Source organism: Allobosea sp. P1_B10, assembly GCF_056406735.1.
The window spans coordinates 170,636-228,306 of sequence record NZ_JBFTZP010000006.1 but is presented as its reverse complement, the minus strand read 5'-3'; the positions used below and the strand labels follow the sequence as shown (position 1 = coordinate 228,306).

Annotated in this window: 47 protein-coding genes and 1 pseudogene (2 of these 48 running past the window's edge); 21 read left to right on the top strand and 27 right to left on the bottom strand. The window is 66.5% G+C overall.

The genetic code is table 11. The annotated features are described in order from the left end of the window. The 3 genes from ileS to AC1D2L_RS15455 all read right to left on the bottom strand — a co-directional run. A protein-coding gene (gene ileS / locus AC1D2L_RS15465; RefSeq protein ID WP_476846768.1) for an isoleucine--tRNA ligase crosses the window boundary here: on the bottom strand, window positions 1-45 show its 5' portion. Its footprint begins 2,955 nt before the window's first position; 45 of the gene's 3,000 nt are visible here — the first part of the coding sequence; it begins with the start codon at window positions 43-45; the stop codon falls past the left edge of the window. Window positions 46-261: 216 nt separating this feature from the next. Further along, the gene (locus AC1D2L_RS15460; RefSeq protein ID WP_476846767.1) at window positions 262-1,245 is read right to left on the bottom strand and encodes a bifunctional riboflavin kinase/FAD synthetase; all 984 of its coding nucleotides are present in this window, start codon (window positions 1,243-1,245) and stop codon (window positions 262-264) included. 90 nt (window positions 1,246-1,335) lie between these two features. Beyond that, complete coding sequence (locus tag AC1D2L_RS15455) at window positions 1,336-1,782, bottom strand: MaoC family dehydratase (protein ID WP_476846766.1); 447 nt, start codon at window positions 1,780-1,782, stop codon at window positions 1,336-1,338. A gap of 280 nt (window positions 1,783-2,062) precedes the next feature. Here AC1D2L_RS15455 and AC1D2L_RS15450 point away from each other — a divergent pair, with 280 nt between their 5' ends. Further along, window positions 2,063-2,446, top strand: coding sequence for a response regulator (locus AC1D2L_RS15450; protein WP_476846785.1), 384 nt, complete (start codon window positions 2,063-2,065; stop codon window positions 2,444-2,446). Window positions 2,447-2,508: 62 nt separating this feature from the next. Here AC1D2L_RS15450 and AC1D2L_RS15445 read toward each other — a convergent pair whose 3' ends face one another. From AC1D2L_RS15445 to AC1D2L_RS15435, 3 genes are all read right to left on the bottom strand, one after another. Next, on the bottom strand, window positions 2,509-3,387 hold the full coding sequence (locus AC1D2L_RS15445) for a TIGR01459 family HAD-type hydrolase (protein ID WP_476846765.1): 879 nt from the start codon (window positions 3,385-3,387) through the stop codon (window positions 2,509-2,511). 121 nt (window positions 3,388-3,508) lie between these two features. Then, the gene (locus tag AC1D2L_RS15440; protein WP_476846764.1) at window positions 3,509-4,978 is read right to left on the bottom strand and encodes an EAL domain-containing protein; all 1,470 of its coding nucleotides are present in this window, start codon (window positions 4,976-4,978) and stop codon (window positions 3,509-3,511) included. 173 nt (window positions 4,979-5,151) lie between these two features. Further along, window positions 5,152-6,930, bottom strand: coding sequence for a hypothetical protein (locus tag AC1D2L_RS15435; protein WP_476846763.1), 1,779 nt, complete (start codon window positions 6,928-6,930; stop codon window positions 5,152-5,154). A gap of 182 nt (window positions 6,931-7,112) precedes the next feature. Between AC1D2L_RS15435 and aptA the strand changes: the two genes are divergently transcribed. Further along, complete coding sequence (gene aptA, locus AC1D2L_RS15430) at window positions 7,113-8,453, top strand: omega-aminotransferase AptA (protein ID WP_476846762.1); 1,341 nt, start codon at window positions 7,113-7,115, stop codon at window positions 8,451-8,453. A 119-nt stretch (window positions 8,454-8,572) separates the two neighbouring features. Here aptA and AC1D2L_RS15425 read toward each other — a convergent pair. From AC1D2L_RS15425 to AC1D2L_RS15405, 5 genes and pseudogenes are all read right to left on the bottom strand, one after another. Continuing rightward, window positions 8,573-8,862, bottom strand: a pseudogene (locus tag AC1D2L_RS15425) (GIY-YIG nuclease family protein). 127 nt (window positions 8,863-8,989) lie between these two features. Continuing rightward, window positions 8,990-11,191, bottom strand: coding sequence for a 3-hydroxyacyl-CoA dehydrogenase NAD-binding domain-containing protein (locus tag AC1D2L_RS15420; protein WP_476846761.1), 2,202 nt, complete (start codon window positions 11,189-11,191; stop codon window positions 8,990-8,992). Window positions 11,192-11,202: 11 nt separating this feature from the next. Next, complete coding sequence (locus tag AC1D2L_RS15415) at window positions 11,203-12,411, bottom strand: acetyl-CoA C-acetyltransferase (protein WP_476846760.1); 1,209 nt, start codon at window positions 12,409-12,411, stop codon at window positions 11,203-11,205. Between the two features lie 132 nt (window positions 12,412-12,543). Further along, a complete protein-coding gene (locus AC1D2L_RS15410; protein ID WP_476846759.1) occupies window positions 12,544-14,331 on the bottom strand; it encodes an acyl-CoA dehydrogenase C-terminal domain-containing protein in 1,788 nt (595 codons plus the stop codon). A gap of 204 nt (window positions 14,332-14,535) precedes the next feature. Continuing rightward, window positions 14,536-14,994, bottom strand: a complete 459-nt coding sequence (locus AC1D2L_RS15405; RefSeq protein ID WP_476846758.1) for a MerR family transcriptional regulator — start codon at window positions 14,992-14,994, stop codon at window positions 14,536-14,538. Between the two features lie 359 nt (window positions 14,995-15,353). On the opposite strand from AC1D2L_RS15405, the gene AC1D2L_RS15400 reads away from it, so the two are divergent. The 3 genes from AC1D2L_RS15400 to AC1D2L_RS15390 all read left to right on the top strand — a co-directional run bounded on the left by AC1D2L_RS15400 (window position 15,354) and on the right by AC1D2L_RS15390 (window position 20,924). After that, the gene (locus tag AC1D2L_RS15400; RefSeq protein ID WP_476846757.1) at window positions 15,354-19,037 is read left to right on the top strand and encodes a tetratricopeptide repeat protein; all 3,684 of its coding nucleotides are present in this window, start codon (window positions 15,354-15,356) and stop codon (window positions 19,035-19,037) included. A 190-nt stretch (window positions 19,038-19,227) separates the two neighbouring features. Further along, window positions 19,228-20,157 carry a sulfite exporter TauE/SafE family protein gene (locus AC1D2L_RS15395; protein ID WP_476846756.1) on the top strand — a complete coding sequence of 310 codons (930 nt, stop codon included), beginning with the start codon at window positions 19,228-19,230 and terminating at the stop codon, window positions 20,155-20,157. Beyond that, entirely contained in the window at window positions 20,154-20,924 is a 771-nt protein-coding gene (locus AC1D2L_RS15390; protein WP_476846755.1) for a TIGR02186 family protein, read from the top strand. Before AC1D2L_RS15395 ends, AC1D2L_RS15390 begins: the two co-directional genes overlap by 4 nt. Before the next feature lie 10 nt (window positions 20,925-20,934). Here AC1D2L_RS15390 and AC1D2L_RS15385 read toward each other — a convergent pair whose 3' ends face one another. Both AC1D2L_RS15385 and mobB read right to left on the bottom strand, forming a co-directional pair. Then, complete coding sequence (locus AC1D2L_RS15385) at window positions 20,935-22,191, bottom strand: molybdopterin molybdotransferase MoeA (protein ID WP_476846754.1); 1,257 nt, start codon at window positions 22,189-22,191, stop codon at window positions 20,935-20,937. Between the two features lie 7 nt (window positions 22,192-22,198). Further along, window positions 22,199-22,717 carry a molybdopterin-guanine dinucleotide biosynthesis protein B gene (mobB, locus tag AC1D2L_RS15380; protein WP_476846753.1) on the bottom strand — a complete coding sequence of 173 codons (519 nt, stop codon included), beginning with the start codon at window positions 22,715-22,717 and terminating at the stop codon, window positions 22,199-22,201. Window positions 22,718-22,884: 167 nt separating this feature from the next. Here mobB and AC1D2L_RS15375 point away from each other — a divergent pair, with 167 nt between their 5' ends. The 4 genes from AC1D2L_RS15375 to AC1D2L_RS15360 all read left to right on the top strand — a co-directional run bounded on the left by AC1D2L_RS15375 (window position 22,885) and on the right by AC1D2L_RS15360 (window position 25,457). Further along, window positions 22,885-23,145: a sulfurtransferase TusA family protein gene (locus AC1D2L_RS15375; protein ID WP_476846752.1), complete on the top strand. Its 261-nt coding sequence runs from the start codon at window positions 22,885-22,887 to the stop codon at window positions 23,143-23,145. A 27-nt stretch (window positions 23,146-23,172) separates the two neighbouring features. Then, window positions 23,173-24,294 (top strand): Mrp/NBP35 family ATP-binding protein, encoded by a 1,122-nt coding sequence (locus tag AC1D2L_RS15370; protein ID WP_476846751.1) that lies wholly within the window; start codon window positions 23,173-23,175, stop codon window positions 24,292-24,294. Between the two features lie 164 nt (window positions 24,295-24,458). Continuing rightward, window positions 24,459-24,872 (top strand): DUF930 domain-containing protein, encoded by a 414-nt coding sequence (locus AC1D2L_RS15365; RefSeq protein ID WP_476846750.1) that lies wholly within the window; start codon window positions 24,459-24,461, stop codon window positions 24,870-24,872. A gap of 186 nt (window positions 24,873-25,058) precedes the next feature. Beyond that, window positions 25,059-25,457 carry an SRPBCC family protein gene (locus AC1D2L_RS15360; protein WP_476846749.1) on the top strand — a complete coding sequence of 133 codons (399 nt, stop codon included), beginning with the start codon at window positions 25,059-25,061 and terminating at the stop codon, window positions 25,455-25,457. Here the strand turns inward: AC1D2L_RS15360 and mobA are convergent. Then, window positions 25,454-26,089 (bottom strand): molybdenum cofactor guanylyltransferase MobA, encoded by a 636-nt coding sequence (gene mobA, locus AC1D2L_RS15355; protein WP_476846748.1) that lies wholly within the window; start codon window positions 26,087-26,089, stop codon window positions 25,454-25,456. The two genes, AC1D2L_RS15360 and mobA, sit on opposite strands and share 4 nt — an antisense overlap. 215 nt (window positions 26,090-26,304) lie before the next feature. On the opposite strand from mobA, the gene AC1D2L_RS15350 reads away from it, so the two are divergent. Continuing rightward, window positions 26,305-27,570 carry a peptide ABC transporter permease gene (locus tag AC1D2L_RS15350; RefSeq protein WP_476846747.1) on the top strand — a complete coding sequence of 422 codons (1,266 nt, stop codon included), beginning with the start codon at window positions 26,305-26,307 and terminating at the stop codon, window positions 27,568-27,570. A 42-nt stretch (window positions 27,571-27,612) separates the two neighbouring features. On the opposite strand, the gene argE is transcribed toward AC1D2L_RS15350, so the two are convergent. Next, window positions 27,613-28,761 (bottom strand): acetylornithine deacetylase, encoded by a 1,149-nt coding sequence (gene argE, locus AC1D2L_RS15345; protein ID WP_476846746.1) that lies wholly within the window; start codon window positions 28,759-28,761, stop codon window positions 27,613-27,615. Window positions 28,762-28,942: 181 nt separating this feature from the next. Here argE and AC1D2L_RS15340 point away from each other — a divergent pair, with 181 nt between their 5' ends. The 5 genes from AC1D2L_RS15340 to AC1D2L_RS15320 all read left to right on the top strand — a co-directional run bounded on the left by AC1D2L_RS15340 (window position 28,943) and on the right by AC1D2L_RS15320 (window position 35,247). After that, window positions 28,943-29,911, top strand: a complete 969-nt coding sequence (locus AC1D2L_RS15340; RefSeq protein ID WP_476846745.1) for a threonine ammonia-lyase — start codon at window positions 28,943-28,945, stop codon at window positions 29,909-29,911. Window positions 29,912-29,975: 64 nt separating this feature from the next. After that, window positions 29,976-30,929 carry a hypothetical protein gene (locus AC1D2L_RS15335; RefSeq protein WP_476846744.1) on the top strand — a complete coding sequence of 318 codons (954 nt, stop codon included), beginning with the start codon at window positions 29,976-29,978 and terminating at the stop codon, window positions 30,927-30,929. A gap of 406 nt (window positions 30,930-31,335) precedes the next feature. Next, window positions 31,336-32,751: a family 16 glycosylhydrolase gene (locus AC1D2L_RS15330; RefSeq protein ID WP_476846743.1), complete on the top strand. Its 1,416-nt coding sequence runs from the start codon at window positions 31,336-31,338 to the stop codon at window positions 32,749-32,751. Window positions 32,752-32,950: 199 nt separating this feature from the next. Further along, window positions 32,951-34,126: a M20 aminoacylase family protein gene (locus tag AC1D2L_RS15325; protein WP_476846742.1), complete on the top strand. Its 1,176-nt coding sequence runs from the start codon at window positions 32,951-32,953 to the stop codon at window positions 34,124-34,126. Between the two features lie 14 nt (window positions 34,127-34,140). Continuing rightward, window positions 34,141-35,247 carry an NAD(P)/FAD-dependent oxidoreductase gene (locus AC1D2L_RS15320; protein WP_476846741.1) on the top strand — a complete coding sequence of 369 codons (1,107 nt, stop codon included), beginning with the start codon at window positions 34,141-34,143 and terminating at the stop codon, window positions 35,245-35,247. A gap of 57 nt (window positions 35,248-35,304) precedes the next feature. On the opposite strand, the gene eda is transcribed toward AC1D2L_RS15320, so the two are convergent. From eda to AC1D2L_RS15280, 8 genes are all read right to left on the bottom strand, one after another. Beyond that, the gene (gene eda / locus AC1D2L_RS15315; RefSeq protein ID WP_476846740.1) at window positions 35,305-35,949 is read right to left on the bottom strand and encodes a bifunctional 4-hydroxy-2-oxoglutarate aldolase/2-dehydro-3-deoxy-phosphogluconate aldolase; all 645 of its coding nucleotides are present in this window, start codon (window positions 35,947-35,949) and stop codon (window positions 35,305-35,307) included. Between the two features lie 29 nt (window positions 35,950-35,978). Further along, window positions 35,979-36,662, bottom strand: coding sequence for a 6-phosphogluconolactonase (pgl, locus tag AC1D2L_RS15310; RefSeq protein WP_476846739.1), 684 nt, complete (start codon window positions 36,660-36,662; stop codon window positions 35,979-35,981). A 5-nt stretch (window positions 36,663-36,667) separates the two neighbouring features. Further along, complete coding sequence (gene zwf, locus AC1D2L_RS15305; RefSeq protein ID WP_476846738.1) at window positions 36,668-38,173, bottom strand: glucose-6-phosphate dehydrogenase; 1,506 nt, start codon at window positions 38,171-38,173, stop codon at window positions 36,668-36,670. Between the two features lie 133 nt (window positions 38,174-38,306). Then, the gene (locus tag AC1D2L_RS15300; protein ID WP_476846737.1) at window positions 38,307-39,065 is read right to left on the bottom strand and encodes an ABC transporter ATP-binding protein; all 759 of its coding nucleotides are present in this window, start codon (window positions 39,063-39,065) and stop codon (window positions 38,307-38,309) included. A gap of 121 nt (window positions 39,066-39,186) precedes the next feature. After that, on the bottom strand, window positions 39,187-40,050 hold the full coding sequence (locus tag AC1D2L_RS15295; RefSeq protein WP_476846736.1) for an ABC transporter ATP-binding protein: 864 nt from the start codon (window positions 40,048-40,050) through the stop codon (window positions 39,187-39,189). A 13-nt stretch (window positions 40,051-40,063) separates the two neighbouring features. Continuing rightward, entirely contained in the window at window positions 40,064-40,954 is an 891-nt protein-coding gene (gene nikC / locus AC1D2L_RS15290; protein ID WP_476846735.1) for a nickel transporter permease, read from the bottom strand. A 7-nt stretch (window positions 40,955-40,961) separates the two neighbouring features. Then, window positions 40,962-42,026: an ABC transporter permease gene (locus AC1D2L_RS15285; RefSeq protein ID WP_476846734.1), complete on the bottom strand. Its 1,065-nt coding sequence runs from the start codon at window positions 42,024-42,026 to the stop codon at window positions 40,962-40,964. Window positions 42,027-42,171: 145 nt separating this feature from the next. Continuing rightward, a complete protein-coding gene (locus AC1D2L_RS15280) occupies window positions 42,172-43,761 on the bottom strand; it encodes an ABC transporter substrate-binding protein (RefSeq protein ID WP_476846733.1) in 1,590 nt (529 codons plus the stop codon). Between the two features lie 256 nt (window positions 43,762-44,017). Here AC1D2L_RS15280 and AC1D2L_RS15275 point away from each other — a divergent pair, with 256 nt between their 5' ends. The 5 genes from AC1D2L_RS15275 to pobA are packed head-to-tail and all read left to right on the top strand — an operon-like array spanning window position 44,018 to window position 52,893. Beyond that, window positions 44,018-47,509, top strand: a complete 3,492-nt coding sequence (locus tag AC1D2L_RS15275) for a transglutaminase family protein (RefSeq protein ID WP_476846732.1) — start codon at window positions 44,018-44,020, stop codon at window positions 47,507-47,509. Between the two features lie 43 nt (window positions 47,510-47,552). After that, entirely contained in the window at window positions 47,553-50,081 is a 2,529-nt protein-coding gene (locus AC1D2L_RS15270; RefSeq protein WP_476846731.1) for a circularly permuted type 2 ATP-grasp protein, read from the top strand. Beyond that, complete coding sequence (locus AC1D2L_RS15265) at window positions 50,078-50,956, top strand: transglutaminase family protein (RefSeq protein ID WP_476846730.1); 879 nt, start codon at window positions 50,078-50,080, stop codon at window positions 50,954-50,956. Before AC1D2L_RS15270 ends, AC1D2L_RS15265 begins: the two co-directional genes overlap by 4 nt. A gap of 12 nt (window positions 50,957-50,968) precedes the next feature. Next, entirely contained in the window at window positions 50,969-51,667 is a 699-nt protein-coding gene (locus AC1D2L_RS15260) for an HAD family hydrolase (protein WP_476846729.1), read from the top strand. Between the two features lie 53 nt (window positions 51,668-51,720). After that, entirely contained in the window at window positions 51,721-52,893 is a 1,173-nt protein-coding gene (gene pobA / locus AC1D2L_RS15255) for a 4-hydroxybenzoate 3-monooxygenase (RefSeq protein ID WP_476846728.1), read from the top strand. Between the two features lie 57 nt (window positions 52,894-52,950). Here pobA and AC1D2L_RS15250 read toward each other — a convergent pair whose 3' ends face one another. Continuing rightward, window positions 52,951-54,396 (bottom strand): aldehyde dehydrogenase family protein, encoded by a 1,446-nt coding sequence (locus AC1D2L_RS15250; RefSeq protein ID WP_476846727.1) that lies wholly within the window; start codon window positions 54,394-54,396, stop codon window positions 52,951-52,953. A gap of 196 nt (window positions 54,397-54,592) precedes the next feature. After that, window positions 54,593-55,249 carry a glutathione S-transferase family protein gene (locus AC1D2L_RS15245; protein ID WP_476846726.1) on the bottom strand — a complete coding sequence of 219 codons (657 nt, stop codon included), beginning with the start codon at window positions 55,247-55,249 and terminating at the stop codon, window positions 54,593-54,595. A 178-nt stretch (window positions 55,250-55,427) separates the two neighbouring features. On the opposite strand from AC1D2L_RS15245, the gene AC1D2L_RS15240 reads away from it, so the two are divergent. Continuing rightward, window positions 55,428-56,642: a polyhydroxyalkanoate depolymerase gene (locus AC1D2L_RS15240; protein WP_476846725.1), complete on the top strand. Its 1,215-nt coding sequence runs from the start codon at window positions 55,428-55,430 to the stop codon at window positions 56,640-56,642. A 19-nt stretch (window positions 56,643-56,661) separates the two neighbouring features. On the opposite strand, the gene AC1D2L_RS15235 is transcribed toward AC1D2L_RS15240, so the two are convergent. Together AC1D2L_RS15235 and AC1D2L_RS15230 are read right to left on the bottom strand one after the other, a co-directional pair. After that, on the bottom strand, window positions 56,662-56,814 hold the full coding sequence (locus AC1D2L_RS15235; protein WP_476846724.1) for a hypothetical protein: 153 nt from the start codon (window positions 56,812-56,814) through the stop codon (window positions 56,662-56,664). 217 nt (window positions 56,815-57,031) lie between these two features. Continuing rightward, on the bottom strand, window positions 57,032-57,671 hold the 3' portion of the coding sequence (locus AC1D2L_RS15230; protein WP_476846723.1) for a phosphatase PAP2 family protein. It continues 41 nt past the right edge of the window; only the last 640 of its 681 coding nucleotides appear in the window; its start codon lies beyond the right edge, outside the window; its stop codon occupies window positions 57,032-57,034.

Sequence of the window (57,671 nt, the reverse complement as noted above, 5' to 3'; positions counted from 1 at the left end):
CGAATAGTCGACGGCGGCGGCCTTGTCGGCAGTATTGTCGGTCATCTTGGGTCCGGCTCGGGCAATGCGGACAAGCGGGCCATGTCAAACTGGCGCTGCGCGGGTCCGTCCGTGAAACACTTGAGAAAGCAATCGTCACCCCGGCTTGCGCGGCGCCTGCGCTGGTCTAGCGCGGGGCGGCAGCCGGGCCCGTAATTCGCCGGAAGGGAGCGGGCGATGGGGCGCAAAGAACGTGCATAAGCGGCTTCTAGCAGGCGAGACCTATGGAAGGAAGGGCGGCGTGTCGCGCAGGATGTCGCGCGCCCGGGCGCTGTCGGCATCCATCTGCGCGATCAGGGGTTCGAGGCTGTCGAATTTCGCCTCCCCGCGCAGCCAGGCCACAAGCGCGACGTCGACCTTCCTGCCATAGAGATCACCCGCGAAATCGAAGACGAAGGTTTCCAGCCGGGGCGCACCATCGTCGAAGGTCGGGCGGCTGCCGAAGCTCGCGACGCCGTCGCGCCAGCGCCCGTCGATCCGCATGCGCACCGCATAGATGCCGTAGCGCAGGCGGCAATCGCGGGCGAGGTGCATGTTGGCTGTGGGATAACCGAGCTCGCGACCGCGCTTGTCGCCATGAGCGATCACGCCGCGCACGAACCAGGGACGCCCCAGGAATTGGGCGGCGCGGGCAACGTCGCCCTGCTCGAGCGCGGTGCGGATCAGGGTCGAGGACACGGGCTCTCCGGCCCAGGAATAGGGCGGCACGACCCTGACGGGCACGCCGGCAGCCTGCCCCCTTGCCTGCAACGTCTCCGGCGAGCCGGTGCGGCCCTTGCCGAAATGGAAGTCATAGCCGCAGACCAGGCCGGCAGCCCCGAGCTTCTCCAACAGGAGACCGTCGACGAATGCCTCGGCCGCGATGGCGGCAATCTCGCGATCGAAGGGCAGCACGAAGGTCAGGGGCAGGCCGGCCTGCCCCAGCAGTTCCATCTTGACCTGCGGCGGGGTCAACCGGAACACCGGCTCGTCGGGCTTGAAGACGCTGCGCGGATGGGGCTCGAAGGTCAGCGCCGCGACCTTGCCGCCCTGCCCTGCCGCCATCTCGACAGCGACGCGCGCGAGTTCGGCATGGCCACGGTGGACCCCGTCGAAATTTCCGAGCGCCAGCACCGCTCCGCGCAAGGCGTCGGGCACCGGCTTGGCGGGATCGACAACGAAGGCTGCATGCGCGTCGGTGCCAGGCGCATCGGCGTGGGAGGTCATTGAGCGAAAACGTCCGATTGCCCGCGGGAAGGACCGGGTCCGGGCCGTGTTTGGCCCGAGCCCGCCGACGGCGTCAAGACCGGGCTGCCGTCAGGACTTCGGCCTGGCAGGCGGCATCGCCACCCAGGCATCGCCCTCCAGCACCGCCTTGCCGTCGACGAGGCATTCGCAGAACAGGCGCGCCCGGCGGCGCTCCTCGACCAGTTCCACCACTTCGACGCGCGCCGAGACGACATCGCCGATCCGTACCGGAGCCAGGAAGGTCAGCGTCTGGGAGAGATACACCGCGCCCGGGCCCGGCAGGCGCGTGCCGAGCAGCGCCGAAACCAGGCTCGCCGTCCACATGCCATGCGCGATGCGCTGCCCGAACTTGGTGCCGGCGGCGAACTCGTCGCTGAGGTGAATCGGGTTGGCGTCGCCCGAGAGCTCGGCGAAGAGCGACAGGTCGCGCTCCACCACGGTCCGCATGAGGCTCTCGCTCTGGCCGATCGCCAGATCCTCGAACGCATGAACCTTGTAGAGGGCAGTGCTGATCATCGTACTCGCCTTGATGCAGTCGGAGGCCGCGCCTGCGCGGCGCTCGCCTTATCTCGCATCTGCGAAAGAGTGTCACGAGAGCGCCCCCGCGACCATTCGACTTTGGTGCGGTGCCGCAAGAAGCGCAGGCTTGCAGGCTTCCCGTGCGTCATTCGGAGATCAGATTAACGGCTTTGAAACATCGGAGGTTTAGGAGAAACAACCCATGGCCGCCTTGCAAAAAGACGGCGGCGCGGCGGGTTTCGTCCCGAGCCGTGACATTGTTGCTTGGAGCACACCTATGGCTCTCGACCCGTCAATGCCCATCCTGGTAGTAGACGACTACCAGACGATGGTCCGGATCATCCGCAACCTTCTGAAGCAGCTCGGCTTCGAGAATGTCGACGACGCCTCTGACGGCTCGGCTGCGATCGCGAAGATGCGCGATAAGAAGTATGGGCTGGTGATCTCCGACTGGAACATGGAGCCGATGACCGGCTTCGAGCTGCTGCGCCGGGTGCGTGAAGAGCACGCCCTGTCGGAGACTCCCTTCATCATCGTCACTGCTGAATCGAAGACTGAGAACGTCATCGCTGCCAAGAAGGCCGGCGTGAACAATTACATCGTCAAGCCGTTCAACGCGCAGACGCTGAAGACCAAGATCGAGTCGGTCTGCGCCGCCTGAGGGGCACCTGCCCCTCGTGGCGGAAGCACGCGCTCCTGCGATCCCCGCTAGGTGAGGCGCGACTACCAGACCAGGTCCGGCAGCGCGTAATCGGGGCGATGGCTTTGCCCGGCGAACCAGCCATGGCGCGCCTCCCATGACGCCTCCACCAGATCCTGCGCATGGATGCCGGCGAGCACCATGATGCTCGTCGCGCCAAAGCTGCTGGCGCCGGCGATATCGGTGCGGATCGCATCGCCAATCGCGCAGATACGGTCTCTGGCGATCTCGCCGCCGCGCACCGTCTGGGCCGTGGCGAGCGCCATCTCATAGATCGGCGCGTGCGGCTTGCCCGCATAGAGCGTCTTACCCCCGATCTGCTCATAGGCGAGCGCGACCGAGCCGGCGCAGGGCACGATACGGCCGCCGCGGTCTACCACCAGGTCCGGATTGGCGCAGATCAGGGTCAGGCCGCGTTCGGCAAAGCCGGACAGCAGGCCGGCATAGTCCTCCGCCGTCTCGCGCTCGTCATCGAACAGGCCGGTGCAGAGCACATAGGCCGCGTCCTCGGCCTTCACGCGCGGCGCATCGAGCCCCGCGATCAGCGGCAGGTCGCGGTCCGGACCGAGCATGAAGACCGGCTGGGCGGCACGCTCCTGAATCAAGGCGCGGCAGACATCGCCCGAGGTGATGATCGCGTCCCAGGCGTCGGTCGGCACTTTGAGCGTGGCGAGTTGGCGCTCGATCTCGGCATTGGGGCGCGGCGCGTTCGTCACCAGCACCACCGTAACGCCACGCTGGCGCATCGCCTGCAGGGCTGCCACCGCTCCGGGATGAGCCGCGACGCCGTTATGGACCACACCCCAGATATCGCAGAGGCAGAGATCGAAATGGCCGCAGATCTCGGAGAAGCCCGTGAGGGGCTGGGTGGTGGCACTGTTCAAGGACGGCAAGACGTTCATCACTCCGCTGCGCTGCGATACCTGCTTCTAGAGCAGGACCGGCACTAGGGTGAACCGCTTTTCACGTTTGCATGATGACCGGCGTCGCAAAAACAGCGGCGCGGATGCGCGCCCGGCCGGTTCAGGCGGTCGCGCGACGCAGCACGGAGCGGAACGGAACGCGCTCCGGCTTCGGCGGCTCAGGCGCAGCGGCTGGGGCCGGCGCGGGGTAGCCGACCACCTCCGCCGATGCGCGCACCTGCACCGGCTCGGCCATGGGAGCGGGAACGGGGGCGGGTTCAGGCTCGGCAAAGACCTCTGGCTTGACCGGCCGTGGCGGCGAAAACACGAGCCCCTGCGCAAAGCTGACGCCGAGCTCGATCATATCGGCGACAGTCGGATTGTCGGTGATCCCGTCGGCGACGAGGACGATCGAGCCGCGTGCCAGCATCGCCGCGAGGTCGCCTGCCGCAATGTCAAGCGAGGCCTCGCCGGACATTTCCGCCTGGAGCAGGGCGGCGGGCACCTTTGCGAAGCGGATGCCGCGATCGAACAGGGCCACGGGGTCGAGACGGAGGTCGGTGACTTCGTCGAGCGCAAAGCGCACGCCGGTCGCCGACATCGCGCCGAGAAGGCCGAGGCTCGTGGGATCGAGCAGGCGGAAGACGCGCTGCGGCATCTCGATGACGAGATGGCCTGCATGCTCGCGATACTTGTCGAGAATGCGCGAAAGAGTCGCCAGCGCCTTGGACGCCCCCCAGGTCGCCGCGCTGAAATTGCAGGAGACGAAGAGCCCGCCCTCCTTGGCGCCCAGATGGCGCGCGATCGCCAGGGCCCGCGTCAGGACCAATGCGTCGAGCGTCGGACCGAAGCCTCGCTCCTCGACGACGCCCAGGAAATCCTCGGGCAGCAACAGGGTGGCCTCGTCGAGCCGCAGCCGGACCAGCGCCTCGTAACCGCGTGTCCGGCGCTGCGGCAGCTGAACGATCGGCTGAAGGTGAACCTCGACCTTGCCTGCCGAGAGCGCCATGCTGATGATCGCGGCGCGTTCGTCGGCGGCGGCCTGCTCAGCCGCGCGCGCAGCCTCCTCGCGCTCGGCGGCCAGGGCATCTGCACGGGCACGGCGAGCCGCTTCCGGATCGATCACTACCGCGGGCGCAAGCATAGGCGCAGGCGGCACGACCACCGGCAGCCTCGACTGGAACGCAGCCATCTGCGTGTCGTGATCGGCCAGGGTCGTCGCAACCTGATGGATGAGATCGCCGAGCAGTCCGACCTCGGCGGTCAGTTCATTGATGGCGGCGCGCGCCGGCACGGCGTCCTGCTCGCGCATCGGCAACTGCTCGATGCGGTGGGTGAGGTTGTCGAGCCGGATCGAATTGGTCGCCAGCCTGACCTTGACCTCGCCGAGGCCCGCAAAGATCTGCTCGCGCTGCGCCATCAGCCTGCGCTCGAAAACCCGCGCCGTCCCGATGATCCCCGCACCGCAGAGCAAAAGCCCTGTCGCGGCACCAAGCGCACCCGGAACCAGCAAGGTCGCGACCGCGCCCGCGCACAAACCGGTGACGGCGCCGGCGAGTGGATGCAGGGCGTTGAGGCGAGTTCGAGCCAAGGCAGCGCCGCGTTGAGTTGATCGGATGGAATCAGCGAATCAGGGACGTTTCGCAGTTGTAGCCGCGCCCGCAGCGGGTTGCGAGTGGGACGGACACGCCGCCCATCGAAACCTCAGCAGATTTCGGGGATCGTCGCCAGCGGCGCATCGGCAGCCAGACCAGACGCGGCGCGTCAGCGCGGGCTGACGAGATCGGCATAGGGCAACCCGAGATCGGTCAGGATCTGCGCCACGACAGCAGGATTGAAACCTCGGCGCTCGAGAAACTTGCGCGGATCCGTGCGAAACAGCGGAACGCTGTCCTCGAGCAGCGCGATCGTCTTGGCCAGACCGACGGAGTCGCCCTGGGACGCGTAGTGCATCGAGCGGCCGATCAGGCTGAACGGCCCGGTCTCGTCCATCAGGTTCGCGGCATGGCTCTCGGCCATCTTGGTTTGTCCCGTCAGGCGAGCGGCCAGGAACGCGAAGAAATCATAGGCCGGCGGATGGGCTGTGCTCAGGGAGATGGCCTGCTGCAGCAGGGGCAGCCCTTCGGCCGGCCGGTTCAACTGGACGAGACGGGCACCGAGCCCCGCCATGACGTCGGGATCGAACGGGTTTCGCGACGTCGCCTCTCGCCCCGCCACGAGAGCCTCCTCCGTCTGTCCGCGCGCAAACAGCACACCCATCAGGGCCTGCTGGGCGCGGGCGCTGCCGGGCGACAGGCGAACGGCCTGCAAGGCCTCACCAAGCGCGCGGTCGAGCACTGCCGCATCACTGACGCCCGTGGTGTATTCGTCCGTCAGCAGGATCGCGAGATAGAGGCGGGCCGGCTGAAACTTCGGATCGCGCGCGATCACCGTTTCGAGACAGACCTTCGCCGCAATCCGGTCCTCCGGCTTCTGCGAACGCCTGAAATCAAGCGCGCGATAGATGCAACTCATCGGCGGCGCGGTGGCGAACCGGCGAAAATCCGCATGCACGACACCAAAGGGCTCGGCGAGGCGGATCGCGACCTTGCGCGCTATCTCGGGCCACACCGGGTCACTGGGATCAATCGTAGGGGACCGCGCGGATGATGTGCTCCAGACGATACGGTCGTCCTTGACGGAGCGCAGGCGCGCTGCCGTCTCGCTGACCTCCCCGAACCTCGCACCGCTGAGTTCGAGAACGTAGTCGGCCCCATCGGAGGCCAGTTGCGCCTCGCCGGGAGCCTTCACAGTCAGGACATCGTCGAAGCGCGACAGAGCGTCGACCAGCAGCCCCGAGACCCGCCGCGCGATTTCGCTCGAGCGGTCATCGCGGGGGCCATCCAGGACCGTTATCGCCAGGACCGGAAGATGCGGGGGCTCCTGCATCTCAGGCAGCGAGACATGCTCGCTCGCCGCGCGCTCGCCCAATGGCGCCTGGCCAGCGATCCGATGCCAGAACGCCAGCGACGCAAGACCGATGACCAGCGCGACGCCCGCGAGCATCAACCAGCTCTGGGAAACCGCGCGCTCCTGCCGCGTCTCGAGGCTCCTCCCTGCGGCCGTGGCCTCGTCGGCCGTAGGCGCATCGTCGGATGCGCCAGCGTCCTCTGACCCGCCGTCCGCGCCGTCGGCCTGCGCGTCGAAGTCGAAGACCGGTACGTAGCCGCCCACCGGAATGCTGATTCGGATCGGGTCCTCGGCGCCGTCGCCGAGATAGTACTGCGTCAGCGCCTTGCGTAGCCGTCCGGCCTCGACGCGCACGATCGGATCCGTCTGCGGATCGAAATCCGGCGGACGGCCGAACGCCTCGACCGCGACAGTATAGCCCTTCAGCTCGGCGCTGCGGCCGTCCAAAGCTCGTTCGACGATGAAGCTCAGGAAGGCCGATAGTTGCGGCGCGCTGCGGAAGACATCCGAACCCAGGACACGCTCCAGCGCAGCGAGAACTGCGGCGCCACTCTCTGCATCCAGCCGTGGCCGACTATCACCGACTGAGACCATATGTATCCGGTCCAGTTCTCGCCCCTCCAGCAACCTATGTCATAACGCAGGTTGCGTCATCTTCTCAGAATCAGTGCACCCGGCCATCGCGGAGCGCAGGGATGCCCCGACGCCGCGGCGATTTACACCCCCGAACGGCCTGTTAGGTTGATAGAAGCTTAATCCGTCGGGGACCACCATTGATGACATCCACCATGCAGCCGATCGCCCAGCCGAACGATCTCGAAGCGTTCTGGATGCCATTCACGGCGAACCGCTCCTTCAAGCAGAATCCGCGGATGATCGCCCGTGCCGAGGGCATGTTCTACTACACGCCCGAAGGCAAACCCGTGATGGACGGTACCTCCGGCCTGTGGTGCTGCAATGCCGGACACGCCCGCAAGCCGATCGTCCGCGCGATCCAGGCACAGGCCGAGGAACTCGACTACGCTCCCTCCTTCCAGTTCGGCCACCCCAAGGTCTTCGCAGCGGCGGCGCGAATCGCAGCGCTCGCGCCCGGCGATCTCGACCATGTCTTCTTCGCGGGCTCGGGCTCGGAAGCCGCCGACACCGCGCTCAAGATTGCACTCGCCTACTGGAACGTCACCGGCAAGGGCTCGAAGACCCGCCTGATCGGCCGCGAGCGCGGCTATCACGGCGTCGGCTTCGGCGGCATCTCGGTCGGCGGCATGGTCAACAACCGCAAGTTCTTCGGCAGCCTGCTCGCCGGCACCGACCATCTCCCGCACACCTATGACCGCGAGAAGCAGGCCTTCAGCAAGGGCGAGCCGGATTTCGGCGCGCATTTCGCCGACGATCTCGACCGGATCGTCACGCTGCATGACGGCTCGACCATCGCCGCCGTCATCGTCGAGCCGATGGCGGGTTCGACCGGTGGCCTGCCCGCGCCCAAGGGCTATCTCAAGCGCCTGCGCGAGCTCTGCGACAAGCACAACATCCTGCTGATCTTCGACGAGGTCATCACCGGCTTCGGCCGCCTCGGTTATGCCTTCGCGGCCGAGCGCTACGGCGTCATCCCCGACATGATCACCTTCGCCAAGGGCGTGACCTCGGGCACCGTGCCGATGGGCGGCGTGATCGTGCGCAAGCACATCTACGACGCGTTCATGAACGGCCCCGACAACGCCATCGAGTTGTTCCACGGCTACACCTATTCGGGCCATCCGCTGGCTGCCGCCGCCTGCCTTGCGACGCTGGACGTCTATCGCGAGGAAGGGCTCTTCGAGCGCGCCCTCGAGATGGAGCCGGTCTGGGCCGACGCGCTGATGACGCTGAAGGGCGAGCCGAACGTGGTCGACATCCGCCAGGTCGGCATCGTCGGTGCCATCGACCTCGCGCCGCGCGCCGACGGCGTCGGCAAGCGCGCCTTCGAGGCGATGGACCGCCTCTTCCGCGACGAGGGCCTGATGGTCCGCACCGCCGCGGACACAATCGCCTTCTCGCCGCCGCTGATCATCACCGAAAGCCAGATCGGCGAGATGGTGGACAAGCTGCGCCGCGGCATCCGCTCCGTGGCGGCCTGAGCGCGTCATCGTCATTGCGAGGAGCGCAGCGACGAAGCAATCTAGGGCGTAGTGCTCTACGTCGACTGGATTGCTTCGCTGCGCTCGCAATGACGTTAGAGGCTCCGCTCGCAATGACGTCAGAGCGCGAGATCCTCGTATAGATCTCGCCAATCGGGGTTCATCTGCTCGATCAGGTCGAGCTTCCTTGCCGCGAGCCGCCCTTGATCTGTTTTTCACGGGCGATCGCGTCGTCCATGCGCTCATGGCGCTCGTACCAGACGAGATGCTTGCAGCCATAGCGCTTGGTGAAGCCGGGAACGATGCCGGTTCTGTGCTGCCAGGCTCGCTCGCCGAGTGCTGAGGTCACGCCGACATAGAGCGTGCCGTTGCGCCTGCTTGCCATGATGTAGACGGTAGGCTCGCGCATCCGACTACCTCACATTGCCAAGTCAGCTTCCGTCATTGCGAGAAGCGAAGCGACGAAGCAATCCAGCATGTCGTAGCGCTCTACGTCGACTGGGATTGCTTCGCTGCGCTCGCAATGACGATTGGACCTACGCCGCCTTCTTCTCCGCTGCGCCGTAATAGCTCTCGCCGGTCTTGGCCATGCGCTTGAGCTGCTTGTTGGGCTTGAAGCGCTCGCCGTGTTTCTTGGCCAGCGCCTCGCACAGCTTCACGAAGGCGGCTGCACCCATGTTGTCGATGTAGGACAGCGTGCCGCCCGAATAGGGCGCGAAGCCGAAGCCGATGATCGAGCCGACATCGGCCTCGCGCGGATCGGTGACGACGCCTTCCTCATAGGTGCGCGCAGCCTCCAGAGCTTGCGTCACCAGCAGGCGGTGCTTCAGCTCCTCCATGTCGACCGTTTCGGGATCGAGGCGCTTGCCGGCGAGATCGGCGAGGCCGGGCCAGAGCCGCTTGGGACCGGCTTCCGGATAGTCGTAGAAGCCCTTCCTGTTCTTGCGGCCGAGGCGGCCATGCTTCTCGACCATGTCGGTCAGGAGTTTTTCCTGTCCGGGGTCGATGGCGCCCTCCCCGAGCTGGGCCTTGGTCGCCTTCAGCACCTTGTAGGCGAGATCGACCGCAACCTCGTCGTTCAGCGAGAGCGGGCCGACCGGCATGCCGGCCTGCTTGCCGGCGGCCTCGATCATCGCCGGCGGCACGCCCTCCATCAGCATGAGATGGCCCTCGCGCAGATAGTTGCCGACGCAGCGATTGGCGTAGAAGCCTCTGACGTCGTTGACGACGATCGGCGTCTTCTTGATGGCGCGCACGAAGTCGAGCGCCACGGCCAGCGCCTTCTTGCCGGTCTTCTTGGCCATGATGACCTCGACCAGCAGCATCTTCTCGACCGGCGAGAAGAAGTGGATGCCGATGAAGTTTTTTGGCCGCTGGCTGTGCTCGGCCAGGCCCGTGATCGGCAGCGTCGAGGTGTTGGAGCCGAAGATCGCCTTCGTCCCGATCACGGCCTCGACCTTGGCGATGACCTCGGCCTTGACCTTGGGGTCCTCGAACACGGCCTCGATGACGAGATCGCAGCTCTTGAGATCCGCATAATCGGCCGAGGCTTTGATGCGGCCCAGGATCGCGTCGCGGTCGGCGGTCTTGGCGCGGCCCTTCATGATCTGGTCGGAGACCAGCTTGTGCGAATAGGCCTTGCCCTTCTCGGCGGCTTCCATGTCGCGGTCGATCAGCACGACCTCGAGACCCGCGCCCGCGCTGACATAGGCGATGCCGGCGCCCATGAAGCCGGCGCCGACGACGCCGATCTTCTTGAGCTTGCTGGCGGGGACGTCGGTCGGGCGGCGCGCGCCCTTGTTGAGCTCCTGCATCGAGACAAAGAGCGTGCGGATCATCGACGCCGCCTCCTTCGTCCGCAGGATCTTTGCGAAGTAGCGGCTCTCGACCTTGAGGGCGAGGTCCATCGGAAGTTGCAGCCCCTCATAGACCGCGTTCAGGATGGCACGCGCTGCCGGGTAATTGTCGTTGGTCTCGCGGCGATAGATCGCGCTGGCCGGGGGCCAGATCTGCATGCCGGCCGGCGAATAGACCTTGTTGGAGGGCAGCTTGTAGCCCTTCTGGTCCCAGGGGGCGGTCGCGGTCGGATTGGCCTTCAGCCAGTCCTTGGCGTTCTGGACGAGCTGGTCGCGCGGCACCACGGCATGGACGAGGCCGGTATTGCGGGCGGGAAGCGCCTTGATCTGCTCACCCTTGAACAGCATCTGCAGGGCGTCGCCGGTCTGGATCAGCCGCGAGACGCGCTGCGTGCCGCCGGCGCCGGGGAACAGCCCGACCTTGATCTCGGGCAGGCCGATGCGGGTGGAGGCGTCGTCCGATGTCACACGGTACTGGCAAGCGAGCGAGAGCTCGAACGCCCCGCCCAGGCAGACGCCATGGATCGCGGCCGCAAACGGTTTTCCGCAGGTTTCGAGCTTGCGATAGAGCAGCGAGAGCTTGCGGCTCTCGTCGAAAAAGGTCTGCATCGCGACCTGCTCGCCCTTGTCCTTGGCCAGCCCGATATAGAGGTCGCGCAGGCCCTGCAGCATGGTCAGGTCGGCGCCACCGGAAAAGCTCTCCTTGCCGGAGGTGATGACGCAGCCCTTGATCGCCTCGTCGGAGGCGACCTTGTCGACGATCTGGTCGATCTCGGCCATCAACTCGGGCGTGATGACGTTCATCGAGCGGCCGGGCATGTCCCAGGTCGCGGTGGCGATGCCGTCGGAATCGGTCTCGAATCGGAAATTGGTGAGGTTCATCTGGTCTCTCCTCAAACCCGTTCGATGATCGTCGCGACGCCCATGCCGGCGGCGACGCAGAGCGTCACCAGGGCGGTCGTCTTGTTGGTGCGCTCGAGCTCGTCGAGCACCGTGCCCAGGATCATCGCACCGGTCGCGCCGAGCGGATGGCCCATGGCGATGGCGCCGCCGTTCACGTTCAGGATGTCGTCGTCGATGTCGAAGGCCTGCTGGTAGCGCAGCACGACCGAGGAAAATGCCTCGTTCAGCTCGAACAGGTCGATATCACCGGTGGTCATGCCGGCCTTGCGCAGCACGAGTTCGGTGACGTCGACCGGGCCGGTCAGCATCAGCGCGAGGTCGGAGCCGATCGTGGCAAAGGCCTTGATGCGGGCGCGGGGCTTCAGGCCGGCAGCCTTGCCTCCCTTCTTCGAGCCGACGAGGACGGCGGCAGCGCCATCGACGATGCCCGAGGAGTTGCCGGCATGGTGGACGTGATTGACGAACTCGACATCCGGGTGGGCCGCGGTCGCAACCGCGTCAAAACCACCCATCTCGCCCATCTGCACGAAGGAGGCCTTTAGGCCGGCCAGCGTCTGCATGTCGGTGCCGGGGCGGATGGTCTCGTCGCGGTCGAGCAGGATCAGGCCGTTGACGTCGGTGACGGGGATGACCGAGTTCTTGAAACGCCCGTCAGCCCATGCAGCGGCGGCTCGCTTGTGCGAGCGAACGGCGAAGGCGTCGACGTCATCGCGCGAAAAACCGTATTTCGTCGCGATCAGGTCGGCCGAGACGCCCTGGGGCATGAAATAGGTGTCGATCGCAACCGAAGGATCGACCGCCATGGCGAAGCCCGAGGCGCCCATGCCGACGCGCGACATGCTCTCGACGCCGCCACCGATGGCGAGGTCCTTCTGGCCGGACATGACCTGCGCGGCGGCGAGGTTCACGGCGTCGAGGCCCGAGGCGCAGAAGCGGTTGATCTGGATGCCCGGCACTTCCTTGCCGTAACCGGCCTTGAGCGCGACGGCGCGGGCGATATCGGCGCCGGCCTCGCCGACCGGGTCGACGCAGCCGAAGACGACGTCCTCGACCAGTTTGGTGTCGAGGGCGTTGCGGGACTTGATCGCGCGCAGGGTCTGGGTGCCGAGCTCGATCGCTGTCACCTCATGCAGCGAGCCATCGGCCTTGCCCTTGCCGCGAGGTGTGCGGACGTGGTCGTAGATGTAGGCGTCTGCCATCAGGAGCCTCCCGGGCTGTCGTATTTTCAATAGAGCCTAGTCGTCATTGCGAGCGAAGCGAAGCAATCCAGAATGGCTCGCTCGACGGCTTCTGGATTGCTTCGCTCCGCTCGCAATGACGGGGCGGATCGATCAGAACTGGTCGGCGCTGAGTGCCATCGTCGAATCCGAGCCCGTGGTGATGCGGGCCAGATGCGCGGCGGTCTCGGGCAGGCTGCGCTCCATGAAGAAGCGTGCGGTCGCGAGCTTGGTGGTCATCCGGTCGTCGGCCCCGGCCGCAAGCTTCGCCTGCGCGACCTTGGCCATTTTGCCCCACATGTAGCCGAGCGAGACGAGCCCGAGCAGGTGCATGTAGTCGGTCGCGCCGGCGCCGGCATTATCGGGCTTGGTTATGGCGTTGTTCATGAACCACATCGTCGCCTGCTGGAGATGGCCGAGCGAGGCTTGCAGCGGTGCGAGCAAGGGCTTCAAACCCTCATCCGCGGCGTTCTCCTGCAGGAAGCCGCCGACTTCGTTGAAGAAGGCCATGATGGCGCGACCACCGTCGCGGCCGAGCTTACGGCCGACGAGATCCATGGCCTGAACGCCATTGGCGCCCTCGTAGATCATGGCGATTCGGGCATCGCGGACAAACTGCTCGACGCCGGTCTCGGCGATATAGCCGTGGCCGCCGAACATCTGCTGCGCCTTGACGGCATTGTCGAAGCCGACATCGGTCAGCACGCCCTTGAGCACGGGCGTCATCAGGCCGAGCTGGTCGTCGGCCGCCTGCCGCTCGGCGGCATCGGTCGAGCGGTGGGAGATGTCGGACTTGATCGCGTTCCAGACGACGAAGGCGCGTGCCGCCTCGTTGAACGCCTTGATCGACATCAGCGTGCGCCGGACGTCCGGGTGGACGATGATCGGGTCCGCGGCCTTGTCGGGGCTCTTGGCGCCGGTCAGCGAGCGGCCCTGCAAGCGGTCCTTCGCGTAGACGACCGCGTTCTGATAGGCGACCTCGGACTGGGCCAGGCCCTGGATCGCGACGCCGAGGCGGGCCTCGTTCATCATCACGAACATGGCGTTGAGGCCCTTGTTCTCGGCGCCGATCAGCCAGCCCTGCGCACCGTCATAGTTCATGACGCAGGTGGCGTTGCCGTGAATGCCCATCTTGTGCTCGATCGAGCCGCAGGCGATGTGGTTGTTGGCGCCCACGCTGCCGTCAGCCGCGATCGCATTGCGCGGGACTACGAAGAGCGAGATGCCCTTGGTGCCGGCAGGCGCGCCCTCGATGCGGGCAAGCACGAGATGGATGATGTTCTCGGTGATGTCCTGCTCACCGGCCGAGATGAAGATCTTCGTGCCGGAGATGGCGTAGGAGCCGTCGCCATTGGGCACGGCCTTGGTCTTGATCAGCCCGAGATCGGTGCCGCAATGCGGCTCGGTCAGATTCATCGTGCCCGACCAGGTGCCCTCGATCATCTTGGGCAGGTAGGCGCGCTTCTGCTCATCGCTGCCGTGGACATTGATCGCGGCGATCGCGCCCATGGTCAGGCCAGGATACATCGCGAAGGCCATGTTGGCCGAGGAGGCGTACTCGTTCATCAGCGCGCCGAGCGTATAGGGCAGGCCCTGCCCGCCATATTCGGGGTCCATCGCGAGGCCGATCCAGCCGCCCTCGGCATAGGCCTTGTGCGCGTCCTTGAAGCCCTTGGGCGTGGTGACCCGGCCGTCAGGATGGCGGGTGCAGCCTTCCTGGTCGCCGGAATAGTTCAGCGGCTGGAGCACTTCCTCGCAGAGCTTGGCGCCCTCACCCAGCACGGCCTCGACCACATCCGGCGTCGCATCGGCGAAACCCGGCAGGTTGTTGTAGCGTTCGATGTTGAACACGTCGTTGAGCAGGAACAGCGTGTCTTCGACGGGCGCCTTGTAGACCGGCATGATCGTCCTCCCTCTCGTCGCGCAAAGGCAGGCTAGCCGATTGTCACGGCGGCACCGCCATCAGATAGTTCATATATAAACTAACACATCTGACTTTCAAGCGGCAATCGCGCGGCGCTCGGAGCCGTCTGGACAGGGCAGACCGCAAAAGCCCCGGACAGGTCCGGGGCTTTCGATGACGGCGACAGTGGAAGCGCCTGCCGTTTAGGCGAGGTTCTGCGTCGCTTCGAGCTCGGCGATCGCGTCGTCGATCTCCTGGCGTTGGCTGCGCAGCAGTTCGAGCTGCTCGGTGATCTGCGCCTTGCTGAGCTGGAGCCCGCCGACAACCGCCGAGCCCTCCTCTACGGCACCGCCACCCTTCTTGTCCTCGGTGGCGAGCATGGCGCGGATCTCCACCAGCGTGAAGCCGAGCTGCTTGCCCTTGAGGATCAAAGCAAGACGGGCACGGTCGCGGTCCGAATAGATGCGGGTCATGCCCGAGCGTGCCGGGGCGATGAGACCGCGGGACTCGTAGAAACGCAGCGTACGCAGAGTAACGCCGAAATCGCGGGCGAGATCGCTGATGGTGAAGCCGCCGGAAGCGTCCGCGTCGTCAGGCAGCGAATGGGAGGGGCGGGCTTCAGAATTCGAAGCGACCGCCAGCGCAGAGGCTGGGCGCGACATGATTTTGCATTCCTCGCAATGGGAGTTCGCTTTCGTCGCGGCGGGTGCGGTGACGAAGCGTTAGAGCGGGGATACCTCGCCGGCCGGGTTATCGTTAGGTAATCTGCCCCTTACCTCAGGTAAGTTACCGTAACTTGGCAGGGCTCTCAGGGCATTTTTGGCGGCGCGTTCGTAAAAAATTAACTCCCGGAGCCCAGATCTTAACCGGCTGTTTACCACGGCCGAGAAAAGTCGCGGTTGCAGATCGGCATGGCGTGAACGGCAACGTTATCTTCACGGATGCTGAATTCGCAGGGAAGGCGGCGGTTCCGGGGCCAGCACCTTCTTGTCGAGGATGAGCCCCATAGGCGAGCAGAACCATGGCCACGAGCTTGCCCTGGAGCGTCAAGGGCGTAGACCCCCGCACCCGCGATGCAGCGAAAGCAGCCGCGCGCCGCGCCGGCATGACGCTGGGCGAGTGGCTCGACCACAAGATCCGCGACGAGGCCGAGATCTCTCAGGCGACCGTCGAGAGCATCGCGCCCGAGCAGCTCGACATCGCCGGCCTGTCAGAACGACTAGCCCGGCTGTCCCAGGGACAGATGGACACCGCGCCCCCCGCCGCCGCACCGCGCAACCCGACACCTGTGCTCTCGCGCAGCGAAATCGACGCCGTGATCTCGCAAGCCGCCGCTGCCGAACGCCTGACGCGCGAATCAACGGCCAAGACCGCCGGTGCCCTGGATTCCATCGCACGCTGGATCGAGAAGACCGAAAGCCGCCTGATCTCCGGCGAGCGCTCGGCCGCCGAGCGCCAGGAGCGCGCCACCGGCGTCATCGCCGATGCAATCAAGAGCATGGGCGAGCGCCTCGTCGAGATCGAGCGCAAGAGCGCCGAGGCGCAGCGCGCACCGGCACGGCCCGCAGCCCGGCTCGCCTTCAGCCGCGACGGGCTGGCCGACGCCGTCAGCGATATCCGGACCCGCCAGCGCGCGCTTGACATCGATGAAGAGCCCCCCGTCGCCGCGATGCAGCACAGGCCGGCGGCTTCCGAGGGTCGCATCGCGGCGCTGCGCCAGGATCTGCGCGATCTCAGCGCGCGCATCGTTCCCCCGAGCCCGACCACGTCGGGCTCCCGGCCGATGATGGCCGCGCAGGCAATGCAGTCCGAACGCGAGCCGCAGGTCAACCCGATCGAGGCCATGCTGGCCGATCTCGGCGCGCGCCTCGACCGGCTCGATCGCCGTGATCGTCTCGAGCCCGTGATGAAGCCGCTGGCTCGGATTGAAACCGAGGTCTCGCGTCTCGCGCAGGCGCGTCCAGCCGAGGGCTACCAGCGCGTCGAGCTCGAGCTCGGACATCTCGCCGCCAAGGTCGATGCCCTCACCGCGCGCGGAGGCGACCGCCTCGACCCCGTGATGAAGCCTCTCGCCCGGATCGAATCCGAGGTTTCGCGGCTGTCTCAGGAACGCTCGGGCGAAAGCTACCAGCGCATCGAACTCGAACTCGGGCATCTTGCCGCGAAGGTCGATGCGCTCGCCGCGCGCGGCGGCGACCGCACCATCCTGGCGCCTGTTCTGCGCGACATCGCCGAACTGCGCGACATCGTCTCGTCGAAGGACGCCGATCCGCGCATCGACGACTTGTCCCGGCAGATCCTGGACCTCTCCTCCGACATGTCGAGCCTGCGCGAATCGCAGCCTGACGGGCGCGAACTGCGCAGTCTCTCGATGGTGATCGAGGATGTCCGCGACGCCATCATGGCCGACCGGGCCCGCGACCGCCATGGCGAGCCCGCGGCGCTGCAGTCGCTGTCGCGCCAGATCGACAGCCTCGCCAGCAAGATCGATACGCTTCCGGCCATGCGGCCCGAATTGATCAACGCCCAGGCCGAACAGCTGGCCGCCAAGCTCGGCGAGCTCGATTCGTCGGGGCGCGGCGCCTCGGAAGCACTTTCGGAGCGCATCGAGGCGCTCGTCATCAAGCTCGAGAGCCTCGCCGAAAGGCAGCCGAGCCAGATCGAGAGTCGAATCGATACGCTCCAGCAGCGCATCGAGACGCTGGCCGAGAATGGCCCGACCGCCGTGACGCGGCAGATCGAGGCGCTGGCAGGGCGTATCGAGAGCCTCGTCGCCGCGAGCAACCTGACGCAGCTGGTCAATGATGACCGCGCCGTGCAGGTGGCGCACGTTGACCTGCGTCCGATCGAGGACATGCTGCGCGGCCTCGCCGAGAAGATCGAGGAAGCTGGTCGGCCGGGCGCCGAGACCGATGCCTTCGATTCCCTGGAGCAGCAGATTTCCGGCTTGGCAGAGCGGCTCGATACGGCTGCCGCCACCCGCTCGGCCGAAACCGGCATCGAGCGCACGCTGCAGGATCTTGTCGTCCATCTCCAGACGATGCGGCAGGACACGGCCGATGCCGCCGAGCGCGCGGCGCGCGCCGCCATTTCCGACATAAGCAGCAAGGTCGCCCCGAGCGGCGGCCTGACCGAGCTGAGCAATCTCGTCTCCGGCCTGCGCGAGACCCATGTCTCATCGGGCCGCGAAACGCAGGACGCCATCGGCGCCGTGCACCAGACGCTCGAGACCATCATCTCGCGCCTCGCCAGCATCGAGGCCGACCTCTCCGGCGAGCGGAAGCCCGCGGCAGCACAACCGGTCCGGCAAGCCGAGAAGCCGCGCCAGCAGCCGATGCCCACGGTCCGCCTGCCGGAATCGCTGGGCAAGGTCAGCATCGGGCTGGAAGACCGGATCGCCCATGAGCGCCTGCCTTCAAGCCCGATGGAGGACGCCTCCGTCGCCGCGCTCGACCTGCCGCTGGAGCCGGGCTCCGGTCGCCCGCAGGTCGCCACCACATTGGCGTCTGGCCAGGATGCGCAGTCGGTTCGCCAGAACCTGATCGCCGCCGCCCGGCGCTCCGCCAAGGCCGCAACGGAAGCCGCAGCCTCGGCAGCGCCGGCCGCTTCGCCCGAGCCCGAGAAGGGTGGCGGCAGGCTCAGGGAGATAATGGAAAAGCGCCGCCGGCCGATCCTGCTTGGCCTTGCCGCAATCGTGCTCGCCATGGGCACCGCCCATGTCGTCACCGGCGCACTGCGTGGCGACAAGGCCGGCTCCGGCAGCAAGGCGCTGCAGGCTCCCGAGACCGCCGCGATCGCGCCCGAGGCCCCCGCCCCGGCGCCGGTCGAGCCCGTTGCGCCGGCCAAGGACCAGAACTCGGCGCTGGACGAGGCTCCCGCACCCGCGTCGCCGCCCTCCATCGCCGGACCCCAGCTGTCGGCCAATGCCGCGCCGGATGTCACCGGCTCGACCATGCAGACCCCGCCTCTGGCCGAGCCGACGGCGGCGGACACCGTGCAGGTCGTGACCGGTCTCGGCGACGTGCCAGCCAATCTCGGCAGCAACGGGCTGCGCAAGGCAGCGCTCGCCGGTGACGCCAAGGCCGTCTACGAACTTGCCACCCGTGCCGCCGACGGACCTGTCGCGACGCGCGACAGCAAGCTCGCTTTGCGGCTGTTCGAGCGCGCCGCGGTCGCTGGCCTCGCTCCTGCGCAGTTCCGCGTCGGAAACATGTTCGAAAAGGGCGTCGGCACTGCGCGGGACGCCAATCTCGCCCGGGTCTGGTACACGCGCGCCGCCGAACAGGGCAACGCCAAGGCGATGCACAATCTCGCCGTGCTCCATGCCGAGGGCGTGTCGGGCAAGCCCGACTATGCCACCGCGACCGAATGGTTCCGGCGCGCGGCAGAACTGGGCGTGCGGGACAGCCAGTACAACCTCGCGATCCTGCTCGGACGCGGCCTCGGCGCGCCGGTCGACCTCAGCCAGTCCTATGTCTGGTTCGCGGTCGCAGCCTCCCAGGGCGATACGGATGCCGGGCGCAAGCGCGAAGAAGTCGGCCAGAAGCTCAACGCAGGCGATCTCGCGGCGGCCAAGGTCGTCGCCGAGAACTGGAAGCCCCGGCCGCTTTCAGCCGCTGCGAACGATGTCGTGCCGCCGGCCAAGGGCTGGGACGATGCGCCGAGCGCGAGCGACAGGAAGCCCCCCAGGCAGGTTAGGGGCTGACGACTGACACGGGCGCCAACCGCGCCCGTTGGCCGATCTCGCAGCCTGTCACGGTTTCGACGCGTTGCCGGGCGAAGACGGCTAGCGACGGACGTCTCCGCTACGGCATTATAAGTTAACCCCTTGCCATCATCGTGGAGCCATCCGGCAGGCATTCGCCGCAGTTTCGCCGGGGCGTGAGGACGCAGGGTTGCAAATCTATCTGCCGATCGCCGAATTGCCGATCAGCGTCCTGATGGTGCTCGGGCTGAGCGGGGCCGTCGGTTTCATCTCGGGCCTGTTCGGCGTCGGCGGCGGCTTCCTGCTCACGCCTCTCCTGATTTTCCTCGACATCCCGCCCGCGGTCGCGGTCGCCACCGTCGCCGCGCAGGTGGCCGGCTCGTCGACGACCGGCGTCCTCGCCTATTGGCGGCGTCGCGCGCTAGACCTCAAGCTCGGCTCGGTGCTCGTTTGCGGCGGCCTGCTCGGCACGGTGCTGGGCGTGCTGTTCTTCAACCTGATGCGGCGTCTCGGCCAGCTCGAGCTCATCATCACCCTGTCCTACGTCACGCTGTTCACCATCATCGGCGGGCTGATGCTCTATGACGCGCTGCGTGCCATGTTGCGCGTGCGTGCGGGCAAGCCGGCTCGACTGCGGCGGCGCGCCGGCACGCATCCCTGGTGGATGGGCCTGCCCTGGCGGATGCGCTTCCACCGCTCCGGGCTCTATGCCAGCGTCATCCCGATCGCGGGACTGGCAATCGTCATCGGCTTCATCGGCGCGGTGCTCGGCGTCGGCGGCGGCTTCATCCTCGTGCCTGCCCTGATCTATTTCTTCAGGATCCCGCCGGCGGTGGTCGTCGGTACGTCGCTGTTCCAGATCCTGGTTACGATGACCGGCGCAACGGTGCTGCACGCGCTGACGAACCAGTCGGTCGACATCATCCTGGCGCTCCTCCTGCTGCTCGGCGGTGTCATCGGGGCGCAGTTCGGCGGGCGCGCAGCGCGCAACCTCAATGTCGAATCCTTCCGGCTGCTGCTGGCGCTGCTGATCCTCTCGGTCGGCCTGCGCTTCGCGATCGAACTCGTGCTCCCCCCGACGGAGCCATTCTCCGTCGTCCTGCCGGAGAGCGCGCGATGAACCGGCTGCTGGCAGGGCTTCTGGGCCTCATCGCGCTGGCGCTGTCGGGCACGGCGCGGGCAGAGACGCTGATCGCGGCGATGTCGAGCCACCGGATCCAGATCAGCTCAAACTACACCGGCGATCAGGTCACCGTGTTCGGGCTCGTCGAGCGCGATGGCCGCACGGCCGGGCGCGGCGACCCCTACGACATCGTCGTCACGGTCCGTGGGCCTCGCCGCATGCTGCTGGTGCGCGAAAAGGAGCGGTTCGGCCCGATCTGGCTGAACCGGACGCAGCGTCGTTTTCCGGACCGGTCCGTCTTCCTCTCGGTGTTCAGCAACCGCCCGCTCAAGGAGATCCTCAGCGAGGAATCGGCGCGGCGCGAGCGTGTCGGGCTCGAGAACGCCCAGCGCTCGACCGAGCCGGCCTTCGATTTCGACGCGACGACGACGCGTTTCCGTCAGGGCCTGATCCGCATCATGGAGGACAAGGGCCTCTATGTGCATGATGAGCGCGGGGTCACCTTCCTCTCGAATACGCTGTTCAGCGCGCCGATCGACGTGCCTGCGACCGCGCCGACGGGCACATACGAGATTGACATCGTGCTCTATTCCGGCGGCGTGCCACTCGCCCGGCAGACGACGAACTTCGAGGTGGTGAAATCCGGCATCGAGCAGCGCATGGCCACGGGCGCCCATGACTACCCGCTGCTGTACGGCCTCGCGACGGTCGTCATGGCGCTGCTGCTGGGCTGGCTCGCCAGCGTGATCTTCCGGCGCGACTGAGCGGTCGCGTTCACGCCATGAGCGCTTCATAGGAGTGGAACGGCACCACCCTGCCCTCCTCGATCTCAGTCAGCGCCTCGGCGAGCTCCACCAGGCCATCGGTACGGCTGAGCGAGGCCAGCGCGCCGGCTCCGCCCTGCGGATGCCTGAGCGCAAGCATGACGCCATCGGCTCCGGGCGAGAGCGAGACGCGCAGATATTCGCGGCGGCCAGCCTTTTTCTCACAGGAGAACCCCAACCGAACCGGAACGGTGGGCTGCGGGCGGAAATCGGCACCCGCCAGGCGCGCGATCAGCGGACGGGCGATGAAAGCGAAGGTCACGAACACCGCGACCGGGTTTCCCGGCAGCCCAATGAAGGGTTTTCCCTCGACAGCGCCGATGGCGACCGGACGGCCCGGCTTGATGCCAACCCGCCAGAGGTCGACCGCTCCATGGCGTTCGACAGCCGCCTTGACGTGATCCTCCTCGCCCACGGAGACGCCGCCCGAGGTCAAGATCAGGTCGCAATGCGAGGCTGCCCCGGCAAGGCGGCCTGCAAGTTCCACCGGATCGTCACGCAGGATGCCGAGGTCGAGGACGTCGGCGCCCGCCCGTTCGACCATGGCCCGCAGCAGGCTGCGATTGGCGTCGTAGATCGCGGCGGGACGAAGCGGCTCGCCTGGCTCGGTCAACTCGTCGCCGGTCGAGAACAGCGCGATCACCGGCCTGCGCCTGACTTCGACCTGCGTCGTGCCCAGCGCCGCCAGCAGGGCGATATCCTGCGGACGCAGGCGCTGCCCGGCCTTCAGTGCGATTTCGCCAGCGGCGATGTCCTCGCCGGACGGACGGACGTTGGCGCCGCGTTTCAGGCCCGGCGGCAGTCGCACGACCTCGCCATCGCGGACGACATCCTCCTGCATGAAGACGGTATCGGCGCCCGCCGGCAGGGCAGCGCCGGTGAAGATCCGGATCGCGGCACGCTCGACCGCGTGCTCCAGCACCGCGCTGCCAGCCGCGACGCGGCCGGCAACCGCAAGACGGCTCTCGCCCTCGGCCGCGAGGTCGCGGAAGCGCACCGCATAGCCATCGACGGCCGAGTTGGCGAAGGGTGGCAAAGCGAGCCCGGCAACGACGTCTCGCGCCAGAACCCTGCCATCAGCGGCGGCCAGCGCAACCACAGTCGTCTCGGTGACGGGAGCGACCAGGGCGGCAGCCCGCGCCGTCGCCTGCTCGACGCTGATCAGGGCCTGGCCATAGACCTTAAGATCGCTGCTCAGCCGCACCATGGCGCCTTCACCCCCGCGCCCGTACCGTTGCAACCGGCTCGGCCGCAGCGAGCGCAATCTCGGCGATCCCCGCGATATCGTCGAGGTCGAGAACCGGGCGCCCCGCCAGCGGAAACGGGCCATCGCTCGCGATCGCGACGATCGAGGGGTCTTCGGGGTGGAGCGGCGGCTTGCCGTTGCCGAGCCGATGGACCTCGATCTTGGCGTGCGGATCGCGCTTGAAGCCCTCGATGATGACGAGGTCGACCGGCGAGAGCCTCCCGAGCAGTTCGGGCAGCGTCGCCTCCGGCGCGCCGCGCAATTCGTGCATCAGCGCCCAGCGGACCTGCGACGAGACCAGGACCTCGTGCGCTCCGGCCTCGCGGTGGCGGTAGGAATCCTTGCCCGGCGTATCGAGATCGAAGGCATGGTGGGCATGCTTCAGCGTCGAAACCGAGATGCCGCGCCGGCCGAACTCTGGAATGAGGCGGGTCAGCAGCGTGGTCTTGCCCGCACCGCTCCACCCCGCCAGACCGATCACACGCATCGAAAAGGGCGCTCCCAACACAATCCGGCGCCATGGCGCATGCCTGTCTTCTTTCAGTTCATGCCCTGCGGTCAAGCAGGTGGCGGATCGGTTCGGGCGGCGCGTGCTGTTGCCCCTGCCCGAAAAGCCATCATATGAAGCGGCGAAATCAATCGGCGGCGCAATCCATGAATTCCACATCGCTCGACCTGCGCGGCCTGAAATGCCCCTATCCGGTCCTGCGCGTGCGCAAGGCGCTGAACACGGCAGCAGTCGGCGAGCTGTTCATCGTCCTATGCACCGACCCGATGGCGGCGATCGACCTGCCTCATCTGCTGCACGAGACCGGCGACACCATGGAAACCAGCCGCTCGGAAGACGGTGTGCTGGTCTTCCACATTCGCAAGACAGAGACTAGCAAGACAGAGACGAGCACGGCTGGGGCCTGAGCCTCGTCGAACTGGAGTTTTCACTGCGTGTCCATCACCCAAGCCGACATCCTGCGCGCACTCGAGCTGGTCAAGCTGCCCGCGAGCGGACAATCGCTGGCCGCCTCGGGCAGGGTCGCCAATGTCCTGATCGACGGCGGCAAGGTGATTTTTGCGATCGGAATCGACGCCACGGAGGCCGCCGCGATGGAGCCGGTGCGCAAGGCGGCCGAGAGCGCCGTCTCCGGCCTGCCGGGCGTGACGCAGGTTCTGGTCGGGTTGACCGCCGACAAGGCACCGGGATCGGCCGCCTCCCAGGCACGCCAGCAGGCGCATCGTCCCGCGCCGGGCGGCCCGCCGCCGAAGGCTGCCGGCGTGCCCGGGGTCAAGCAGATCATCGCCGTGGCCAGCGGCAAGGGCGGCGTCGGTAAGTCCACCACGACAGCTAACCTCGCCGTGGCATTGGCGGCGCTCGGCCTCAAGGTCGGGGTGCTCGACGCCGACATCTACGGCCCCTCGGTGCCCAAGATCTTCGGGATCACCGGCAAGCCGAAACTCGTTTCCGGCCGGACCCTCGCGCCGATGGAGGCCTATGGCCTCAAGATCATGTCGATCGGCTTCCTCATAGACGAGGAAACACCGATGATCTGGCGCGGCCCGATGGTGATCTCGGCGATCACCCAGATGCTGCGCGAGGTCGCCTGGGGCGAGCTCGACGTGCTCGTCGTCGACATGCCGCCCGGCACCGGCGACGCGCAGCTGACTATGGCCCAGCAGACTCCGCTGGCCGGCGTCGTCATCGTCTCGACGCCGCAGGACCTGGCGCTGATCGACGCCCGGCGCGGCGTCGCCATGTTCCGCAAGGTCGAGGTGCCAATCCTCGGCATCATCGAGAACATGAGCTATTTCATCTGCCCGGAATGCGGCCACCGCTCCGACATCTTTGCCCATGGCGGTGCACGTCACGAGGCCGAGCGGCTGAAGATGCCGTTCCTTGGAGAAATCCCGCTCGCCATGCCGATCCGCGAGACCTCGGATGGCGGCCGACCGATCGTCGCGAGCGCGCCGGAGAGTGCCCATGCCAAGGCCTATCTGGCCATAGCCCGGCAGGTCCAGGCGGGGCTGGCGGGCGGCGCCGTCCGGGCGGCGCCTCGCATCGTCATCGAATGAGGCGGCACAGCCCGGCCTAGCGTAATCAGGCGTTTGGGCCGCTCGCTCGCGAAAGCGTCCCGCCCCTTGGCGGTGACCCCGTTGCGGCCCCGTAGCTAGGACAGCGGGCCGGGCTCGCAAACGTTGACAAGGGACGGCTATTTTCGTTGAACGGCGGCATGTCTATGCCCCGTCTCCTCGATAAAATTCCCGTCCTCGCCGTTTCCGTATGCGCCTCCCTGCTGCTCACGCAGACACAGCTTCTGGCCTATGAAGCCCGCCTGCGCCCGCAGTTCGAGCGCCTAGACCTGCAGACGCGCCTTGAGGAGGTCTGCGACACTGAGGTCACCCTAAAGCTCAACCGCGAGAACCCTCAGCTCCGTGTAGACAAGGTCGTGGCCTACACATTCAAGACTCCGGGCTTGAAGGGAGACCAGCTTGCCGCGGATGGAGCTGCATTCCGCAGCAACGGCAAATGGTTTCGTCTCGCATTCAAGTGCCGGACCGGCCCGCGCCATCTCGACGTCAAAGACCTGAGCTACCAGATCGGCAGCGAGATCGGGAAAAACCTCTGGCAGCGCTATTACCTTTACGATTGACGGGCAGACGGTCCTGCCGCACCCGTTGAGTCCGGCGCCACGCGCTACGCGGATTTGGGCCGATCCGCGAACGTCAGCTCTGCTCCCCGAACCAATTCCGAAGTAGCGCGCTGTTGATGGCGAGCCAGATTGACATGCCGGCGACTATGTTCTTTATTTGTTCTCTCGACGTCGGAGAGCTGCGCCATGCCAATGAATGCCGTGCGCCATATAGGCATCGCGATCGACCGCCCCGCTGACGAGGTTTATGCCTTCATGGCGGAGCCGCTGAACTTCCCGAAATGGGCGGAAGGGCTCGGCCACGGGTTCACCCATGTCGAGGGCATGACATGGGCCGCGCAAACGCCGATGGGGCCGATGCGGATCCTGTTCAGCGAGCCCAATCGCTACGGCGTGCTCGACCATGCCGTCATTCCGGACAATGGGCCGGCGATGCACAACCCCTTGCGCGTCCTCGCCAATGGCAGCGGCAGCGAGGTCGTGTTCACGCTGTTCCAGCGCGAGATGTCGGATGACGAGATGGCGCGCGACGCCGGCATGGTCGCGCGCGACCTCGCAGCGCTCAAGGCGCTGCTGGAGAACTAGCCGCCGGCCAAGAGTGCGAGAAACCGCTCCGCCTCTGCGAGGTCGTGGGGCGCGTTGGCGTTGAAGAAGGGATCGACGGGCTCGACGGCCCAGTTTGCGATCGCGACACCGTGGCGTGCGGCCCAGCGCGAGACCTTTCGCTCATCCTCGGCGACCAAAGCGTGGCGCAGGTCGTCGCGCAGGGCGACCGGCCACAGCGCGATCACGGGATGCTCTCGGCCACCCGAAGCGGCGCAGGCGATCGGCACGACCGCCTGTTGGCGTGCCCGGTGCAGGCGTGCGACGAGATCGAGCGGGATGAAGGGCGTGTCGGCAGCGACACTGGCGAGCCAGCCCAGCTCCGGGCGGTGCAGCGCCATCCAGTCGAGCCCCGCCAGGATTCCGGCGAGCGGGCCGGCAAAGCCCGGAACACTGTCGACCGCCACCGGCAGGCCGTAGTCGGCAAAGCGGGCAGGATCCCCATTGGCATTGATCAGCAGGCCCTCGCATTGCGGTCCGAGGCGCGCGATCGCGTGAGCAAGGATGGTGCGGCCTCCGATCTGCCGCAGCGGCTTGTCGCCTCCGCCCATCCGCGCGGCGAGGCCGCCGGCGAGCAACAGGCCAAGTGTCGGGGGATGAAACGGGACAGGCATCGCTCTCCACTCGCTTGGACGATGCGTCATCCCATGGAAAGACGCGCCCCGCCAGCATGCGCGACCTCGTTAACCATCGGGCATATGCCGTGACGAGATGCCGACGCAGTGTTGCGCCGCACCTACAGTCGTATGGCGGCACCCGCGCTAAGAATAAGGCAGGGGTTGATCTCCGGAGCTTCGTCCGGGCGACGCCTTCTGCTGGTTTGGTTTGCATGATCCGCCGCGTCACCCAAGGCCCTCTCGATCCCGCTGCCGACGCTGCCATCCTGCTGCGACGGATCGGCTTCGCGACGCTTGCCCTGGCGCTGCCGCTGGCCTCGCTGGTCTCGCGACGTGCCGCGGTCGTGCTAGCGCCGATCGGCATCATCCTGCTGGTGATCTCCGCGCTGATCGAGGAACCCGCCCGCTTCATGGGCACGCTGCGGCGCGCCGTGTTCAGCCGCCCCGGGCTGATCCTGCTGGGCCTTGCCGCCTGGGCCCTGCTCTCGCTGATCTGGAGCCCCTATACCGGCTCCGCCACCGAAAAGGCCGCCAATCTCGTGCTCGCGGTCGCCCTGGGTTTTTGCGGCGTCTCGGCGCTGCCGGAACGGATGCGAGCCTCGAACCTCAATCTCGCCGCGCTCGGCACTGGCCTGGCCGGCGTGTTTGCCTTGGCCCTGATCGTGCTGACCGCCTTGCGTCGCTCCGATGTCGAGGTTGGCAGCGTCGAGCGCGGCGTCAGCGTCATCCTGATCATGGCCTGGCCAGCGCTCGCATGGCTGCTGTCGCGCGCCCGCGGCCTCAGCGCGCTGGGCCTGGCGCTGGTCGTGGGACTGCTGGCACTCACCCGCTTCGAGGATGGCGAGGCGGTCGCGATGATCTGCGGCGCCGTCGCCTTCGGTGCCGTCAGCGCCAACCGCAAGAAGGCCTCGCACGTCATCGCCGCGATCATCGCCATCCTGATGCTCGCTGCGCCGATGCTGCCGTTCCTGCTGGTGCCGCTGGTCTCGCGCCTGCCCGACAGCGCCAGCGATTTCGTCTCTGCGCTCGGCGTCTGGGCCGATGTGGTCAGCCGCGAGCCCGTCCAGCTCGTCACCGGGCACGGGCTCGACACCGTGCTGCGCGGCCGCGTGACCGGCGTGCTGCCTCAGACGACGCCCACAACCCTGCTGTTCGAGACCTGGTACGAGCTCGGGCTGGTCGGCGCGACGGCTGCCGCCGCCTGCCTCTATTTCGCGATCCGCGCAGCCGGGCACATGCCGGGTGCGCTCGCCGCCGGCGGTGTCGCGGCTTATGTCACCGCTTTCGCCCTGAGCGCGCTCGGCTTTGCAACGCTGCAGCCCTGGTGGCTGATGACGCTGACCGCCGTCGTGCTGATGTTCTCGGCGATTGCACGCGGGCAATATCGCACCGAGCGTCCCATCGCGCCGTTGAACGCGCCCGAGCCGCATAACCGCCGGCGCACCGACCGGCCGGGCGTTCCCACTACCAAGAGCTGAGGCCGCCCGGTCCGACGGCCTCGCTCGCGGCGTGCTCTATGTTCAGCGCGAGAGGTCGGCGATCAGCTTGCGGACGAACTGCGTGCCGGCCTCGAGCTGGTCGATGCTGATGAACTCGTTGGGCTGGTGCGCCTGGGCGATGTTGCCGGGGCCGCAGACCACGGTCGACCAGCCCTCCCCCTGGAACAGCCCGCCCTCGGTGCCATAGGCGACGACGTGATTGCCATTGTCGCCGGTCAGGCGACGCGACAATGCCTCCGCAGCGCCATCGACCTCAGGCGCCAGCGCCGGCGTCGCCGAGGTGATCTGCAGCGTGATGCCGGTCTCCGGCGCGATCGCCTTCATCCCGGCTTCGAGTTCCGCGATGCGCGCCTTGTAGAGCGCGACATAGTCGGTCTCGTCGCCCGGAACGATGCGGACCTCGTGGTAGAAATGACAGTGTTCGGCGGTGATGTTGACGGCCGTGCCGCCCTGCACGACGCCGACATGCAAGGTGCTGTAGGGCGGCTCGAACGTGCTCGCCGGATCGGCGCTGGCCTTGTTCTTCGCCATCATCTCGGCGCTCCAGGCGATCAGCTGGCCGGCGATCATCACGGCAGGCACGCCGATGTCGACGCGGCTCGAATGCACGGCATGGCCGCGCACCGTCGTGATCATCCGGATCGCGCCCTTATGGCCGGTCACGACCTGCATCATCGAGGGCTCGCCGACGATCACCGCCGCAGGCTTCACCCCGGCCGCCGTCAGCGCCTTTGCCAGGATCCGCGCGCCGACGCAGCCAACCTCCTCGTCATGGGTCAGCGCGATATGGATCGGCTGCTTCAGCGGCGCGGCCAGCATCTCCGGCACCAGCGCGAGCGCAATCGCGTCGAAACCCTTCATGTCGCAGGAGCCGCGACCATAGAGCTTGCCGTCGCGCTCGGTCAGCGTCCAGGGATCGGAGGTCCAGTCCTGCCCCGTCACCGGGACGACGTCGGTATGGCCCGACAGCACGACTCCGCCATCGCCCTTGGGGCCGATGGTGGCGAAGAGGTTGGCCTTGCCCGCCTCGTGTCCGGGAACGATCAGGCTCTCGACGCCATGGCTGGCGAGGTAGTCGCGGCAGAATTCGATGATCTCGAGATTGCTGCGCTGGGATTCCGTATTGAACGAAACCAGCTTGGTCAGCATCTCTCTCGGCGTCAGTCTCACGGGGTCGTCTCCAAAATGCGCCGACAGGCAGGTTTCGTTCCAACAGGCTAAGCGCCTGGCGGGCGTGGTCAATCTCCGCAACGCAACTCTCCCCAGCGCTTGACCGGCTTGCGCGCGAAGCGGTGACCCAGCGCAAACAGCCCCCTATAACGACCTTGCTCAACAGAAGGCGCGCCTTGTCATGAACTTCGACGTCACCCTTGCCGATATCCAGGCTGCAGCGACCCGCATCGCCGGCAGGATCAGGCGGACCCCGACATTCCACAGTGCCGGCCTGTCGGCCCGGCTCGGAGTCGAGACCGTGGTCAAGGTCGAAAGCCTGCAGCTGGCGGGCTCGTTCAAGGTGCGCGGCTGCTTCAACAAGCTGATGTCGCTGAGCGAGACGGAACTGAAGAATGGCATCGTCACCGTCTCGGGCGGCAACCATGCCATCGCCATCGCCATGGTCGCGAGCGCCATGGGCGCCCGGGCCCTGGTGCTGATGCCCAAGAACGTCGCGCCGTTCAATATCGCCATGACCAAGCAGATGGGCGGCGAGGTCGAGCTCTGCGAGGATTCGATCGAGGCCTTCGCCAAGGCCGATGCCTACGCTGCCAAGGGCATGACCAACGTCCATTCCTATGACGACCCCGCGATCATTGCCGGGCATGGCTCGCTCGGCCTCGAACTCGCCAATGACGCCAGCGGCCGGCTCGACCATGTCTTCATCTCGATCGGCGGCGGTGGCTTTGCCGCCGGCGTCGGCGCCGCGCTGAAGGGCCTCGATCCCGCCGTGCGCATCCATGGCGTCGAGACGGAAGGCGCAACCACTATGACCCAGGCGCTGGAAGCCGGGCATCCGGTTGCGATCCGCCCGACCTCGATCGCCCGCGCGCTGGGCGCCCCCTTTGCTACCGAGCGGACGATGGCCGCCGCCCGACAGTTCCTGGAGGACATCATCGTGGTGCCCGATGCCGAGGCGGTGCGCGAAATCACCTGGGTCCTGCAAAACGGCCGCGTCCTGCTGGAGCCTGCGGCTGGCGCCGTCGTCGCCGCGGCAGTAGCAAACACTCACTTGTTCAAGCCCGGCGAACGTGTCGGGCTCGTGCTCTGCGGGTCGAACGTCGCGCTCGAGGATATCGCGGCCTGGCGCACAGAGTACGGCGTATAAAGCGCAGGAGCCCGTCCGCAGACTGGTGTAGGCTGCGGCAAGCGGCAGGAGCAGTGTCACGGCCATGAGCGGGGGGAGCGAGCGGCGGCCGGAGCCTGCGGGACGCTTGTCGCGCGCCTTCCTGGCGGCGCTGGCCCTGGCCCTTGCGCTCCCGGCCTCGGCCAGCCTCGGCGCCGAGCGGCGGCTCGGCAAGGCGGCGGCCGCCGATGACGATGCCTCGTCCGACGAGGACGGCGCGAGCGACGCGGACGCAACCTCGACGACCCCGAGCGTTTATATCGACCTGTCGACCACGCTGATGCGGGCGCCGGGGAACAGCTTCGTCATCGGGCGTCGCGGCTTCTTCTCGATCACCGGCGGCTCCAGCAACAGCCTGTCGATCGATGCGCCGCTGACCATCGACGTTACCGACGCGCTGAGCCTGTATGCCGGCATCGACTTCGGCAGCTCGAAGGCGATTTCGAGCCCCTGGACACGGCTGACTCTCGGCAATTTCAACGCGGGCCTCGACTATACGTTCACCGAACAGGCAGGCTTCATACCTGAACTCTCTGTCTCCGGCTCGGTCTCGCGTCCGCTCCACGTCGCACCGGGCTCGCCGCTCACGACTACCTGGTCGGGCGGGCTCGATGCCGACTATGCCTTCGACGAAGACCGGACACGCGGCTTGCTGGCCGGTCTCGCGTTGACCTACGTCGCCGTGAATTCGGGGCCTGGCAGCGTCGAACCCGTCTATGGCGGCTATGTCGGCGCCTACCGGCAATGGGACAATGGCTGGAAGCTCACGGGCAAGGCCGGCTACGCGACCTTCGGCGGCGCCAATATCGGCTCGATCATCCGCGCAACACCTGTTCGGCAGGTCCTTGCACGGCTGGAACTCGAGAAATACGACAGCGCCGACAACAAGCTTTTCGGCGTTGCGTTGGCCGGTTCGCTCTCACGCGCCAGTACCGGCAAGACCGGTACCTCGATCCAGATCGTTCTGTCCGTACCGCTCTACCTGACCAAAAAGCAGTAGGCCTCGCCAGAGGACGCCGACGACCTCGGCGGATGCACGATTGCGGCCCTCGCGGCTGAAACCGGCGACACCGCTACCCGCGGCACAGAAAACCCCATTTCCTGGACGCATGGTCAACCGATCGGGACGGGCGGTCATGGCGTTCGTCTCGAATACTCGTTCTAACTCAGCGAGATGAGCATGGGCTCCTCGGGCCGCAGGCCGAGAGGGGGAGCGCCAAGCCGACGAGATTGCCTCCGGCCGCGTCGTGGAATCGGCGATGCCGCCCGCCTGATGCCTGATCAATTCGCGTGCCGCCCTGGACCGTCAAGGCGGTGAATGCGCGAAGAGCGACATCGATATTCGTCCGACGACCATCTCGAATATTTTTGAAACCACGTCGATATTTTCTGGGGGAGATTACCCGATGGCAGGCGCTCTGGCGGAAACCGCAATTCTTCTGAGAGAGGACTTCTCCACCAACGGCCCCATCAACGCCGGTATCTGGGATATCAACCACTGGCAGCTAAACGATAACCCGTCCTATATCGGCCGGACGCAGCAAAAACAGGAATTGCCTAAAGCACAAAATGGCGCGTTGCAGCTCGTGCTGGACACCTTCCTGGATGGCAATGCGTTCAGCGGCTCGGAGGCCATCACACACCAGAAATTCGCCGTATCCTCCGGACTTGCGTTCGAATTTTCAGGCCGTTTCCAGACCGAGCAGCGCGGCCTCGTCGCGGGGCTGTTCACCTACGCCGGAACGAACAGCGGTCATGACGAGATCGACTTCGAGGCAGTGACCAAGCACCCCAACGAGATCCAGACGAACGTTTACGCCAATGAACCTCTCGGCGGCGGACACTCCCAGTACCATGGCCTCTCCGGCACCATCAGAGACTGGCACACATACCGGATCGAATGGCTGCCTGATTCCGTGCGTTGGCTGGTCGATGGCAAGGAAGTGAGAGTCGAGCACAATGTCGTGCCCACTATGGCGATGGCTGTCCATTTGAACATCTGGGCGCCAAATGACGAATGGGGCGACGCATTCGAATCAATATTCAAACCCGCAGAAAGCTCGCTCGAAAACCAGTCATTTCTCTACGAGGTCGACTACGTCCAGGTCTCGAAACTCTCCGTCGTGCAGGGAGCGGGCGGCCACGAGACCTTGTTTGGCACGGCTGCCAACGATGCAATCTATGGCCAGGACGGCGACGATGTACTGGTGGGTGGCGCAGGCGACGACCTGCTCGTCGGCGGCGCGGGCACCGATGTCGCGCATTACGCCATCGCTGCAGCGGCAGCATCGATCACGCGCAATGCCGACGGCTCGGTCTCGGTCGCCAGCGAAAGCCATGGCAGCGACACGTTGCGCGGCATGGAACTCCTGCGGTTTTCCGACCAGGTCGTGCTCCTCGACAAGCCCGCCTCCCTGGGCGCCGACCTGTTCGACGCGAAGCATTATCTGGCCAACAACCCGGATGTGGCGGCTGCCGTCGAGACCATTCCAGGCTTCACCGCGGCAGCGCATTACGCCGTTTTCGGAGCCCGCGAGGGACGCGATCCCAACGTCCTCTTCGACGAGGATTGGTATCTCGCCCAGCATACCGACGTCGCCGCCGCCATCGGGCGCGGTCTGCTCAGCACCGGATACCAGCACTACCAGGCCTTTGGCTGGCGCGAAGACCGCGACCCCTCGCGCTGGTTCGACACGAGCGCCTATGACGAGGTCAATCCGGGCGTCGAAGTCGGCGGCATGGGGCCTCTTGCACATTATCTGACGGTCGGAATGGGCCAGGGCCTGCGCATTGTCGGCGTGCCAGGCGCCGATGGGGTCTGACCTCGGCCGCGAGGCAGGTCACAGTCGGCCGGCAACGAGGGCGGTGGGCCGGGTACCGGCCGCCGCCCTTCACCATGACGCCACCTCCCACCCCTCATGACGCAAACGGCTTGGACAGCGGCAGGCTTCCCGCGCTAGCTTCATGGCATGGCAACCCGTTTCCTGCGGAGTCTGCCGTCTTCCGTCCATCGAGGATCCGATGCCCAAATCCGAACTGATTGCCGCGCTTGCCCCCGAGATCACTGCGATCCGCCGCGACCTCCACGCCCATCCCGAGCTGCAATACGACGTGCACCGGACGGCGGGTGTCGTCGCCGAGAAGCTCAAGGCCTGGGGCGTGGACGAGGTCGTCACCGGCGTTGGCCAGACCGGCGTCGTCGGCGTGATCAAGGGCAAGACCCAGGCGTCCGGCCGCGTCATCGCCATGCGCGCCGACATGGATGCGCTGCCGATCCACGAGGAGACCAATCTTCCGCACCGCTCGACGGTTCCCGGCAAGATGCATGCGTGCGGCCATGACGGCCACACCGCTATGCTGCTCGGCGCGGCGAAGTATCTGGCCGAGACCCGCGATTTCGACGGCACCGCCGTGCTGATCTTCCAGCCCGCGGAAGAAGGCGGCGCCGGCGCCAAGGCGATGATCGATGACGGGATGATCACCCGCTTCGGCATCCAGGAGGTCTACGGCATGCACAACCGTCCGGGCCTCGAGCTCGGCCGCTTCGAGATCACCAAGGGTCCGGCGATGGCCGCAGCCGATCGCCTGCACATCAAGATCGAAGGCAAAGGCGGCCATGCGGCTGCGCCCCACAACGTCAACGACCCCATCGTCGCTGCCTGCCAGCTCGTGACGGCGCTGCAGACCGTCGCCTCGCGCAACGTCAACCCGCTGGAATCGATCGTCGTCTCGGTGACGGCCTTCAATGCCGGCGAGGCCTTCAACGTGATTCCGCAGACGGTCGAGATCAAGGGTTCGATCCGTACGCTGACGCCTGCGACGCGTGACCTCGCCGAGAAGCGCATCACCGAGATCACCGCCGGCCTAATGAATGCCTATGGCATGAAGTACGATCTCGAATACCATCGCGGCTATCCGGTCACGTTCAACCACGCCACGCAGACCGATTTCGTGACAGGGCTCGCCGAGCGCGTGTTCGGCGCGGGCTCGATCACCGCCGACATCCCGCCGACCATGGGCTCGGAGGACTTCTCCTATATGCTCGAGGAGCGCCCCGGCGCCTTCATCAATATCGGCAACGGCGACTCGGCCGGCCTCCATCATCCCGCCTATGAGTTCAACGATAAGGCGATCCCTGTCGGCGTGACCTATTGGGCAAGCCTGATCGAGACGTCGATGCCGCAGCAGGCCGCCTGAGCCTGAGCGGACAGATGAGCGACATCGACTGCCTTGTGATCGGGGCCGGCGTCGTCGGCCTCGCGACTGGCCGCGCTCTGGCGCTGGCTGGACGCGAGGTCGTGATCGCCGAAGCGGCCGACGGCATCGGGACCCAGACCTCTGCCCGCAACAGCGAGGTCATCCATGCCGGGATCTATTATCCGCCGGGCTCGCTGAAAGCGAAGGTCTGCGTCGAGGGGCGCAAGCTGCTCTATGCCTATCTCGCCGAGCGCGGCCTGCCTCACAAGGCCTGCGGCAAGCTCATCGTCGCGACTTCAGACGCCCAGAAGCCCGCGCTGGAGACCATCGCCGCGCGGGCGAAGGCATCGGGTGTCGATTCGCTACGCTATCTCGACGCGCGCGAGGCGCGTGCGCTCGAACCGGAAGTCACCTGCGAGATCGCCCTCCTCTCCCCGGAGACCGGCGTCGTCGACAGCCATGCCCTGATGCTGTCGCTGCTCGGCGAATGCGAGGCGGCGGGCGGATCCCTTGCGCTCAACACGCCGATCACCGGCTGGCGCCGCGAAGGGAAAGGATTCAGCGTCGATTTCGGCGGCGAGGACCCCGCAACCTATTCGGTGCGAACCATCGTCAATTCTGCCGGTCATGGCGCGCCGCGTCTGCTGGGCAGGCTCGCCGGCTTCCCGGCCGAGCATGTGCCGGTGCAGAGTTTCGCCAAGGGCAATTATTTCGCACTGCTCGGGAAGCAGCCCTTCTCCCATCTGGTCTATCCGATACCGGAAGCGGCGGGCCTAGGCATCCACGCGACCATCGACATGGGTGGGCGCGTGAAATTCGGGCCCGACGTCCAATGGGTCGAGCACGACCAGGACCTGGTGGTCGATCCCGCGCGAGCGGATAAATTCTATGCCGCGATCCGGACCTATTGGCCGGGCCTCCAGGACGGGGCGCTAGTGGCCGACTATGCCGGCATCAGGCCCAAGCTGCACGGCCCCACCGAGCCGATGCCCGACTTCCGCATCGACGGGCCGGAGACGCATGGCGTGCCTGATCTCGTGAACCTGCTGGGGATCGAGAGCCCGGGGCTCACCAGTTCGCTGGCGATCGCCGCGATGGTGGAGCGCAAGCTCGCCGCGTGACACGGCTCATCCCACACACGCCGCTTTCGAACTGCGGCGCGTGTGGGACAGCGGTGTTCAGCCTCGCAGGCCCGCCACGCGCTCGCGCGCTTCCTTGGCCAGCCTGGTGACTCTCGCCCAGTCGCGCTCGGCGATCGCATCGGCTGGAACGAGCCAGGAGCCGCCGACGCAGATGACCTGCTTCAGCGCGAGGTAATCGGCGAGATTGTTGAGCCCGACGCCGCCGGTGGGGCAGAACTTCATCTGCGGGAACGGTCCCGACAGCGCCTTCAGGGCCGAGGTCCCGCCGGCCTGCTCGGCCGGGAAGAACTTGCAGACCAGCCGCCCGGCCGCGACCGCGCGCATGCAGTCCGACGCCGTGGCAACGCCCGGCAGCCATGGCAGGCCGGCGGCGCGCATGGCATCGTCGACCGCCTCGCTGAAGCCAGGGCTGACGACGGCCTGCGCGCCGGCCTGCTGGACATCGGCGACCTGTGCCGGCGTCACCACCGTTCCGGCCACCGTGAGGATCTCGGGGACCTCGCGTGCGATCGTCTCGAGCGCGTTCATTGCGGCGGGGCGGCGCAGCGTGACCTCGATCACGTCGATGCCGCCGGCCAGCAACGCATGCGCCAGCGGTTCGGCGAGATGGGCATCATCGATGACAACCACGGGCACGACGCCGCATGCGGCAAGCCGCGCGATCTCGGGTTGATCGGACATGTAGCTTCTCCTGATTGGCTGCGGCCGGCTTAAGCCTTCGCCCAATAGACGTCGAGCCCCTGGGCGCGTCCCAGCATGAGGCCGACTGGATAGGCGCCCGGCAAGGCCTGCGCCGTGGTGAGGGTCTGCGCTTTGTCGGCTCCGGCGACGAGCAGCGCGGCCCAGCCGGCACTGAGCAGCCGCGCCGGCGACAGCGAGATGCGCGCCGGGAGCCCTTCGGGGTGAGCAGCCAACGCGTGGAGGCCGTGATCTGTCATGGTCGCGGCGCGCTCGCCGGGAAACAGCGATGCGACATGGCCATCCGCGCCCATGCCGCTGACCAGCAGATCGATCGGCGGCAGCGCGGCGAGCTCAGACGCGATGGCGGCGGCCGCCGCATCGAGGGTGTCACCGCGACCGTGGAAGGACAGGAAGCGCGCCCTACCCTCGCGCAGGGGCACGAAGCTTGCGCGCATCATGCGCTCGTTCGAAGCGGGATCGTTGGTGGCGACGAAGCGCTCGTCGGTCGGCAGCAGCGTGACCTTGTCCCAGTCGAGCTTGTGCGAACCCAGCGCCGCCAGGAATTTTGCCGGTGTGGTGCCGCCCGGCACCGCCAGCAGGGCCGTACCGCGTTCAGCGAGGACGGCCTGCAACCTGACCGAGACAGCCTCCGCCAGCGCCTCGGAGGCGTCGGCCAGTGTCTCGAAGCGATGCCATGCGACGGGTCCGGCCATGGCGCTCATCCGAAATCCTCCGGATCGGCCCAGGAGCGCCCCTCGCGCTCGATCAGGCCGATCGCCTGCGACGGCCCCCAGGAGCCGGCCGCATAGCGATGCGGATGCGGCGAATAATCCTGCCAGCCGGCGATGATCGGGTCGACCCAGGCCCAGGCCTGCTCGACCTCGTCGCGATGCATGAACAGGGTCTGGTCGCCGCGAATGACATCCGTGAGCAGCCGCTCATAGGCGTCTGGCGTGCGCTCGTCGAAGGCCGTGGAATAGCGCAAATCGAGCTGGCGCGGCACGATCTTCAGCTTGCCGGAGCCCGGGACCTTCATCATCAGCTGGAGCTGGACGCCGTCATTGGGCTGCAGGCGGATCACCAGCCGATTGGCATCGAGCCGGTCACCGCTGCCATTGCCGAAGATCGAGTGCGGCACGGGCTTGAAGGTCACGGCGATCTCGGAATAGCGCTGCGCCATGCGCTTGCCGGTCCGCAGAAAGATCGGAACGCCGGCCCAGCGCCAGTTGTCGAGCTCGCAGCGGATGGCGACGAAGGTCTCGGTGTTGCTGGCGTGGCCTAGTTCGTCGGTGTAGCCGCGCACGCGCTGGCCATCCATCTGGCCGGGGCCGTACTGGCCGCGCACGGTGTAGCGCTGGACATCAGGGCCGACGATAGGCCGCAGTGCCTTGAGCACCTTGATCTTCTCATCGCGGACCGCGCCAGCCTCGAGCATGTTGGGCGGCTCGATGGCAAAGAGGGTCAGCAGCTGCATGAGATGGTTCTGGACCATGTCGCGCATGTGACCGGCCTTGTCGTAATAGCCGGCCCGGCTTTCCAGCCCGACGGTCTCGGCGACCGTGATCTGGACATTGTCGATGTCGCGGCTCGACCAGGTGCGCTCGAACAGCGTGTTGGCGAAGCGCAGCACCAGGAGGTTCTGGACCGTCTCCTTGCCGAGATAGTGATCGATCCGGTAGGTCCGGCTTTCGGGCAGGATCGCCGCCACGGCGTCGTTGATTTCGCGGGCCGAGGCGAGATTATGACCCAGCGGCTTCTCGAGGATGACGCGCGAGGTCGGCGTGAGGATATCGGCCTTGGCCAGATTCTGGCAGATCGGGATGAACAGCTCGGGGGGCGTCGACAGATAGAACGAACGCACCCGGTCGGTCTCGCCCAGCGCCTTCTTCAGCGCCTTGAAAGTCTCGGGCTTGACCGCGTCGAGCATCACCATGGTCAGGCGGTGCAGGAACGCCGCGACCTGATCGGGACCCAGCCCCTCCTCAGCCAGCCGCTTGGCGACCTGCTTGGGAAGGCCTTCGACATCCTCTTCCTTGCGGACGATGGCGATGACGCGGCTCTCATCGGGCAGCACGCCGTCGCGGCTGCGCTGTGCCAGCGCGGGAAACAGCTTCCGCAAGGCGAGGTCGCCACCGGCACCGAAAATGACGAGGTCAAAAGGCGGCACTGGGGTGCGCTCAGGCGTCGTTTCCGGCCTCAGCACATGATCGGCGGTGGCATCCATGGGATCTCTAGACTCCTCAGCGGCCTCAGGGCTTCAGGCAAGCCTGAAACCTGCCGAGCCTGATATTAGCGCCAACAATGAGACGGTTTTAGTGGCGCTCCAAGATGAAAGCGTGCAGGGCAGCCCTGCCCCATCAGGCAACCTTGCGCTTGAAGCCCTCGCTGGCGGTCAGCAATTGCTGGGCATAGGCCGTCTGCGGCGAACGCGACGCCAGCGTCCCCGCCGTCATCTCCTCGACGCCGCGGCCGAACTGCATCACCAGCAGGCGCTCGCACATATGCGCCACCACCGCGAGATCGTGGCTGACCAGGATGTAGGTGAGCTTGCGCTCATGCCGCAACGCCTGGAGCAGGTTCAGCACCTCGGCCTGGATCGAGACGTCGAGCGCAGATGTCGGCTCGTCGAGCAGCAGGATTGTCGGCTCGAGCACGAGCGCGCGCGCAATCGCGACGCGCTGGCGCTGGCCGCCCGAGAGCTGGTGCGGATAGCGGAAGCGGAAGGATGGCGGCAGGCCGACATCGGCCATCGCGCGACCGATGCGGGCCTCGGCATCGCGGATGCCGTGGATCGTCAGCGGTTCGGCAAGCGCGTCGTCGACGGTCTTCTTGGGGTGGAGCGAGCCGTAGGGGTCCTGAAAAACCATCTGGACCGCGCGGTGGAAGGCCTTGTTCCGGACCTTTGGCTGGCTCTGCCCGAGAATCGCGACATTGCCGCTCCAGTCGCGGTTCAGCCCGGCGAGCACGCGCAGCACGGTTGACTTGCCCGACCCGGATTCGCCCACGATGCCGTAGCTCTCGCCCGGTTGGACCGAGAAGGAGAGGTCTTTCGCCACATGCGAGTCGCCGAAGGAGACGTTCAGCTTGTCGAGGACGATGGCAGGTTCGGTGGTCATGGGAACGCCTTTCGGCCCGTCATTGCGAGCGCAGCGAAGCAATCGAGGACGTCCCGGGCGCTACGAAGTTGGATTGCTTCGCTACGCTCGCAATGACGGTCGTGGCTCAATCGCAAAACCATCATCCCAGCCACGCGGGGTCGCGGGTTAGGGTGGCGAGCTTGTCCTTGGGATGGTCGAGATCGGGCAGGCAGCCGAGCAGGCCCAACGTGTAGGGATGGCGGCGGTCGCGGGCGCTCTCGTCTGCGAGTTCGGCCGCCGGCATCGTCTCCATCGCCTTGCCGCCATACATCACGATGACCCGGTCGCAGAAGGACTGCACCAGATGCAGGTCGTGGCTGATGAAGATCAGCCCCATGCCCCGGCTGGTGACGAGATCGTCGAGGATCTTCAAAACCTGAAGCTGTACGGTGACGTCGAGCGCCGATGTCGGCTCGTCGGCGATCAGGATATCGGGTTCGGCGATCAGCATCATCGCGATCATCACGCGCTGGCCCATGCCGCCCGAGACCTCGTGGGGATAGAGCTCGTAGACGCGGCCGGGCTCGCGGATCTGCACCTGTTCCAGCATGTCGAGGCTGCGCTGCTTGGCCTCGCGGGCGCTCGCCTTGTGATGGACTCGATAGGCCTCCGCGATCTGCTCGCCGACGGTCTGGACCGGATTGAGCGAGAATTTCGGATCCTGCATCACCATCGAGATATGGCGGCCGCGCAGCTTTCGGCGCGACCGCTTGTCCATCGTCAGCATGTCCTGGCCGCGATAGACCAGCCGATCGGCCAGCACTTCGCCGGGATGCGGGATCAGGTCGAGGATGGCGCGGCCTGTCATCGACTTGCCGGAGCCGGACTCGCCGACGATGCCGAGCCGCTCGCGGCCAAGTGTGAAGGAAAGTCCGCGCACCGCGCGGACGATCCCGGTTGGCGTATGGAAATTGACCCGGAGGTTGTCGAGTTCGAGCAGAGGCTGCTCCGTCGGGGTTGTCATGGCGCGCATCGGTTTACCTCTGATCCATGACGTCGCGCAGCCCGTCGCCGAGCAGATTGAAGCCCAGTGCAACCACGCAGATCGCGACGCCGGGGAAGGTTGCAACCCACCACTGGTCGAAGATCTGCTCGCGCCCGGCCGAGATCATCGCGCCCCATTCGGGAATCGGCGGCTGTGCGCCCAGGCCAAGGAAGCCAAGGCCGGCGGCGGTCAGGATGATGCCGGCCATGTCGAGCGTGGTGCGCACGATCAGCGACGGAAGGCAGAGCGGCACGACATGCTTCCAGACGATGCGCCATTGCGAGGCGCCCTGCAGGCGCACCGCGGCGATGTAGTCCTGCTGCCGGATGATCAGCGTCTCGGCGCGCGCGACGCGGGCGTAAGGCGGCCAGGCGGTGATCGCGATGGCGATGACCGCGTTCTCCAGTCCTGGCCCGAGCGCTGCGACGAAGGCCAGCGCCAGGACGAGGCGCGGGAAGGCAAGGAAGACGTCGGTGACACGCATCAGCAGCCGGTCGACCCAGCCGCCAAGATAGCCGGACGCTGCGCCGATCAGCAGGCCGACCGGGCCAACCGTGACCACGACCAGGATCACGATGACCAGCGTCACGCGGGTGCCGTAGACGATGCGGCTGAAGATGTCGCGCCCGAGCGAATCCGTGCCGAAGAAGTTGACCATCGACGGCGGAAGCAGGCGCTTGTCGAGGGTCTGCGCCAGCGGGTCGGCGGTCGCGATCAGAGGTGCGAAGGCAGCGACCAGCAGCAGCGCGATGACGATGCCGAGCCCGAGCATCGCCAGCTTGTTGCGCCGGAACGCGAGCCACTGCCGGTAGAGCTGGCCGAGCCGCGCCTGGCGGCGCGAGGTCGGGGAATCCGTGGTGAGGTAGTCGGTCCAGGTGGTCATGATGGCCTCACCGCGTCCTGGGGTCGACGAGCCGGCCGAGAATGTCGGACAGCAGGTTGACGCCGATGAAGACCGCGCCGATCACCAGCGTGCCTCCGAGCACGGCGTTCATGTCGGCATTGAGCAGCGAATTGGTGATGTAGCGACCCAACCCCGGCCAGGCAAAAATCGTCTCGGTCAGGACCGAGCCCTCGAGCAGATGGGCGTACGACAGCGCGATCACGGTGATCAGCGGCACGAAGGCGTTGCGCAACGCGTGGCGCCAGATCACGCGGAACTCCGACATGCCCTTCACGCGGGCTGCGATGACGTATTGCTGCTGCAGCTCGGTGATCATGAAGCTGCGTGCCATGCGGCTGATATAGGCGAGGCTGAAGAGCGCGAGCACAGAAGACGGCAGGATCAGGTGCGAGAAGGCATCGCCCGCGGCCTCCCATTCGCCTTCCAGCATCGCGTCGATGACCACGATACCGGTGATCGGCGTGACGAAATCCTGATACGCGATGCCGACGCGACCGGGCCCCGCGACCCAGCCGAGCTTGGCGTAGAACAGGAGCAGCGCCATCAGGCCGATCCAGAAGATCGGGATGGAGTAGCCGAACAGCCCGATGACACGGGCGATCTGGTCGGGCCAGCGGCCCTGATAGACGGCGGCGACGACGCCGAGCGGAATGCCCAGCGTGCAGCCGATCAGCGTGCCGAGCGTCGCGAGTTCCAGCGTCGCCGGGAAGACGCGCTTGATATCGTCGACCACGGTGTTCGAGGTCAGCACGGAGCGGCCGAGATCGCCGGTGAAGACCTTGCCGACATAGATCGCGAATTGCTGCCAGAGCGGCTTGTCGAGCCCGAGCGCCACGCGGGCGGCGTCATAGACGTCAGGCCGAGCATTGTCGCCGACGACGGCAAGGACCGGATCGATCGGGATCACGCGCGCGATCAGGAAGGTGATCAGCAGCAGGCCGAAGAAGGTGATGACGATGGTGCTGACCTCGCGCCCGAGAATGCGGCTCCAGCGCTGCGCAGTCTCGCCGAACGAACGCCGGCTCACCGGCGTCTGCGTCACGTTCGTCATGAACGGGTCCGTTTCTTGTTATGGCGCGAATTCATGGTGGCCTTTTACGAAGTGATCGTGATGCAGCGGGGCACGCGGCTGGTCCCCCAAAGCAAAAAGCCCGCCGCGGCCCTCGAGGCCGCGGCGGGTCTTAAGTCCCGGAGGATCAGTTCTTCACGATCGGAGCGTAGAGATTGGTGTCCGAGGTCGGCCCGATGGCCCAGCCAGCGACGTTCTTGCGCTCGGCAGAAACCTCGACCTGCTGGAACATGATGACGAAGGGCGAGACCTTCTGGTGTTCGCGCTGGAGCACGCCGTAGGTATCGGCGCGCTTGGCGGCGTCGAACTCCAGGACCGCGGCCTGCGTGGCCTTGGTCATCGCCGGGATGTCCCAGGCATTGCGCCAGGCCAGCGTCTTCGACTTCGCATCGTCGCCATTGTCTTCGTTGATGGCGAAGGTCTCGGCATTGGTGTGCGGATCGAGATAGTCCGGGCCCCACTGGCCGATATAGATGTCGTGGGTACGGGCGCGGTACTTGGTCAGCGTCTGCTTGCCGTCGCCCGGGATGAGCTCAAGCTTGATGCCGGCTTGGCCCCAGCTCGACTGGATGGCCTGCGCGATGTCGGTGATCGGGCTGACCGAGCGGACGTCCATGGTGACGCTGAAGCCGTTGGGCAGGCCGGCCTTGGCGAGCAGTTCCTTGGCCTTTGCGGGATCGTACTTGTAGGGCTTGTCGTCGATCGCGCCCAGGAAGCCCTTGGGCAGGAAGGATTCATGCGCCTTGAAGGTACCCTCGACGATGTTGCGCTCGATCGAGTCGTAGTCGACCAGGTATTTCAGCGCCTCGCGAACTTCAGGCTTGGCGAAGTTCGGGTTCTTCTGGTTCAGGCCGAGATAGAGGATATAGCCCTTGTCGCCCTGGACGGTCTGGACGTCCTTGTTCGACTTGATCGCGGCGAGCTGGTCCTTGGAGAGGTTGCGCGCGATGTCGATATCGCCCTTCTCGAGCAGCAGGCGCTGCGAGGCGGGCTCGGCGACGTGGCGGACGATGACTCGCTTCGTCTTCGGGGCGCCCTTGAACCAGCTCTCATTGGCATCGAGCGCGTATTGCTCGTTGGGACGATAGGCACGGACCTTGTAGGAGCCGGAGCCGGCCGAGTTGAGCTTCAGCCAGCCATTGCCCCAGTCGCCGTCCTTCACATTGGCCTTGACCAGCTTGGAATCGACCACCGAGCCGACGCCCGATGTCAGGCAATTGTAGAAGAACGTCGGCGCATAGGGCTTCGAGACCGTGATGACCACGGTGTGGTCGTCAACCGCCTTCACCTTGTCGAGGACGGTATCCTTGTTGATGCCGAACTGGGTGATGATGAAGCCCGGCGACTTGTTCAGCGTCACGGCGCGCTGGAAGGAATAGACCACGTCGGCAGCGGTGACGGGATTGCCGGAATGGAATTTCACGCCGGGGCGCAGCTTGAAGGTGTAGGTCAGGCTGTCGGCGCTGACGGTCCAGCTCTCGGCGAGCTCCGGCACCAGAGCGTTGTTCTTGTTGATGTCGATGCCGATCAGCTTGTCGTAGACGTTGGCTACGACTTCGGCACCGGAGAATTCGAAGGACTCGGCCGGATCGAGCGTAATGATGTCGTCGATCTGCTTGGCCATCACCACCGTATCCTTCGGGGTCTGGGCATAGGCAGTCGTGGCCATCAACGCCGTAAAGGCGGATGCAGCCATCAACTTTGCAACGTGACGCATGGAATTCCCCATTGTTTATGTCTACGGCCGGGATGACGGCCTTGGGCGCAATGTGCGTCCAGTCCGTACGCGATGTCCAGCGCGCGGGCGATTAGCCGAAAGCACCAGTCAGGGAAATTCTGCACAGTTAATATGCAACCGTCCGTTTTGGCGGCGCGAGCTTACGCACGATGCGGCCTTGCGGGCTTCATGCGCATCGCTAACGTGGGTCAGCCTGGCGTTCCGCCTCGCGACGACCAAAGCAGGGACGTAGCCCTTGGCCATTATCGCGGCGCTGAACCACGTCACCCATTACCGCTACGATCGGCCGGTTACGCTGGGGCCCCAGATCATCCGCCTGCGGCCGGCGCCGCATTGCCGCGCCGCGATCAACAGCTATTCTCTAAAGGTCTCGCCCGCCGAGCATTTCGTGAACTGGCAGCAGGACCCGAGCGGCAACTGGCTGGCACGCTTCGTCTTTCCCGAACCGGTGCATGAATTCCGGATCGAGGTCGATCTCGTCACCGAGCTATCGATCATCAATCCGTTCGACTTCTTCGTCGAGTCCGACGCCGAGACGTTCCCCTTTGCCTACCCAGACGAACTCAGAGCGGAGCTGGCTCCCTACCTCGTCACCGAGCCAGCGGGACCGCTGCTGCAGGCCTATCTCGCGACGATCCCGCGCGAGCCGGTCAACACCGTCAACTTCATCGTCGATCTCAACGCCCGGCTGGCGCAAGGCATCGCCTATGGCATCCGCATGGAGGCGGGCGTCCAGGAGCCCGAGCATACGCTCGACATCAAGTCCGGCTCCTGTCGCGACACGAGCTGGCTGCTGGTCCAGATCATGCGCCATCTCGGCTTCGCCGCGCGGTTCGTCTCGGGCTACCTGATCCAGATGAAGGCCGATATCGACCCGCTGGAGGGTCCGCGCGGCACCGACAAGGACTTCACCGATCTCCACGCCTGGTGCGAGGTCTATATCCCCGGCGCCGGCTGGATCGGCCTCGACCCGACCTCGGGCCTGCTCACAGGCGAGGGGCACCTGCCGCTGGCCGCGACGCCGCATTACCGCTCCGCCGCGCCGGTATCGGGCGTCGCGAGCTATGCCGAGACCAGCTTCGACTTCTCGATGAGCGTGGCGCGGGTGCATGAGGTGCCGCGCATCACCCTGCCCTTCTCCGACGAATCCTGGCAGCGGTTGGACGCGCTGGGCGAGCAGGTCGAGGCCGATCTCCAGGCCCAGGACGTGCGCCTGACCATGGGCGGCGAGCCGACCTTCGTCTCGATCGACGACCAGACCGGCGAGGAATGGAATATCGCCGCCGTCGGCCCGACCAAGCGCCAGCGCGCCGATGTGATGATCCGCAAGCTTCGCGAACGCTTCGCACCCGGCGGCATGCTGCATTACGGCCAGGGGAAGTGGTATCCGGGCGAAAGCCTGCCGCGCTGGGCTTTTGCGCTGTACTGGCGCGCCGACGGCGAGCCGATCTGGCGCGACGCGGCACTGATCGCCCGCGAACCCGGTGCGCCGACCGGCGGCGATCGCGAATTGGAGGCTGCGGCCTCGATCCAGGACGCCGAGGCGTTGGCGGCCGGATTGTCCGACAAGCTGGGCCTGGGCGCCGACTATGTCCTGCCGGCCTATGAGGACACCGGCCATTGGCTGCTCAAGGAGGCCCAGCTTCCCGACAATGTCGACCCGCTCGACTCCAAGCTTTCCGATCCCGAAGAGCGCGCCCGCATGGCGCAGGTCTTCCAGCTCGGACTGGGCAAGCCGCGCGGCTATGTCATTCCCGTGCAGCGCTGGCAGAGCCAGGCCGGCGACCGTCGCTGGCGCTCCGAGAAGTGGTCGCTGCGGCGCGGGAAACTGTTCCTGGTCCCCGGCGATTCACCCGTCGGCTACCGCCTGCCGCTGGGTTCGCTGCCGGTCGTCCCGAAGGACGAGTACCCGCATATCCATCCGCAGGACCCGATGGAACCGCGGGGGGCCCTGCCTCAGGCGGGCGGGCAGCCGCCAGTGAGCCTTCGTCCCGAGGAGCAGAGAAGCGGCATCTCGAATGATGGGTCAGCCAGCACCGGGAGCGCGCCCTCCGGAACACATTCCGAGACCCGGGCCGTGCCCGCTCCTCAGGGGGAGCTCTCGTGGGGTGGGGTCGATCCCGCTGCCCACCACCAGATGTCACGGACCATCGCGCCTGCCGCCGGCTCGGATGCGCAGGACCGCACAGAGCAGGAGATCGGCGGGGAGCATGTGCGCACCGCGCTCAGCCTCGAGGTGCGAGACAACATCCTGTGCGTCTTCCTGCCGCCCGTCGAGAAGCTCGAGGATTATCTCGACCTGATCGCCAGCGTCGAGGCGGTGGCACATGACCTCAACCTGCCGGTCCATATCGAGGGCTATTCGCCTCCGCATGATCCACGCCTCAGCGTGATCAAGGTGACGCCCGATCCCGGCGTCATCGAGGTCAACATCCACCCGGCCAGGACCTGGCGCGAGGCGGTCGAGATCACGCGCGGGGTCTATGAGGAGGCGCGGCAATCGCGGCTCTGCGCCGAAAAATTCATGGTCGACGGGCGCCATACCGGCACCGGCGGCGGCAACCATGTCGTGCTGGGCGGCTCGACGCCGCCGGATTCGCCCTTCCTGCGCCGGCCGGACCTGCTCAAGAGCATCATCCTCTACTGGAACCGCCATCCGTCGCTCTCCTACCTGTTCTCCGGCCTGTTCATCGGGCCAACGAGCCAGGCTCCGCGCATCGACGAGGCCCGACAGGACCAGCTCTATGAGCTCGAGATCGCGCTCGCACAGGTGCCGGGCCCAGGTGCAGGCGCGATCCCGCTCTGGCTGGTCGACCGGCTCTTCCGCAATCTCCTGGTCGATGTCTCCGGCAACACCCATCGGACCGAAATCTGTATCGACAAGCTCTATTCTCCCGATGGGCCGACCGGCCGGCTCGGGCTGATCGAGTTCCGCTCCTTCGAGATGCCGCCGGATGCGCGGATGTCGCTGGCGCAGCAACTGCTGATCCGGGCGCTGATCTCCTGGTTCTGGCGCGAGCCGCAAGCCGGCAATCTCGTGCGCTGGGGCACGGCGCTGCATGACAAGTTCATGCTGCCCGAGATGGTCTGGCAGGATTTTCGCGGGGTCCTCGCCGATCTCAACCAGGCCGGCTACGCCTTCGATCCCGTCTGGTTCGAGGCGCAGGCCGAGTTCCGCTTCCCCTTCTTCGGCAAGGTCGCGCATGGCGGGGTCGAGCTCGAACTGCGGCAGGCGCTCGAACCCTGGCATGTCATGGGCGAGGAAGGCGCGATCGGCGGCACGGTGCGCTATGTCGACAGCTCGGTGGAGCGATTGCAGGTAAAGGCGACCGGCCTGGTGCCGGGCCGCCATGTCATCACCTGCAACGGACGGCGCCTGCCGATGACGACGCTGGCGTCATCGGGCGAGGCGATCGCGGGCTTGCGCTTCAAGGCGTGGCAGCCGGCCTCTGGTCTCCATCCGACGATTCCCGTGCATGCGCCGCTGACCTTCGACATCGTCGACAGCTGGGTCGGGCGCTCGATCGGCGGCTGCGTCTATCATGTCGCCCATCCCGGCGGACGCAATTATGAGACTCCTCCCGTGAATTCATACGAGGCGGAGGCGCGGCGGCTCGCGCGCTTCGAAGCGATCGGGCATAGTCCCGGCGCGCTGGCGATTCCGCCCGAAGAGCGCAGCGCCGAATTCCCGTTCACGCTGGATTTGCGGCGTCCCCGAGGAGTGTAGACGCAAAGGCATGGCGTTGCAGGGCAGATCACCGTCGACGCGCGTGAAAACGGAGCGGCGCAACGCTCTGCTGGCCGGCTATCGCCCGCTACCGGGCGCCTTTGACGAATTCATGGCGCCCGACGGCACCATCCGCCCGCATTGGGAGCCATTCCTGGCGGAGTGGAGCAGCCTGTCGCCTGACGATCTCGGCCAGCGCTTCGGCCTCGCCGACCGGCATGTCCACGACACCGGCGTATCCTATCGCGTCCTTGGCGACCTCGACGAACGCGACCCCCTCGCCGGTGAGCGCGCCTGGCCCCTGAGCCACGTCCCGCTCGTTATCACGGGCGCAGAGTGGGAGACGATCGCGGCTGGCGTGGCGCAGCGCGCGCAGATCCTCGGCTCCCTGCTCGACGACATCTACGGCCCCGGCGAGATGATCGCGAAGGGGCTGCTGCCCGCGGCCGTCGTCTCGGGCAGCCCGGACTATCTGCGGCCCCTGCAGGGCGCGCCGGGTGGCGGCGCGTTGCAGCTTTACGCCGCCGATCTCGGACGCGGCCCCGACGGGCGCTGGTGGGTGCTGGGGGATCGTACGCAGGCGCCGTCTGGTATCGGCTATGCGCTGGAGAACCGGCTCGCTCTGGCGCGCGCCTTCCCCGACCTGTTCCGCTCGATGAATGTCGAGCGCCTGGCCACCTTCTTCCAGGGCTTCCGCGCCGGGCTGGTGGCGCGTTCGCGCCGCGTCGATCCGCGCATCTGCCTGCTGACGCCCGGCCCGCTCAGCGAAAGCTATTTCGAACAGGCCTACCTCGCTCGCTATCTCGGTTTCCTGCTGGTCGAGGGTGGCGACCTGATGATGCGCGACGGGCGCATCCATGTCCGCACCATCGGCGGGCCCAAGCGCGCCGATGTGCTCTGGCGGCGCATTGACGGCGATTTCGCCGATCCGCTCGAGCTGAATGCACGCTCGGCGCTCGGTGTAGCGGGGCTCGTCGAGGCCGTTCGGCAGGGCCAGGTGCATGTCGCCAACGGGCTCGGCTCGGGCGTGGTCGAGGCACGGGCGCTCCTGGGCTTCCTGCCTGCGCTCGGCCGCAAGCTGCTCGCCGAGGACATGATCCTGCCCAATGTCGCGACCTGGTGGTGCGGGCAGCCGCGCGAGCGCGAGATCGTCCTCGACAGGTTCGACGAGATGAGCATTTCGCCGGCGTTCCGCTCGGCGGGCGGTGGACTCGACACCGAGCCGGTCGTGGCGGGTGACCTGCCGGCGCCCGAGCGCGAGGCCCTGCGCGCCCGCATCAAGGCGCGCGGCATGGACTATGTTGGCCAGGAGGTGGTGAGCCTCTCGACAATGCCTGTGTTCAACCAGGGGCGGCTCGAGCCGCATCCGGTGACGTTGCGCGTCTTCGCGGCGGCGACGCCCGATGGCTGGAAGGTCATGCCGGGCGGGTTCTGCCGGATTTCCGACCAACCGGATGCGCGGGCCGTGACCATGCGCAGCGGCGTGCGTTCGAGCGATGTCTGGGTAACGTCGGATGCGCCTGTCGAGCAGGTCACGCTCCTGCCCGCCGGGGACCGCATCCCGATCCGCCGGATCGTCGGAACCTTGCCGAGCCGCGCGGCTGACAACCTCTACTGGCTCGGCCGCTATCTCGAGCGCACGGAAGCGACGCTGCGGCTGGTCCGTGCCCTGCTCGGCCGGCTGCTCGACGCCGACATCACCAATCCCGCGCGGCCCGATACGGTGCGCCGGCTCGCAAACCTGCTGGTAGCTTGGGGCGCCGCGCCGGCTGCCAAAAGCGCCAAGGGCGGCCCGGCCCGGGCAGCAGCCGCGAAGGGCTCGCCTATCCTGGCGCAGGCGACGTCCGCCCTCTTCGATTCCTCCGAATACGGTTCGGCGCGCGCCAATGTCGGCGAGGCCAGGCGCACCGCATCGGTCATCCGCGAGCGGCTCTCGATCGACGCCTGGCGGTTGTTTGGCGACCTGCAGCAGCAATTGACACTGAATGCGGCGCGCCAGCCAAGCGAGGGCGAGGTGTTCGAGGCGGCGGATCGCGCCCTGAAAACGCTGGCAGCCTTCTCGGGGCTGAGCCAGGAGAACATGGTGCGCGGCGCCGGCTGGCGCTTCCTGGACATCGGCCGCCGGCTCGAGCGCGGCATCGCCACCTGTCGCTTCGCCCGCCATTTCGCCGAGACAACGGCCCAGAGCGACGGACTCGACGCCCTGCTCGACCTCACGGATTCGCAGATCACATACCGCTCGCGCTACCTGCTCGGCGCGAGCCTGCACCCTGTGCTCGATCTGGTGATGCTCGATCCCTATAATCCGCGTTCGGTCGCCTTCCAGGTTGACCGCCTCGACACCGAGATCGCCAACCTGCCGTCGCTGACCGAGGACGGCATGCTCGAACCACCGCGACGGCTGGTGCTGAAGCTTGCAGCCGAATGCCGCACGGCCGAGGCGAGTCGGCTGGACCGCGCCAGCATCCTGCTGTTCGAGCAATTGCTGATGGGGCTCTCCAGCGCCATCGCCGACCGGTACTTCCTCCAGAACAGCGGGCCGGAAGGTTCGAGGCTCACAGGCATCGCGTGATCTACGACGTCCGCCACGTAACGACCTACGGCTACAGCCGTTCGGTCCCGTTCGCGCGCTGCATCCTGCGGCTGCTTCCGCGCGAGGATGGCGGCCAGAGCATCGCCCGCAGCGAGTTGCTCGTGACGCCGCGACCTGTCGAGCGGACCGACGGGTTCTGCTTCTTCGGCAATCACATGACGACGCTGACGATCGCCAAGCCGCATCGCGAACTGAAGGTCGAGATGCGGGCCCGCGTCGAGGTCAATCGTCCGGCACCGCCTCACGCCGGATTGACGCCGCGCTGGGAAGAGATCGGCGCAATGGCGCTGGCCTCGTCGAGCCTGTCGCCGGCGTCCCCGACGCATCACCTCTATCCGAGCCGACTGGTACCGCCGGTCGCCGAGGTCGTCGATTATGCCCGCACGAGCTTTCCCGCCAAGCGGCCTGTTCTGGAGGCCGCCGCAGAGCTGATGGGCCGTATCCGGCGCGAGTTCACCTATGATCCCGACGCGACGGAAGTCTCGACGCCGCTCGCCGAGGCCTTTCGCGAGCGCCACGGCGTCTGTCAGGACTTCGCCCACATCATGATCGCGGGCCTGCGGGGCCTGGGCCTGCCGGCGGCCTATGTCAGCGGGTATATCCGCACGATTCCCCCGCCTGGCCAGAAGCGGCTCGAAGGTTCGGACGCCAGTCACGCCTGGGTGATGCTGTGGTGCGGACCCGGAACCGGCTGGATCGGGCTCGACCCGACAAACGACCTGATCGTCGCCGACGATCATATCGTCACCGCCTTCGGCCGCGACTATGCCGATGTCTCGCCGCTCGACGGCGTGATCGTCGGCCCGGGCTCGCAGGAGATCGGCATCGCAGTCGACGTGATCCCGGTCGAATAAGGACATCCAGGCGTGATCCGCGGCCTGCTTTTCGACAAGGACGGAACGCTGCTCGACTATGGTGCGAGTTGGCCGCCGATCAATCTCGAAGCGAGCCTCCTGGCGGCCCAAGGCGATGCCGCACTCGCCACCCGCCTGCTTCGCGCGGCGGGCGCCGACCCGCGCAGCGGGCTGGCCATGGCGGATTCGCTGCTGGCAGCGGGCAACACCAACGAACTGGCGCAGGCCTGGAGTTGCGCCGGAAGTCCTCTTCCCGAGGCCGATCTCGTGGCGGCACTGGACCTTCTGTTCCAGGGCGCAGTCTCGCGCATGGTGCCCGTCTGCGACCTTGCCGCCTTGTTTGCGGGCTTGCGGGAGCGTGATCTGGCGCTCGGCATTGCCTCCAGTGACAGCGCGGCTGCGGTGGATGCCACAGCGCTGCATTTCGGCCTTGCGCCGCATATCGCCTTCGCCTGCGGCTATGATTCCGGTCATGGCGTGAAGCCCGGCCCGGGCATGGTGCTCGGGTTCTGCGCGGCGACTGGGCTCCATCCGAGCGAGATAGCGGTCATCGGCGACAACAGCCACGACATGGAGATGGGCCGTTCCGCTGGCGCCGGCCTGAGGGTCGCGGTGCTGACGGGCACAGGCACGCGCGAGACGCTGACGCCGCTGAGCCATCATTGCATCGCCAGCATCGCCGAGTTGCACGGCGTGCTTCCCTCGATTTAGTTGCTGTGGCAACTTGTTCTGACTGCGCGCCATGCGCCAGTCAGGAGATGCCCTTGCGGACGCAGGTCGCCATCATCGGCTCGGGGCCAGCCGGACTGCTCCTTGGACACCTGCTGCATCGGGCCGGCATCGCGAGCGTCATTGTCGAGCGCCAGAGCCGCGAGCATGTGCTGGGCCGGATCCGTGCCGGTGTCCTTGAGCAAGGCACTGTCGACCTGCTCGACACAGTCGGCGCCAGCACACGACTCCATGCGGAAGGGTTGCGGCACAGCGGCTTTGACCTGCTCTTCGGCGGCCGGCGCCACCGCATCGCGCTCGACACGCTGACCGGCGGCAAGCACGTCACCATCTACGGCCAGACCGAGGTGACGCGCGACCTGATCGAGTTGCGGGAGGCGCAGGGAGGCCGCACTGTCTACGCAGCGAGCGAGGTCGCGCTGCATGATTTCGACAACGCGAGCCCCTTCGTGACCTATCGCGAGAATGGCACCGCGCAGCGGCTCGACTGCGAGTTCATCGCCGGCTGCGACGGTTATCGCGGCGTATCGCGCGCCAGCGTTCCCGAGGGCGCGATCACGAATTTCGAGCGGACCTATCCGTTCGGCTGGCTCGGCATGCTCGCCGATGTCGCGCCGGTTTCGCCCGAGCTGGTCTATGCGCGGCACGAACGCGGCTTTGCCCTGTGTTCGATGCGTTCGCCGACGCGCAGCCGCTATTATGTCCAGTGCGAAGCCGGGGAGCGTGTCGAGGACTGGTCGGATGATCGCTTCTGGGACGAACTGCGCCGCCGTCTCGACCCCGCGACAGCCGAGGCCCTTATCACGGGGCCATCCATCGAGAAATCGATCGCGCCGCTGCGCTCCTTCGTGGCCGAGCCGATGCGCTTCGGGCAGCTGTTCCTGGCCGGCGACGCCGCCCATATCGTGCCGCCGACCGGGGCCAAGGGGCTGAATCTCGCCGCAAGCGACGTGCACTGTCTCTCGCAGGCGCTGGTCGAGTTTTTCATCGAAGGCTCGAAGGCAGGTCTCGACAGCTATTCCGCCAAGGCGCTTGCGCGAGTCTGGAAGGCCGAGCGCTTCTCGTGGTGGCTGACCTCGCTGATGCACCGCTTCCCCGAAAGCGGCGCCTTCGCTCAGCGCATGCAGCAGGCCGAGCTCGACTACCTCGTCTCTTCGGATCATGCGATGGCGGCGCTGGCCGAGAACTATGTCGGCCTGCCCTACTGAAACAGAAAAGGCCGCGCCCGAGGCGGGCGCGGCCTTTCACGCGATCGCAGCGGACATTCAGGCCAGCGTGTAGGCCGTCTTGACCGTCGTATACATCTCCCGGGCATAGGCGCCTTGCTCGCGCGGGCCGTAGCTGGAGCCCTTACGGCCACCGAACGGCACATGGTAGTCGACGCCCGCGGTGGCGAGGTTGACCATGACCATGCCGGCCTCGGCGTTGCGCTTGAAGTGGGTCGCATACTTCAGCGAAGTCGTGCAGATGCCCGAGGACAGGCCGAACTCGGTGTCGTTCGACAGCTCCAGGGCCTCTTCGTAGGTCTTGACGCGGATGATGTTGGCAACCGGCCCGAAGACCTCCTCGCGCGAGATGCGCATGGCGTTGGTCGTGCCCGTGAACAGCGCCGGCTGAAGATAGAAGCCGGGGGTCTCGCGCTTCAGCAACTCGCCGCCGAAGGCCAGCGTGCCGCCCTCGTCCTTGGCGATCTGGATGTATTTCAGGTTCTGGTCGAGCTGGCTCTGGTCGACGACCGGGCCGATATGCGTACCGGACTTCAGCGCGTCGTCGATGACAACGCCCTGCAGGCGCTCGATGCAGGCCGCGACGAAGCGGTCATGGATGCCGTCCTGGACGATCAGGCGCGACGAGGCGGTGCAACGCTGGCCGGTGGAGAAGAAGGCGCCCTGGACGGCGGCCTCGACAGCGGTCTTGAGATCGGCATCGTCGAGCACGACGAGCGGGTTCTTGCCGCCCATTTCGAGCTGGATCTTCTTCATCGGTGACGACGCGATGCAGGCTTCGGCCACCTTGCGGCCGGTCGAGACCGAGCCGGTGAAGGAGATGGCCTGCACGTCCTTGTGCTGCAGCAGCGCCTGGCCAACGACCGAGCCGCGGCCCATGACGAGGTTCAGCACGCCCTTGGGCAGGCCGGCGCGCTGGATGATATCGACCAGTGCCCAGGCCGAGCCCGGTACCAGATCGGCCGGCTTGATGACGACGCAGTTGCCGTAGGCCAGAGCCGGGGCGATCTTCCAGGCCGGGATCGCGATCGGGAAATTCCAGGGCGTGATCATGCCGATGATCCCGAGCGGCTCGCGCGTCACCTCGACACCGACGCCCGGACGCACCGATTGAATGGCCTCACCAGCCTGGCGCAGGCACTCGCCGGCGAAGAAGGCGAAGATCTGCCCGGCGCGGCCGGCCTCGCCGATGCCCTCGGCCAGCGTCTTGCCCTCTTCGCGCGAGAGCAGGCGGCCAAGCTCTTCCTTGCGGGCCAAAATCTCGTCGGAGGCCTTCTTCAGGACCTCGTAGCGCTCCTGCGGATTGCTGCGGCTCCAGGCGGGAAAGGCCGCCTTGGCGGCTGCGACGGCGTTGTTGAGATCGTCGACCGAGCCCTGCGAGTACTCGCCGACGACATCGTTGGTGTTGGACGGGTTGATGTTGCGCGACGCGTTGCCGGCAGCGGCCCATTCGCCGGCGATCAGGTTCTTGAACGGAGCAGTCATCGAGCAGCCTCAAAGCGTAATTTCGTGGGTGCCGGACCATAGCGACGTTGGGTGCAGAACGCCATTGCGCTGAGCCTCCGAAGTCAGCGCCGCACGAGCATGATCGCGGCGCATTGTTATGCGTCGAATGCAGATCGTTGGTTTTCCCCCGCTGCGCGGCCGGTCGCCCCCCGCTGCCGCGCGCCGAGCGGGCGGGTCAGAACTCGGCGTCGAGTTCTTCAAGTTCCTCGGGTTCCGACCTGGCCGCTTTCATCCACTCCGCAAGTGCGGGCCAGCGTGCGATGGCCGCGCAATAGGCCTTGCAGGTCGGATCCAGCGCGACGTCGTAGCTGGCGAACCGCAGGCAGACAGGCGCGTACATGGCATCGGCCATGGTCAGTTCCGCGCCGAAGAGATAGGGCCCGCCATAGGTTTCCAGGCAATCGCGCCAGATTTCCGTGACGCGGTCGATATCGGCCTGAGCCCCCGCCCAGACCTTGAAGCCGGGATAGTGGGCCTTGAGGTTCATCGGAAGGGCCGAGCGCAGGTTCGCAAAACCCGAATGCATCTCGCCGCAGATCGCCCGGCAATGCGCGCGGGCCTTGGCGTCCTTCGGCAGGAGGCCGGCAGCCGGCGAGATCTCGTCGAGATAGGCCGCGATCGCCAGCGTGTCCCAGACCTTGATATCGTCGTGCGTCAGGCACGGAACGAGGAACGAGGGCGACAGCAGCAGCAGTTCCGCCCGCGCCGAAGGGTCGTCGACCGAGAGCATGCGCTCCTCGACCGCCAGGCCCGCCATCTGGCAGAGCAGCCAGCCACGCAGCGACCACGACGAATAGTTCTTGCTGCTGATGGTCAGGGTCGCGGCGGTCATGGCGGGCATCCTGTACGGCGGGGCAAGGAGATCGAAGCAAGAGATGTTCCAAGGCGGCGCCGACTTAGAACATTCTTGCGGAATTCTACTTTTGCAGTGCAACATGAACATGGCGACAGCCAGCCGGTAGCCGCTCGGCCCCGGCAGACCCTGCCCGCCCGCGCGAGGTCGCACGCTGATGCTTTATGCCGCTTACCAGGCTCAATCGGATTTCATCAATCCAGCGCGGATGCTGGCGCAGGCGGCGCTGGCAACGCTCGGCGCCAAGGCGCTTACAGGCCACCAGGTCGACACCCGTGCCGCCGCGGCGGCCTACGAGATGGTGACACGCGCCGGGCTGACCCATGAGCGGCCGCCCTATGAGATCGAGAGCATACGGCATGGCAACCGCGACGTGCCCGTCACCGAAGAGATCATCCTGGCGCAGCCCTTCGGGAGCCTGCTCCGCTTTGCCAAGGACACGGCGGGCGCCCAGGCCAAGGTCCTCGTCGTCGCGCCGATGTCCGGTCATTTTTCGACCCTGCTGCGCAATACCGTCGCGACCTTGCTGCGCGATCACGACGTTTACATCACGGACTGGCACAATGCCCGCAATGTCAGCCTCGACGCCGGCGCCTTTGGCTATGACGACTATGTCGACACGCTGATCAGCTTCGTCGAATGCCTGGGCCCCGAGACCCATGTGGTCGCCGTGTGCCAGCCCTGCGTGCAGGTCCTCACCGCCGCAGCCGTGATGGCGCAGGCGGGAAGCGCGTTCCAGCCACGCAGCATGACGCTGATGGCCGGTCCGGTCGATACGCGGATCAACCCGACCACGGTCAACAAGCTCGCCAGCGACAAGCCGATCGAATGGTTTCGCAAGAACCTGATCGCCAAGGTGCCTTCGCGCTATGCCGGGGCCGGGCGCAAGGTCTATCCCGGTTTCATCCAGCTCGGGGCCTTCATGGCGATGAACCTGCAGCGCCATGTGAACGCGCATATCGACATGTTCACGCATCTCGCCACCGGCGAGGCCGAGAGCGCGGCCATCATCAAGAAATTCTACGACGAGTATTTCGCGGTGCTGGACCTGCCGGCCGAGTTCTATCTCGAGACCGTGCAGTGGATCTTCCAGGAGGCCCGGCTCGCGGCGGGGACGCTGACCTATCGCGGCCACCAGGTCGATTGCCGGGCGATCCGCAAGACGGCCCTACTGACGGTGGAAGGCGAGCGCGACGATATCTGCGCGCTCGGCCAGACCTCGGCCGCACATGAGCTGTGCAGCGGATTGAAGCCATTCCGGAAGCGGCACCACATGCAGGCCGGCGTCGGCCATTACGGCGTGTTCTCGGGGCGCAAATGGGACGGCCAGATCTATCCGATCGTCCGCAACATGATACTGGCCAACAGCTGAGCGCGCCGGCTCGCGAAGGCTATTTCTCCTTGATGGAGAGCCCGTTCTTGCCGACGGAGATTTCCACGCCTTCGGGCTGCTTCTTCTCCTGGTAGAGCGCATAGCCGGTGGCGGCGAGGCCGACGACGAGGAGAACGACGACGGCGGCGAGTACGTTGCGCGAAGCGAGCATAAGGCATCCCTGAAAAGCCGCGTCAAAGCACGGCACCGCAACAACGCTTTGTGCGGCGCAAGACGCTGCGGAGCGAAGGTCCGCGACCCGTTTCGGAACGCCTCCGGGTAGGTACCCGAACGGATCCTGGTTCTCCCTGCGGGCGCCCGGGATGACGGCGGGCCCCGACGCACAATGCTGCCGTCCGGGATCGCCAGCAGTATTGCCGGGCAGCTTGTCAGGACGAGGTGCGCGCTCCAGCCGGCACGATCTCGCCAGCCGCCATGCCGCGACCGATCAAGGCGACGACCAGGCTCGACCAGGCGATGCCAAGACACCAGCCCGCGATCACATCTGTGGGCCAATGCACGCCGAGATAGATCCGACTGAAGCCGATCAGGATCATCATGATCCAGGCCATCGCTACGCAGAGCCGGGTGATGTCGTCGCGCCGGGCAGCCAGGCCGACGAAGCCCGCTATGCTGAGCAGGGTCGCTGCCGAGAGAAAGGCGTGCCCACTCGGGAAGCTCGCGGTGAAGGTCAGAGCGGAGTGCTCGACGATGTCGGGACGCTGGCGTGCGATCACGACCTTGAGCAGCGTACTTGTCAGCGTAGCGGCCAGCACGCTCAGGGCAAGCCCCACCGCCAGGCGCCGATGGGCGCAGAGCCACAAGGTCAAGCTCGCCGCCAGCGTCATGAAACCAAGGCCGACGAAGCTGCCCAGCGCGGTGAGATCCCGCATCGCCTCGCGCAGCCAGGCCGGCCCAAGCGGCATCGAGGGATCATTCGCCTGGCGAAGAAGCAGGATCAGCTTGGTGTCGAAGGCGAAGCTGTGCCCCGACGCGATGAAAGCGGCAAGGCCGAAGAAGGCGAACGCG

Bases quoted from the DNA above. Each gene is read 5' to 3' on its own strand.
- AC1D2L_RS15330 (WP_476846743.1), top strand. From the start codon at position 31,336: ATGGCAGGCGCTCTGGCGGAAACCGCAATTCTTCTGAGAGAGGACTTC.
- AC1D2L_RS15295 (WP_476846736.1), bottom strand. From the start codon at position 40,050: ATGACAACCCCGACGGAGCAGCCTCTGCTCGAACTCGACAACCTCCGG.
- AC1D2L_RS15300 (WP_476846737.1), bottom strand. From the start codon at position 39,065: ATGACCACCGAACCTGCCATCGTCCTCGACAAGCTGAACGTCTCCTTC.
- AC1D2L_RS15235 (WP_476846724.1), bottom strand. From the start codon at position 56,814: ATGCTCGCTTCGCGCAACGTACTCGCCGCCGTCGTCGTTCTCCTCGTC.
- aptA (WP_476846762.1), top strand. From the start codon at position 7,113: ATGACATCCACCATGCAGCCGATCGCCCAGCCGAACGATCTCGAAGCG.
- AC1D2L_RS15325 (WP_476846742.1), top strand. From the start codon at position 32,951: ATGCCCAAATCCGAACTGATTGCCGCGCTTGCCCCCGAGATCACTGCG.
- AC1D2L_RS15340 (WP_476846745.1), top strand. From the start codon at position 28,943: ATGAACTTCGACGTCACCCTTGCCGATATCCAGGCTGCAGCGACCCGC.
- AC1D2L_RS15335 (WP_476846744.1), top strand. From the start codon at position 29,976: ATGAGCGGGGGGAGCGAGCGGCGGCCGGAGCCTGCGGGACGCTTGTCG.
- AC1D2L_RS15450 (WP_476846785.1), top strand. From the start codon at position 2,063: ATGGCTCTCGACCCGTCAATGCCCATCCTGGTAGTAGACGACTACCAG.
- AC1D2L_RS15240 (WP_476846725.1), top strand. From the start codon at position 55,428: ATGCTTTATGCCGCTTACCAGGCTCAATCGGATTTCATCAATCCAGCG.
- AC1D2L_RS15350 (WP_476846747.1), top strand. From the start codon at position 26,305: ATGATCCGCCGCGTCACCCAAGGCCCTCTCGATCCCGCTGCCGACGCT.
- AC1D2L_RS15410 (WP_476846759.1), bottom strand. From the start codon at position 14,331: ATGCCGGTCTACAAGGCGCCCGTCGAAGACACGCTGTTCCTGCTCAAC.
- AC1D2L_RS15460 (WP_476846767.1), bottom strand. From the start codon at position 1,245: ATGACCTCCCACGCCGATGCGCCTGGCACCGACGCGCATGCAGCCTTC.
- AC1D2L_RS15455 (WP_476846766.1), bottom strand. From the start codon at position 1,782: ATGATCAGCACTGCCCTCTACAAGGTTCATGCGTTCGAGGATCTGGCG.
- AC1D2L_RS15415 (WP_476846760.1), bottom strand. From the start codon at position 12,411: ATGGCAGACGCCTACATCTACGACCACGTCCGCACACCTCGCGGCAAG.
- mobA (WP_476846748.1), bottom strand. From the start codon at position 26,089: ATGCCTGTCCCGTTTCATCCCCCGACACTTGGCCTGTTGCTCGCCGGC.
- AC1D2L_RS15390 (WP_476846755.1), top strand. From the start codon at position 20,154: ATGAACCGGCTGCTGGCAGGGCTTCTGGGCCTCATCGCGCTGGCGCTG.
- mobB (WP_476846753.1), bottom strand. From the start codon at position 22,717: ATGCGTGTGATCGGTCTGGCGGGGTGGAGCGGTGCGGGCAAGACCACG.
- eda (WP_476846740.1), bottom strand. From the start codon at position 35,949: ATGTCCGATCAACCCGAGATCGCGCGGCTTGCCGCATGCGGCGTCGTG.
- AC1D2L_RS15365 (WP_476846750.1), top strand. From the start codon at position 24,459: ATGCCCCGTCTCCTCGATAAAATTCCCGTCCTCGCCGTTTCCGTATGC.
- AC1D2L_RS15285 (WP_476846734.1), bottom strand. From the start codon at position 42,026: ATGACGAACGTGACGCAGACGCCGGTGAGCCGGCGTTCGTTCGGCGAG.
- AC1D2L_RS15245 (WP_476846726.1), bottom strand. From the start codon at position 55,249: ATGACCGCCGCGACCCTGACCATCAGCAGCAAGAACTATTCGTCGTGG.
- AC1D2L_RS15400 (WP_476846757.1), top strand. From the start codon at position 15,354: ATGGCCACGAGCTTGCCCTGGAGCGTCAAGGGCGTAGACCCCCGCACC.
- nikC (WP_476846735.1), bottom strand. From the start codon at position 40,954: ATGACCACCTGGACCGACTACCTCACCACGGATTCCCCGACCTCGCGC.
- AC1D2L_RS15280 (WP_476846733.1), bottom strand. From the start codon at position 43,761: ATGCGTCACGTTGCAAAGTTGATGGCTGCATCCGCCTTTACGGCGTTG.
- AC1D2L_RS15405 (WP_476846758.1), bottom strand. From the start codon at position 14,994: ATGTCGCGCCCAGCCTCTGCGCTGGCGGTCGCTTCGAATTCTGAAGCC.
- AC1D2L_RS15435 (WP_476846763.1), bottom strand. From the start codon at position 6,930: ATGGTCTCAGTCGGTGATAGTCGGCCACGGCTGGATGCAGAGAGTGGC.
- AC1D2L_RS15420 (WP_476846761.1), bottom strand. From the start codon at position 11,191: ATGAACCTCACCAATTTCCGATTCGAGACCGATTCCGACGGCATCGCC.
- pgl (WP_476846739.1), bottom strand. From the start codon at position 36,662: ATGGCCGGACCCGTCGCATGGCATCGCTTCGAGACACTGGCCGACGCC.
- AC1D2L_RS15445 (WP_476846765.1), bottom strand. From the start codon at position 3,387: ATGAACGTCTTGCCGTCCTTGAACAGTGCCACCACCCAGCCCCTCACG.
- AC1D2L_RS15320 (WP_476846741.1), top strand. From the start codon at position 34,141: ATGAGCGACATCGACTGCCTTGTGATCGGGGCCGGCGTCGTCGGCCTC.
- AC1D2L_RS15375 (WP_476846752.1), top strand. From the start codon at position 22,885: ATGAATTCCACATCGCTCGACCTGCGCGGCCTGAAATGCCCCTATCCG.
- AC1D2L_RS15250 (WP_476846727.1), bottom strand. From the start codon at position 54,396: ATGACTGCTCCGTTCAAGAACCTGATCGCCGGCGAATGGGCCGCTGCC.
- AC1D2L_RS15360 (WP_476846749.1), top strand. From the start codon at position 25,059: ATGCCAATGAATGCCGTGCGCCATATAGGCATCGCGATCGACCGCCCC.
- zwf (WP_476846738.1), bottom strand. From the start codon at position 38,173: ATGGATGCCACCGCCGATCATGTGCTGAGGCCGGAAACGACGCCTGAG.
- AC1D2L_RS15385 (WP_476846754.1), bottom strand. From the start codon at position 22,191: ATGGTGCGGCTGAGCAGCGATCTTAAGGTCTATGGCCAGGCCCTGATC.